At 53.2% G+C, this 57,671-nt stretch carries 50 protein-coding genes and 1 pseudogene (2 of these 51 cut by a window edge); 21 read left to right on the top strand and 30 right to left on the bottom strand.

All coding sequences use genetic code 11. The features are described 5' to 3' along the window. Positions 1-1,647, bottom strand: the 5' portion of a protein-coding gene (locus F8N36_RS05930; RefSeq protein ID WP_291331883.1) for an ATP-binding protein. 57 nt of this gene lie to the left of the window's left edge; 1,647 of the gene's 1,704 nt are visible here — the first part of the coding sequence; the start codon lies at positions 1,645-1,647; its stop codon lies off the left edge, out of view. Next, positions 1,647-4,277, bottom strand: coding sequence for a PEP/pyruvate-binding domain-containing protein (locus F8N36_RS05925; protein WP_291331882.1), 2,631 nt, complete (start codon positions 4,275-4,277; stop codon positions 1,647-1,649). Before F8N36_RS05925 ends, F8N36_RS05930 begins: the two co-directional genes overlap by 1 nt. Between F8N36_RS05925 and F8N36_RS05920 the strand changes: the two genes are divergently transcribed. Further along, positions 4,276-4,539 (top strand): hypothetical protein, encoded by a 264-nt coding sequence (locus F8N36_RS05920; protein WP_291331881.1) that lies wholly within the window; start codon positions 4,276-4,278, stop codon positions 4,537-4,539. The two genes, F8N36_RS05925 and F8N36_RS05920, sit on opposite strands and share 2 nt — an antisense overlap. 17 nt (positions 4,540-4,556) lie before the next feature. Here F8N36_RS05920 and F8N36_RS05915 read toward each other — a convergent pair whose 3' ends face one another. From F8N36_RS05915 to F8N36_RS05810, 22 genes are all read right to left on the bottom strand, one after another. Continuing rightward, complete coding sequence (locus tag F8N36_RS05915) at positions 4,557-6,047, bottom strand: FliI/YscN family ATPase (protein ID WP_291331880.1); 1,491 nt, start codon at positions 6,045-6,047, stop codon at positions 4,557-4,559. A 15-nt stretch (positions 6,048-6,062) separates the two neighbouring features. Next, positions 6,063-7,703, bottom strand: coding sequence for a FliH/SctL family protein (locus tag F8N36_RS05910; RefSeq protein WP_291331879.1), 1,641 nt, complete (start codon positions 7,701-7,703; stop codon positions 6,063-6,065). Between the two features lie 37 nt (positions 7,704-7,740). After that, a complete protein-coding gene (gene fliG / locus F8N36_RS05905; protein ID WP_291331878.1) occupies positions 7,741-8,736 on the bottom strand; it encodes a flagellar motor switch protein FliG in 996 nt (331 codons plus the stop codon). Positions 8,737-8,781: 45 nt separating this feature from the next. Beyond that, a complete protein-coding gene (locus tag F8N36_RS05900; RefSeq protein ID WP_291331877.1) occupies positions 8,782-8,985 on the bottom strand; it encodes a flagellar M-ring protein FliF in 204 nt (67 codons plus the stop codon). Next, on the bottom strand, positions 8,966-10,606 hold the full coding sequence (gene fliF / locus F8N36_RS05895; RefSeq protein ID WP_291331876.1) for a flagellar basal-body MS-ring/collar protein FliF: 1,641 nt from the start codon (positions 10,604-10,606) through the stop codon (positions 8,966-8,968). The genes F8N36_RS05900 and fliF overlap by 20 nt, the downstream gene beginning before the upstream one ends. A 225-nt stretch (positions 10,607-10,831) precedes the next feature. After that, entirely contained in the window at positions 10,832-11,278 is a 447-nt protein-coding gene (gene fliE, locus F8N36_RS05890) for a flagellar hook-basal body complex protein FliE (protein WP_291331875.1), read from the bottom strand. Between the two features lie 56 nt (positions 11,279-11,334). After that, positions 11,335-11,772 carry a flagellar basal body rod protein FlgC gene (gene flgC, locus F8N36_RS05885; protein WP_291331874.1) on the bottom strand — a complete coding sequence of 146 codons (438 nt, stop codon included), beginning with the start codon at positions 11,770-11,772 and terminating at the stop codon, positions 11,335-11,337. A gap of 73 nt (positions 11,773-11,845) precedes the next feature. Continuing rightward, positions 11,846-12,259, bottom strand: a complete 414-nt coding sequence (gene flgB, locus F8N36_RS05880; protein ID WP_291331873.1) for a flagellar basal body rod protein FlgB — start codon at positions 12,257-12,259, stop codon at positions 11,846-11,848. A gap of 208 nt (positions 12,260-12,467) precedes the next feature. Further along, a complete protein-coding gene (locus F8N36_RS05875) occupies positions 12,468-12,998 on the bottom strand; it encodes a 3'-5' exonuclease (protein ID WP_291331872.1) in 531 nt (176 codons plus the stop codon). Between the two features lie 2 nt (positions 12,999-13,000). Next, positions 13,001-13,423 (bottom strand): hypothetical protein, encoded by a 423-nt coding sequence (locus F8N36_RS05870; protein WP_291331871.1) that lies wholly within the window; start codon positions 13,421-13,423, stop codon positions 13,001-13,003. 30 nt (positions 13,424-13,453) lie between these two features. Continuing rightward, positions 13,454-13,942, bottom strand: coding sequence for a thermonuclease family protein (locus F8N36_RS05865; protein ID WP_291331870.1), 489 nt, complete (start codon positions 13,940-13,942; stop codon positions 13,454-13,456). A 126-nt stretch (positions 13,943-14,068) separates the two neighbouring features. Further along, positions 14,069-16,300: a ferrous iron transport protein B gene (feoB, locus tag F8N36_RS05860; RefSeq protein WP_291331869.1), complete on the bottom strand. Its 2,232-nt coding sequence runs from the start codon at positions 16,298-16,300 to the stop codon at positions 14,069-14,071. Between the two features lie 457 nt (positions 16,301-16,757). After that, on the bottom strand, positions 16,758-17,033 hold the full coding sequence (locus tag F8N36_RS05855; protein WP_022659208.1) for a DUF2325 domain-containing protein: 276 nt from the start codon (positions 17,031-17,033) through the stop codon (positions 16,758-16,760). Between the two features lie 200 nt (positions 17,034-17,233). Continuing rightward, positions 17,234-18,001, bottom strand: coding sequence for a tryptophan synthase subunit alpha (gene trpA, locus F8N36_RS05850; protein WP_291331868.1), 768 nt, complete (start codon positions 17,999-18,001; stop codon positions 17,234-17,236). Positions 18,002-18,003: 2 nt separating this feature from the next. Continuing rightward, complete coding sequence (gene trpB / locus F8N36_RS05845) at positions 18,004-19,197, bottom strand: tryptophan synthase subunit beta (RefSeq protein ID WP_291331867.1); 1,194 nt, start codon at positions 19,195-19,197, stop codon at positions 18,004-18,006. Beyond that, a complete protein-coding gene (locus tag F8N36_RS05840; protein ID WP_291331866.1) occupies positions 19,194-19,826 on the bottom strand; it encodes a phosphoribosylanthranilate isomerase in 633 nt (210 codons plus the stop codon). The genes trpB and F8N36_RS05840 overlap by 4 nt, the downstream gene beginning before the upstream one ends. After that, positions 19,820-20,653 carry an indole-3-glycerol-phosphate synthase gene (locus F8N36_RS05835; RefSeq protein ID WP_291331865.1) on the bottom strand — a complete coding sequence of 278 codons (834 nt, stop codon included), beginning with the start codon at positions 20,651-20,653 and terminating at the stop codon, positions 19,820-19,822. The genes F8N36_RS05840 and F8N36_RS05835 overlap by 7 nt, the downstream gene beginning before the upstream one ends. Further along, complete coding sequence (trpD, locus tag F8N36_RS05830) at positions 20,643-22,235, bottom strand: anthranilate phosphoribosyltransferase (RefSeq protein ID WP_291331864.1); 1,593 nt, start codon at positions 22,233-22,235, stop codon at positions 20,643-20,645. The genes F8N36_RS05835 and trpD overlap by 11 nt, the downstream gene beginning before the upstream one ends. Next, entirely contained in the window at positions 22,216-23,673 is a 1,458-nt protein-coding gene (locus F8N36_RS05825; protein WP_291331863.1) for an anthranilate synthase component I family protein, read from the bottom strand. The genes trpD and F8N36_RS05825 overlap by 20 nt, the downstream gene beginning before the upstream one ends. A 374-nt stretch (positions 23,674-24,047) precedes the next feature. Then, entirely contained in the window at positions 24,048-26,240 is a 2,193-nt protein-coding gene (locus F8N36_RS05820; protein ID WP_291331862.1) for a glutamine synthetase III, read from the bottom strand. A gap of 317 nt (positions 26,241-26,557) precedes the next feature. Beyond that, positions 26,558-26,980: a peptidylprolyl isomerase gene (locus F8N36_RS05815; protein ID WP_291331861.1), complete on the bottom strand. Its 423-nt coding sequence runs from the start codon at positions 26,978-26,980 to the stop codon at positions 26,558-26,560. 2 nt (positions 26,981-26,982) lie between these two features. Next, complete coding sequence (locus F8N36_RS05810) at positions 26,983-27,390, bottom strand: hypothetical protein (RefSeq protein WP_291331860.1); 408 nt, start codon at positions 27,388-27,390, stop codon at positions 26,983-26,985. Here F8N36_RS05810 and lysA point away from each other — a divergent pair. The 3 genes from lysA (at position 27,380) to F8N36_RS05795 (ending at position 31,045) form a co-directional block, all read left to right on the top strand. Further along, the gene (gene lysA / locus F8N36_RS05805) at positions 27,380-28,648 is read left to right on the top strand and encodes a diaminopimelate decarboxylase (RefSeq protein ID WP_291331859.1); all 1,269 of its coding nucleotides are present in this window, start codon (positions 27,380-27,382) and stop codon (positions 28,646-28,648) included. The genes F8N36_RS05810 and lysA overlap by 11 nt on opposite strands. Before the next feature lies 1 nt (position 28,649). Then, a complete protein-coding gene (locus F8N36_RS05800; RefSeq protein ID WP_291331858.1) occupies positions 28,650-30,062 on the top strand; it encodes an MATE family efflux transporter in 1,413 nt (470 codons plus the stop codon). An 89-nt stretch (positions 30,063-30,151) separates the two neighbouring features. Further along, positions 30,152-31,045: a phosphatidylglycerol lysyltransferase domain-containing protein gene (locus F8N36_RS05795; RefSeq protein WP_291331857.1), complete on the top strand. Its 894-nt coding sequence runs from the start codon at positions 30,152-30,154 to the stop codon at positions 31,043-31,045. Between the two features lie 124 nt (positions 31,046-31,169). On the opposite strand, the gene F8N36_RS05790 is transcribed toward F8N36_RS05795, so the two are convergent. Then, a complete protein-coding gene (locus F8N36_RS05790; protein WP_291331856.1) occupies positions 31,170-31,508 on the bottom strand; it encodes a hypothetical protein in 339 nt (112 codons plus the stop codon). Between the two features lie 656 nt (positions 31,509-32,164). On the opposite strand from F8N36_RS05790, the gene F8N36_RS05785 reads away from it, so the two are divergent. The 7 genes from F8N36_RS05785 (at position 32,165) to F8N36_RS05760 (ending at position 38,986) form a co-directional block, all read left to right on the top strand. Continuing rightward, positions 32,165-33,313: a site-specific integrase gene (locus F8N36_RS05785; protein ID WP_291331855.1), complete on the top strand. Its 1,149-nt coding sequence runs from the start codon at positions 32,165-32,167 to the stop codon at positions 33,311-33,313. Beyond that, on the top strand, positions 33,313-34,302 hold the full coding sequence (locus F8N36_RS05780) for a hypothetical protein (protein ID WP_291331854.1): 990 nt from the start codon (positions 33,313-33,315) through the stop codon (positions 34,300-34,302). The genes F8N36_RS05785 and F8N36_RS05780 overlap by 1 nt, the downstream gene beginning before the upstream one ends. Before the next feature lie 456 nt (positions 34,303-34,758). After that, positions 34,759-34,965 carry a helix-turn-helix domain-containing protein gene (locus tag F8N36_RS16325; protein WP_366247035.1) on the top strand — a complete coding sequence of 69 codons (207 nt, stop codon included), beginning with the start codon at positions 34,759-34,761 and terminating at the stop codon, positions 34,963-34,965. A gap of 176 nt (positions 34,966-35,141) precedes the next feature. After that, positions 35,142-35,564, top strand: a complete 423-nt coding sequence (locus F8N36_RS05775; protein WP_291331853.1) for a hypothetical protein — start codon at positions 35,142-35,144, stop codon at positions 35,562-35,564. Next, the gene (locus F8N36_RS05770) at positions 35,548-35,814 is read left to right on the top strand and encodes a hypothetical protein (RefSeq protein WP_291331852.1); all 267 of its coding nucleotides are present in this window, start codon (positions 35,548-35,550) and stop codon (positions 35,812-35,814) included. Before F8N36_RS05775 ends, F8N36_RS05770 begins: the two co-directional genes overlap by 17 nt. A gap of 63 nt (positions 35,815-35,877) precedes the next feature. Next, a complete protein-coding gene (locus F8N36_RS05765; RefSeq protein ID WP_291331851.1) occupies positions 35,878-37,683 on the top strand; it encodes a DUF3987 domain-containing protein in 1,806 nt (601 codons plus the stop codon). Between the two features lie 676 nt (positions 37,684-38,359). Next, positions 38,360-38,986, top strand: a complete 627-nt coding sequence (locus F8N36_RS05760; RefSeq protein ID WP_291331850.1) for an inovirus-type Gp2 protein — start codon at positions 38,360-38,362, stop codon at positions 38,984-38,986. Positions 38,987-39,166: 180 nt separating this feature from the next. On the opposite strand, the gene F8N36_RS05755 is transcribed toward F8N36_RS05760, so the two are convergent. Beyond that, entirely contained in the window at positions 39,167-39,505 is a 339-nt protein-coding gene (locus tag F8N36_RS05755) for a helix-turn-helix transcriptional regulator (RefSeq protein ID WP_291331849.1), read from the bottom strand. Between the two features lie 152 nt (positions 39,506-39,657). Between F8N36_RS05755 and F8N36_RS05750 the strand changes: the two genes are divergently transcribed. From F8N36_RS05750 to F8N36_RS05740, 3 genes are all read left to right on the top strand, one after another. Next, a complete protein-coding gene (locus F8N36_RS05750; protein WP_291331848.1) occupies positions 39,658-41,634 on the top strand; it encodes an autotransporter outer membrane beta-barrel domain-containing protein in 1,977 nt (658 codons plus the stop codon). Between the two features lie 82 nt (positions 41,635-41,716). Further along, entirely contained in the window at positions 41,717-41,965 is a 249-nt protein-coding gene (locus tag F8N36_RS05745) for a hypothetical protein (RefSeq protein ID WP_291331847.1), read from the top strand. Between the two features lie 310 nt (positions 41,966-42,275). Then, positions 42,276-42,929 carry a hypothetical protein gene (locus F8N36_RS05740; RefSeq protein WP_291331846.1) on the top strand — a complete coding sequence of 218 codons (654 nt, stop codon included), beginning with the start codon at positions 42,276-42,278 and terminating at the stop codon, positions 42,927-42,929. 54 nt (positions 42,930-42,983) lie between these two features. On the opposite strand, the gene F8N36_RS05735 is transcribed toward F8N36_RS05740, so the two are convergent. Then, the gene (locus F8N36_RS05735) at positions 42,984-43,997 is read right to left on the bottom strand and encodes a LysR family transcriptional regulator (RefSeq protein ID WP_291331845.1); all 1,014 of its coding nucleotides are present in this window, start codon (positions 43,995-43,997) and stop codon (positions 42,984-42,986) included. A gap of 1,547 nt (positions 43,998-45,544) precedes the next feature. Between F8N36_RS05735 and F8N36_RS05730 the strand changes: the two genes are divergently transcribed. From F8N36_RS05730 to F8N36_RS05715, 4 genes and pseudogenes are all read left to right on the top strand, one after another. Continuing rightward, positions 45,545-47,608, top strand: a complete 2,064-nt coding sequence (locus tag F8N36_RS05730; protein WP_291331844.1) for a methyl-accepting chemotaxis protein — start codon at positions 45,545-45,547, stop codon at positions 47,606-47,608. A gap of 1,080 nt (positions 47,609-48,688) precedes the next feature. After that, positions 48,689-49,012, top strand: a pseudogene (locus F8N36_RS05725) (ERF family protein); the annotation flags it as partial. 314 nt (positions 49,013-49,326) lie between these two features. Continuing rightward, positions 49,327-50,490, top strand: a complete 1,164-nt coding sequence (locus tag F8N36_RS05720; protein WP_291331843.1) for a hypothetical protein — start codon at positions 49,327-49,329, stop codon at positions 50,488-50,490. Between the two features lie 16 nt (positions 50,491-50,506). Beyond that, positions 50,507-50,869, top strand: a complete 363-nt coding sequence (locus F8N36_RS05715; RefSeq protein ID WP_291331842.1) for a hypothetical protein — start codon at positions 50,507-50,509, stop codon at positions 50,867-50,869. On the opposite strand, the gene F8N36_RS05710 is transcribed toward F8N36_RS05715, so the two are convergent. Together F8N36_RS05710 and F8N36_RS05705 are read right to left on the bottom strand one after the other, a co-directional pair. Then, positions 50,870-51,157, bottom strand: a complete 288-nt coding sequence (locus F8N36_RS05710) for a type II toxin-antitoxin system RelE/ParE family toxin (protein WP_291331841.1) — start codon at positions 51,155-51,157, stop codon at positions 50,870-50,872. It lies immediately after the preceding gene. Continuing rightward, on the bottom strand, positions 51,147-51,386 hold the full coding sequence (locus F8N36_RS05705) for a ribbon-helix-helix protein, CopG family (protein ID WP_291331840.1): 240 nt from the start codon (positions 51,384-51,386) through the stop codon (positions 51,147-51,149). Before F8N36_RS05705 ends, F8N36_RS05710 begins: the two co-directional genes overlap by 11 nt. Before the next feature lie 68 nt (positions 51,387-51,454). On the opposite strand from F8N36_RS05705, the gene F8N36_RS05700 reads away from it, so the two are divergent. The 3 genes from F8N36_RS05700 to F8N36_RS05690 are packed head-to-tail and all read left to right on the top strand — an operon-like array spanning position 51,455 to position 55,225. Further along, positions 51,455-52,480 carry an AAA family ATPase gene (locus tag F8N36_RS05700; RefSeq protein WP_291331839.1) on the top strand — a complete coding sequence of 342 codons (1,026 nt, stop codon included), beginning with the start codon at positions 51,455-51,457 and terminating at the stop codon, positions 52,478-52,480. Positions 52,481-52,488: 8 nt separating this feature from the next. Beyond that, positions 52,489-53,523, top strand: a complete 1,035-nt coding sequence (locus tag F8N36_RS05695; RefSeq protein WP_291331838.1) for a DUF3150 domain-containing protein — start codon at positions 52,489-52,491, stop codon at positions 53,521-53,523. A gap of 4 nt (positions 53,524-53,527) precedes the next feature. After that, entirely contained in the window at positions 53,528-55,225 is a 1,698-nt protein-coding gene (locus F8N36_RS05690) for a hypothetical protein (protein ID WP_291331837.1), read from the top strand. 762 nt (positions 55,226-55,987) lie between these two features. Here the strand turns inward: F8N36_RS05690 and F8N36_RS05685 are convergent. Then, on the bottom strand, positions 55,988-57,671 hold the 3' portion of the coding sequence (locus F8N36_RS05685; protein ID WP_291331836.1) for an ATP-binding protein. 854 nt of this gene lie beyond the right edge of the window; the window shows 1,684 of its 2,538 coding nt (coding positions 855-2,538); the start codon falls outside the window, past its right edge; it ends in the stop codon at positions 55,988-55,990.

Raw genomic sequence — 57,671 nt, 5'->3', positions numbered from 1 at the left:
GCTGAATGTGGTGCCGTGGCCGGGTTCGCTCTGCACGTCTATGCGACCGCCCAGCTTCTCAAGAATGGTGTAGCAGATGGCCAGACCAAGCCCCGTACCCTCGCCCACCTTCTTTGTGGTAAAGAACGGGTCAAAAACCTGCCGCAGAGTTTCCTGATCCATACCGGGACCGGTATCGGCAAACGACACGCGTACGCCGTTTTTCCAGGGCTGGGCACTCACCGTGAGGGTTCCGTCCTTGCCCATGGCGTCGATGGCGTTATCGATCACGTTGATAAATATCTGCTCAAGCTGGGCCGGATCGGACAGAATGACCGGAATCTGGGTATCGTACTGCCGCACAATGGCAATATTACGGCTGCCAGCCTCTGACTTGAGCATTTCAAGCGCCTGATCGGCCAGCGAACTGATGAGAATCTCTGTACGACCAGGATTCATGCGCCGCCCAAAGCCCAGCATGCGCTGGGTAATACCCTTGGCGCGTTTGACGTGCTGCTCGATTTTTTCCGTACTCTCGAGAATTTCTTTGTAATTTTTGATCTTTTCCGGGTCTTCATCGTCGAGCAGGTCGCGTATCCAGCCCGCATTTTCCTGAATGAGCATGAGGGGGTTGTTGACCTCGTGGGCCACACCCGCTGCCATCTTGCCCAGAGCCGCCATTTTACTTGATTGCAGCATGCGCGCGTCAATGTGGGCCTGTTTCTGGTCCGAGGCTTCAAGCGAGGCCACAAGCCGCCGCGTGCAAAGCTCGGCCCCCATGCAGGTAAGCGCACCGCCCAGCAGCGTAAAGAACAGTATGAGAGCCTTGAGCTGGCGCAGGGGCTTGAGGCTGTCACGCACATCGTCCATAACCACCAGCACCCAGGGCATGGAATCAAGCCGCATGAGGGCTATGACCATTTCCTCCCCGCTGGGGATGTTTTTGTGCATGGTTACCACATTGTTACGGGTCAGGTTTTCCTGCGGCAGATCATACTGCCCCATGATTGACCCGTAGTAGCGCGAGCTTGTCTGCAACACGCCACTGTTGCTCACAATAAAGGCATCGCTGTGCGGACCTGAATATATACGCCGCAGCAAGGCATCGATGGCATCCATGTCGATGGTGGCCCGCATTATGTAGCTGCGCCCGCCCTCGTGCCGCAATACGGCAATGATAAAGTGCGGCACGTGCCGGTAACCCATGAATACGTCGCTGACGTACACGCCCTTGCGCAGCACCTCTGTAAACCATGGCGCTTCGGAATAGTTGGCGTCGCGCAGATCAAATGGCCCCACATATGAAACGTGGCGGCCATCCATACCAATGATGCCGAGATCCACAAACGAGCGGCTGTTGCTTTGCAGCACGCTGAAAATTTCGCTCAACCGTGCAGGATTGCTGAGATCCGCGTAGGGGTGGGTAAAGGCCAGGTTTTTGACCTGAGCCACACGCTCGACCATAAAGGTATCGAGGGCGCGGTGCTTGCTGCTGATAACAGCCTCTATGCCAGCAGTGATTTTTTCATCATAGATGACGCTGAGCCTGTCGAGGCAAAACAGCCCAAGCGCCGCCAGGGGCGTAAGCGCCATAAGCAGCAGCGTTATCAGCAAACGGCGGTAAATGGCCCTGTAGCCTCTATGGGGTGCAGGCACTGAGGACGACATTAACGGGCCTCCTGAGATAGTGAATCAACGACAGGTGTCAGGGCTTCACCCTTGAACAGCGCCCGGCAGTGAGCCAGCATTTCCGCACGGCGGGCCGCAACCTGTCCGGGGTCCTGCATGATCATGTCGAGCTGCCGGGTGTGGATGGTCATGTACCCGGCCACTGCCAGCAGGCGTTCGCCTTCTTCTTTATCCAGATCCTTGAGTGTAGCGCTGACGGCATCGTTGCGCACCACGGGTGAAAAACCAAATTCCCAAAGAATATCGGCTACAAAACGTACCCGCGCTATACGGCGTTCAATGTTGGCAGCGCCGCCGCGCAGCTGAAAATTCAGATAATTTTCGCTGGTGCGGTCTGAAAGGCGCGCCTCGACCGAAACAAAATGGAAGCCAAAACGAGAGTGCAAACTGCAATAATCGCTTGAAATAAGAAAATAATTTTTTTCAGAAAAATAGGCTGTCTGCGCAGCGGGATCAAGATTGGGGTTGGCCGTTGCCTCAAACAGCACAGAAAGAAAGCCCTTGCCGTCCACCGGCGGCGGCCCTTGCCACGGGTGGGCGTTCATGCCCTGCCACAGGGCCTGCATGGGCAGCGAGGCGATGTCTTCCACATCAATAACAGGCCCTTGCGGGGTGCGCACAAAACCATCGCTGAGGTTGACCACCCAGAACTGTTTTACCACCTTGTCGCGCAGCTGCTTGATGCGCTGCGGCGCGTATTTTTTGTCCGAACCAAGACTGAACATGGCGCTTACTGCCTTTTCGTGGCAGTAGCGCACAATGTCGTGGTAGGTCGCGCAGTTGGCGGCCTTGAAGTCTACGCTGTCCACTTCAAGCGTGAGCGGCAGAATACGGCGCGAGGCGGTTTGCAGAATCTGGTACACGGGGCTGCCGGGCATGTAGTCCTTGCCGGGCGGAATCTTGGGCAGCAGCGAATCCTGCCGGTTTTCATAAACCGTGCGCAGATCGGCGCATAGCGTTATGCGCTGGCCGCTTTCCACAACCTCTGTGGACCACTTGAGGCCAAAAATTGCAGGCTTGCCAAACTCGCGGGCCAGCGACGCCAGCCGCGACCCCTGAAAACCGCGCTCTGCAATAATGCCAGCGGCGCGGTCGATAAGCGAACCCCAGATATAATTGTCATCGGGCACCACAAGGATGCCACCCGTGGGGAAGCGGCGGGCATCCTCCCAACGCCGGGCCACCCAGGCAGGGCCTGAAACACGGCCGGGATTGACCGTAAAGCCGCCTTCCAGCAGCAGGTCGTTGTCCAGCGCTGGGGCGGGCTGGGGCAAAGCGGGGGAGGCGTCTTCGGGCAGCGACATGGGCCGCGCCATAAGCATGAAAACCCGGCCCTCAGGATTACAGACCCACGTGAGCACTTCGGGCCTTCCAGCGGCTTCTTCCACCGCAAGGGCCAGCTCTGCCGCGCGTATGGCAGTGGTATCGTCCAGCACCGGACGCTTGGGTTTGTAGGGACGGCGGTTTGTCACCGTGTGCGGGGCCGCACGCGAAACGCTTACGGCGTCCACCGGCATGGTGGAATACTCCACCTCTTGCGGCAGGCCAGAGCAGCCGTACACGTGCACGTTTTCGCTGTGCGGGCTCAAGGGAGCAGATGACTGGGCAATGCCGCCAAAGCTGCCCTGATCCACCGCCATGCAGGTGAGGCAGACGCCAGCCCCCCCTTCCGTGAGGCCACGGGCACGGCGGTACACCAGAGACTGGGCGCGCTGCTTGCTGGCAAGGGTGGCGCGCACGGCGCGCAAAATATCTTCGTCCGGGGCGTTGAGGGGAACAGGCGGCCCCCACAGCACAACACCGCAGCCTTCGCCCTCGCCCGCTGCCGGCGGCCACACGCGGCCACGCAACAGCAGCTGCATGGGTTTGTTGCCGCACAGGTCGCGCAGCCGCCGCACCTGTTCAATAATTTCGCTGGCAAGGTCTTCCGGCAGGGGGGTCGCCTCCACCAGAGAGCCCAGCTTTTTTGAAAGCCGCGCAAGATGGTTGGGGGCAAGACCGCCCGCCGCCTGAATGCAGCGGTTTATCTCGCTTTGCAGGTCGCCGCTCTGAAAATAGTGCTGGCACCCCGCCGCAGTTACCACAAAGCCCTGTGGCACAGCGCCGGGAAAGATGGGGCGCAGCCTTTCAAGGCGAGCAGTTGCCGGGTCTACCAGCACACGGCCTTCGCTGTGCAGGCTGGCAAGGCAGCTGGCATCATCCTGACACAGAGGAACCACCAGCGGGCCAAGCAGGCAGGCCTCGGGTTCGTACACTTCTTCGGCCACAAGCTTTTGCAGCTCGCCAAAACGGGCGTACAGGGCCGCGCAGGGTGTAGGGTCAAGACGCTCAAGCTGCTTGATGCACTGAAAAACCTGGGTAGCCATGGAAGTGCAGAACGCGCGCACACGATAAAGACCAAAAGGATGGTCACAGCAGAGCGTGTATTCGAGGTCGGTCATGGTTTCCTGAAAGGCGTTCCATGCCGTGAGAAACATGCGGAAGGAATGGTGCCGCAAGGCAAAAAAACGCTGCGCCTCCTCCGCCGAACTGACGGAAGAAGCAGACACGGCTTCATCACCGCGCCGGGCGGCTCGCGTTAAAAAGCCCAACAGGCGGCTCAGGGACATGGCGGCTCCACAGGATAGAGCATTTTCACGTAAACATGCCTGCTCACCGGCAAAACAGTTTCGCCTTGCAAGCATTTGGCAAAATTCACGCAGAGCAGACAAACATTTTCACTGGCAATCTGCTCTGGCGCTTCAAGGCCGCGCCAGCACGAAAACCGCGCTGTTCCAACAGTTGCATATTGAAACTAGCACAGCACTACGCCGCCTTCAAGCCGCATGTGACAGAATTCTCATTCTCAGGAAAAATAATAAAATGGAATAAATCAGGGCAAAATCAGGCTACAGCGGCGCAACACCGTTGGGCTGGGCTGGCACGGGCATGCCCTGCTGGGCGTCGCCCATATCGGCCAGTATGCGCATCTGCGCCATGCACTGCTCCACAAACTGTGGTTCGCCCACATCTTGCCGCAAAAAGGCATTGATGTCGGGCATTTTGGCAATGGCTGCGTCAATCTCGGGGTTGGAGCCTCTGGCGTATGCGCCAATGTTGATCATGTCTTCCACCCGGCGGAAGGTGCTCATGCAGCGGGTTATGACACGCCCTGCCAGCACGTCCTGCCTTTCACAGATATCCGAGCGCAGACGGCTGATGGAGCGCAGCACGTCAATGGCGGGAAAATGCCCCTGGTCGGCCAGATCGCGGGTGAGCACGATATGCCCGTCGAGGATGGAACGCACGGCGTCGGCGATGGGTTCGTTAAAATCGTCGCCGTCCACAAGTACCGTATAAATACCTGTGATAGTTCCCTTTGACGAGCGGCCCGCCCGTTCCAGCAGTTTGGGCAACTGGGCGAACACAGAGGGCGTATAGCCCTTGGTGGTGGGCGGTTCGCCAACTGCCAGCCCAACCTCGCGGGCGGCCATGGCAAAACGGGTTACCGAGTCCATCATCAGCAGCACGTCCATGCCCTTGTCGCGGAAATATTCCGAAACCGCCGTTGCCGCGTAGGCCGCGCGCATGCGCACAAGGGGCGACTGGTCCGAGGTGGCGATGACAAGCACAGAGCGGGCCATGCCCTCAGGGCCAAGGTCGCGCTCCATAAATTCCACCACTTCGCGCCCGCGTTCGCCTATAAGGGCAATCACGTTGACGTCGGCACGGGTGTAGCGCGCCATCATGCCCATAAGCGTGGACTTGCCCACGCCCGAACCGGCCATGATGCCCACGCGCTGCCCCTTGCCAAGGGTAAGCAGGCTGTTGACCGAGCGCACGCCCACATCAAGAATATCGGTGATGCGAGGGCGTTGCAGCGGGCTCGGAGGGTCGGCATAGATGGGCACAAGCTCGGGATTCCAGAGTCTGCGGGCCTCGGCGAGCCACTGGGGCACAAAAGGTCGCTGCTCTTCCTGCTGGCGGATAAAATCTTCTTTGGAACTCTCGCCAGCTGGCAGGGGCGAGACATAGAGCTCGGCGCTTATGGGCGCGCCCGCGTCCAGCGGCGTGCCAAAGGCGTCAAAAGCACGGCCCAGCAGATCGGGCCCCACAGGAAATACCGGGGGCAAGCTTGTATTGCGAATACGGCTGCCGGGGCGAATGCCGCGCATGTCGCCGTAGGGCATAAACAGCAGGTTGCCCTCGCGAAAGCCCACCACCTCGGCGGCGATGCCTTCGTCGCCATCGTCGGGCAGCATGTGGCACACGGCCCCAAGCGGCGCGCGCAAACCACTACCCTCTGCCACAAGGCCCACAACCTTGTTGACCTTGCCAAAGAGGCGCACGGGCGTGCTTGTTTTAAGCAGCTTTATGCAGGAATCGGGATCAAGCTTCATGGCAGGCTGCTCCGGCTATCCGTTGCCGGAGCCGGGCAAAAAGCCCCCGCTCACAAAAACACTGGAATCGGAGGGCCTTGATTCGCCCTGTCCTGAAGCGGCATGGCTCGAATCAACCGGGGCTGCGTAGCCATTTTCCTCTGCTGGCAGGGGAAAAAGCTCGTCTTCAAGTTCGGCAAGGCTGGGATTGGCAGCCTGAGCCTCATGGTGCTGCGCGGCAGGGGCTGCGGGCTGCAGTTCAGGTTCAACAGCCGGGGTCGCCACAGCGCCCTGATCTGATTCAAAATCCGGGGTGGCAGCAAAATCTCCGTCAGCAGCGGGGATATCCTGCGCCATTTGGGGACTGGTATCGTGCAGAGCAGGGGTGTCACCAAAAAACTGTTCGTCCTGCACGAGCTGAGCAGGTTGTACCTCAGGCTGGGGCAAGCTTTCCTGCTGCAACATTTCGTGAGGCTGCTGGCCGGGGTCGGCAAAGCCTTCATGCGGGGCCGGAACATCAAAATCTGCGGAGGCATCGTGCTCGGCCGGATTCATGCCAGCGGCAATGGGTTCAGCCGCCGCGTCATCTACCTGGCCGCCGGGCACTTCGCCCGACATATCAGTGGTAATGTCTGCTGCAACATCTGCGGGCAAATCTGCGTCAGCTTCCTGCTCCATCTCTGCCTCGGGGGGCAGTGTTGCGGGAACTTCGGCGGGCGGCGCCTCTTCCTGGGGCATCATCTCGGCCAGATGCGCAAGCCCCTGTGCAGCCGCAAGCCCCGCGGCCTGTTCCGCCTGCTCGTCCTGCGGACGCTGGGGCAGTGTAAGGTATTCAAGAATACCATCGACCATTTCGCGGTAGTGGCTGCGCAGGTTCTCCACCGAGCCGCTGACGCTCTCTGCCACAAGGCCGCCAGCTTCAATTGAGGCATCACCGTTGACAATCCACTGGCTCAGTTCCGGCACGCGCTCGCGTGCGGCGCGGAACAGGTCGCCGACGGTTTCCTCGTCATCGGGGTGCACACGCACTGTGACCGTGGCGCGGTCTTCGAGCAGTTGCAGCGAGCTGAAAACCAGATGCTGCAAAATGCGCTGGTGCTCGGCCTGCAAAATCCAGCCGGTTCCGGCTTCCACGGCCACACGTGCCAGTTCGGCCAGCTCGTCGCGCCAGGCCTCGCCAAGCGAATGCCGCTGGGCCTCAAGGGCCTGCAGCATGTTGCCAAGCATCTGCCCCACGTCTGCCCGAAACTCCTTGAGCTCTGCACCGGCCTGTGCCATGCCCGCCTGAAAGCCGTCGTTATGCGCGTGATCGCGAATAATTTCGGCCTCTTCACGCAGATCGCGGGTTTTGCCGTGCTCGGCCTGCGCCTGCGCCAGTTCTTCCTGAGCCTGGGCCTTGAGCGCAAGAGCCTCACGAGTGAGTTGCAATATGCGGGTCTGGGCTTCCGCCCCGGCTTCTTCCAGCACCTTTTGCCGTTCGGCATAGGCCGCGCCAAGAATTTCGCGCGCTCGTTCCTCGGCCCTGGCCCGCACCCTGGCGAGGTAGTCCTCCTGGTGCTGCTGTTGCGCACGCTCGCGGAGCAAGGGCTCTTGCATGGCATCGAGCTGCTGAGGAGAAGCCTCGCGCTCGCCCATGAAGATCGTGCCCCATTTTTTGCGCAACTGGTCTGACGCCATGACCTATTCCGATGGTTACAGATTTTGCGGCTGGCCGCTAAACAAACACGTCGCCAGCGCCACGGCTGATGACCAGCTTGTTTTCGCTCTCAAGCCGCCGCACGATCTTGACCACATTCTGCTGGGCCGATTCCACGTCTGAAAGCTTGGCCGGGCCCATGAATTCCAGTTCTTCGCGAATCATGTTGCCCGCGCGTTCCGACATGTTCTTGAAGAATTTTTCCCTCAGGTCGTCGCTGGCTCCACGCAGGGCCAGCGTAAGATCTTCGTTGGAAATTTCCTTGAGCATTTCGCGCACGCCGCGGTCGTCGATGTTCTTGCAGTCTTCGAACACGAACATGAGGTTGCGGATATCTTCGGCCATCTGTGCAGAATCTTCTTCGATTTCAGAAAGGACTTCTTCTTCCGTGGCGCGGTCCACCGCGTTGAGGATTTCTGCCACAGACTGCACACCGCCCACTTTTTTGCCTTCCTTGCCGCCCATGGCGATAAGCTGGCTTGTGAGCACCTTGTCCACTTCCATCAGCATTTCTTCCGGCACGGCCTCAAGACGCGCAAGGCGCATGAGCACCTCGGCGCGCACGCCAGCGGGAAGGTTCGTCAACAAATTGGCGGCCTGATCGGGGTGCAGATGACCGATGATAAGGGCCAGGGTTTGTGGATGTTCGTTGCGCAGAATCTGCGAAAGCAGTTTGGGGCTGACCGATTCCAGCTCGCGGAAGGGCGCGGGGCCGGTATCAAGGCTCAGTGAATCCATAACGTACTTGGCGGTTTCGGGGTCAAGGTTCTTGACCAGCAGGCGCTTCAGCGTATCGCTGCCGCCAGTGATCATGTCCACACCTTCAACCAGCGATTCGTGGAAGTCGCGCAGAACCTCTTCAACAACTTCGCGCGGCACTGGCTCCAATTCCACAATGGCTCTGGAGATGTCGGCTATTTCCTGCCGGTCCATGCGCTTGAACACGTCAGCCGTGAACTTGTCGCCCATGGCGAGCAGCAGCACGGCAGTACGCTGTTTGCCGGTCAACTCCATCTCCCTACTCCTTCACCGTGGCCGATCTGGGGCCACCGGGGTTGCTTATTCCTTGTCTGCAAGCCAGCGCTTGATAAGCCGCACGGCCTGATCCATGTGCTGTTCGGTAATATGAAAAAGCCGCATTTTCAATTCTTCAACGCGCTGATTGCTTTCTTTTTGCGCAAGGCGCAAGGCCTTGAGCTGCGAAAGAGTGGCGTTGTTCTCTGCCGGAACACGGCTTGCTTGACTAGGCTTTAGCTGTTTCATCGTTTTTCATCCAGCCGCGCACAAGCATAACCACCTGTTCCATATGATTGTCGGACAGGTTGAAAATATGCGCTTTCAGGGCTTCAACATCTTTGAACGTCAACTCGTCTTCGACTTCAGCCTCAACTTCATCATCCGTTTTGGCGGCCTCTTCAAGTGCCTCGTAAAGCGCCAGCTGCTCTTCGGCGGCAGGCAGACCCTCAAGGCCTTCGATCATTTCACCGGCTTCAACCTTGGGACGAATAAGGGCCAGAACAACGGGCCGCACCACAAGCATGAGGAACAGGAAGGCCAGCAGAGCGTTGAGCAAAGGCTTGCCCAGGCGTTCTGCATAGTCGGCCAGCATTTCGGCAACGTTGGGGTCCTTGGGCGGCTCGGAATCGGTAAAGGGCGCAGAGCTTACCTCAAGCGCATCGCCACGGCCCTTGTCGAGACCAACAGCATTGGTGACAAGCTGGCGCACGCGTTCAAGGTCATCTGCCTTGCGCGGCACAAAGGTCCACGCACCGTTTGTCTTTTCATACGTCCCATCGATAAGGACTGCAACCGTCATACGCTTCAAATCGCCAACATTGGTTACGATTTGCTGCTCTTCCTTGTTGATTTCGTAGTTTGTGGTGCGTGTTTCGCGGCTGCCGTTCTGCTGCGAGGCCGATCCGGCGATGCCGTCGCCCCTGAAGTTGGCGTCGGGTGAGCCACCTTCAAGGCTCGAACGGCCCTGCTGGGTTTCTTCACTGCGCTGCTCGCTGCGCACCGCGGTTTTTTCGGGGTCAAAAATTTCGCGGCGTATGGTGCGCTGGCTAAAGTCCATATCCACGTTAACCTTGGCAATAACGCGGCCAGGGCCAAACATGGGCTGCAGCATTTCTTCTATGCGGCGCTCAAGGTTGCGCTGCACCTGCTGGCGGTGCTCCATCTGGGTGGTGCTGGCACCAGCAAGGCTGTCTGATTCCGGCTGGTACAGCACCTTGCCGCCGTTGTCTGAAATGGAAATATGGGTTTTGTCGAGCCCTTCAACCGCCATCAGCATCATGTTGAGGATGGCGTTGATTTCTTTCTGGTCGGGTTTGGCGTTGGGCCGCTTGAGTTTGAGCACCACAGAGGCCGAGGGCGACTGGCGCTCTTCCACAAAAAGGCTGCGGTGCGGAATAACCAGGTGCACGCGCGCACTTTCCACATTGGGGAATTCGCTGATAGTGCGCGAAAGTTCGCCCTGCAGTGCGCGTGTATAGTTGATCTTTTGCACAAAGTCGGTTTGCCCGACCTTGACCTTGTCAAAAATTTCAAAACCTATGCCCTGCCCTACTAGACCGCCTTCGCCCGCGATCTTGATGCGTTCGTCGTACACCACTTCCTTGGGTACAAGGATGGTTTTGCCGTTGTCGGTGAGCTGATACATGACCTTGTCGGCCTGAAGCGACTTGATGACAACGCTGGCGTCTTCGGCGCTGAGGTTTGAATACAGCACCTTGAAGTCGGGGCGCGAGGCCCAGATGGAAAGGCCGATGGCAGCAGAGCTGACAAGCACCAACCCACCCATGACGGCCACGCGCTGCATAACGCTCATTTTGGCCCAGACTGCCTTGATGGAATTGACAAGCTGCATAAGAAAAGCCGGCATAAGTTGCTCCTGCGAAGACGTGGCATAATTCCGGCGGTTTGGCCGGGCATATGGCAACCCAAAGCAATTGCCATGCCACTTGCTAACTATATAAAATTAAAACATTTTTTATCATTCGCTCAAAAGCATTCAAATTTGTGACACCTCATAAACGCCAGATCCCTTCCTGGTCATGCCGGGAAGGGATCTGTGTTCAGGAGTATAATGCGCAGAAAGGTACGGGTATCAGAACTGCATCTTGGAAATTTCCTTGTAGGCTTCAAGCACCTTGCCGCGAACGGCCGAGGTAAGCTTCATGGCCATGCTGGATTTCTGCATGATGATCATCAGCTCGTGCACGTTTTGCGTGCGGCCAGAGGCAAAGTCGTCGATGGCCATATTCTTGGCTGCATCCAGTTCGTTGACCTTGTTCAGCGAACTTTTGATGGTGCCGGAAAAGCTGTTTTGCGGAGTTACCGGCGTGTGGGCCTGTGTGGGGTACTTGATAAAGTCGGCCTGCGCGCCAAAGTTCTCGCCCCTGTCCACGCTGTCACGCAGCAAACTCTGGTCAAGGGTTTTGGCAAACTGCGTTGTGCTGCCAACAGAGCCACCCTGCTGCAGGCTGCCCTGAACCTTGCTGAAATTCTGGATGGCCTCGCTGTACGCCCGCATGCCTACTGCCTGAATGCTCATAACAACCTCCCGCGCTCCTGAATAAATGCTTTATTGTGCTGCCACCGGGGCAAGGCCTATCTGCCGATGTCGAGAGCCTTGATGAACATGCCCTTTACGGCGTCCACCGTGGTGACGTTGGCCTCGTAGTTGCGCTGGGCGGTCATGAGGTTGGCCATTTCCTCAACCACGTTGATATCGGGGTACATCACATAACCTTCGGCGTTGGCGTCGGGGTTGCCCGGTTCGTACACACGCTTGAAGGGACGGTTGTCCATGGTCACGGCTGAAACACGTACGCCCTGCACAGCCCTGTCGAGAGCCGAACGCATGTGGATGGAAAAAGGATCATCCACATCTGTGGCCTGCTGCACCACGCTGCGGCGGCGGTATGGCCCGCCCTGGGGCGTGCGCGTGGTTTTGGCGTTGGCCAGGTTCATCGAAATGGTGTTTATGCGGGTGCGGTCGGCTGAAAGGCCCGACGCACTGATGTCAAATGCCGTCATGAAGTCCATGGCTTCCTCCTGCGCTGCCCGCTGTCGCTATTGTAATGCCGCGCTTGAGCGCGGCGCGGCGGCGGGCCCAAAATCAAGCCTGCTTGGCGTCCTGAATGATGGTGTTCAGCCCTTCAAAGGACTTGGTCATCACCTGGGTCAGCGCTGTATACTGCAACTGGTTTTTGGCGTGCTTGGCCATTTCTTTATCAATATTCACACGGTCTTCGCCGTGAACAACGCGGGGTTTCACCGCCATATCCCATTCTGGCCCAAAAGAATCAGGCCGGAAGGCCGTGGGCATATGCGCGCTTTCCGTGCGGGTCATTTCGCCCCTGGCGTCAAGCCCCAGAGCAGATTGCAGCTCTTTTTCAAAGGTGAGCTCACGCGGCTTGTAGTTGGGCGTTTCCACGTTGGCAATGTTGCCCGAGATAATGTTTTGCCGCTGCAGCTGCATGTCCATGACCTTGCCCACAAGGCCAATCTGTGTACTGAACAAGGATTTCATATTACCTACCCCCGTGTTTCACGGAAAAGTGCTTGCCCAGGTGATAGCAACAAGTGTTCCATTTAAAATATCTATATGAATTAACTTTACTTTTTATAAAAAGAGCAAGGCATGACCCCACGGCGGACAGTTTTTTGACAGGCATAAAATAAAAACCCGCCCGAAAATCCGGGCGGGTTGCAAAACTTGGCGTGCAGGACTGCTGAAGCTACAGCCGCATCTGGGCATCGGTAACACCCAGCGTACGCAACTGCAGATAAATGCGAGCGCAGGCCTCGGCATCTGAACCTGCGTGGTGATGGTTGAGTGCTATGCCAAAGTAAGAGCACACACTGCTGAGCTTTTTTGAGGCAAGGGGCAGGCTGCGCCGCGAGCCCTTGAGCGTGCACAAAAACGGCGTACGCGGCTCGTGCGCTCCTGTGGCCTGGCAGCTTGCTGCCAGCACGCGCCGGTCAAACGAGGCATTGTGCGCCAGCAGATGAGTTGCCCCTTCAAGAAAGGCCTCCATCTGAGGCCACACTTCGGCAAAGGTTGGTGCGTCTTTCAGCATGGGCCATGTGAGGCCGTGTATCTCTGTAAACATCACCCGCGATGACGGTGGCCTGATGAGACTGTAAAAAACATCGGTAACGCTACCCTGCTCAATACGAGCAAGGCCCACGGCGCAAGCGCTGTGGGCCGAGTAGCCTGAAGTTTCAAAATCGATGGCTACGCTGCGGCTTGTATCTGAATAAACCACACTTACTCTTTTGAGGCTTTGCGGGCGGCCTCTGCCAGTCGCGCCTTGATATAGTCGCGCATGACGGCATCGTCGTCCTCAAGGTTAAAGCAGCGGGCGTCCTCGCCCATGAGACCGCCGGGCACAAAGTCGCCCTTGTCGGCAGGGTCGGTGACCATGTCGTCATAAAAGCACACAGAGAGCCAGCGGCTTGCGGGCTCGTCATCCACCACGTCCAGCAGCACAAAAAGCACCCGTTGGGTCTGCACACTGTGGCGTGCACGCAGGGAGTAGCTTACGCCGGGCCGGGCCTTGAAGGTAAACGATATGTTGCTGTGCGCTGCCAGAAAATCCATGTATTCCGTAAAAGATTTCTTGATATGCAGCGGGTCGTTCTGCCAGGAATCAAGAAAATCGCGCAATTCTTCGGAACCTGTAACATCCATAAGTGCTCCTTTGGGGGTTACGGCGGCGTGTCAGCGGCCCCATTGCCAGGGGGGGGTGCTCATGTTCAAGCTCCATATACCGCGCCTGTCCACGACTGCCTGGTGTTCCTGAATAAGCCAACGCCGGCAAAAAATGGCCCTGCATTTCTGCCTGTCTACCCAGGCCAGGCCTTCCATTACCAGCTTGTAATTGACGGAATCGCCGCCCACCTGCACAAGGGCCGAAATGGGGCCAGCTTCAAGCTGACCCACAGATTCAACACTAACCTTTGCACCAACGGGCATCATGCGCTGCAAATAGGCCATGGCTTCACGCCCAAAGGGCTGTTTTTGGGTGGGAGCCTCAATGCCATAAAAAAGCAGAACAAATTCTGGATCGTTACTGCCATATTTGGTACTGACAGTAACGGTATTGCCGTCCTCCACACTCACCACATAGGCATCCCAGGTTGACTCTGCAAACGCAGGAAGAGCCATGGAAATAACAAAGGCGATAAATGCCAAATAACGCATGATCATGCACAATCCCCTGCAATAGCTTACTGCGAACGCACAATAATAATGCCTGCGCCGCCAGACCTTTGTCAAGGCAGGCGGCACAGGCATACAGCAGAAGAGAATTATAATCAGCAAACCGAAACGGTTCTATCCCCAGACAACCCGCCCAATCTGGTAGGCTGCCGTGGCCACGCCGTAGGCAAGGGCCGTGTTGAACAGAATGCTGAATGCCACCCAGCCCCAGCTGCCCGCCTCTTGCCGGATGACCACCAGAGCGACAAAGCAGGGGGAGTACAGCAGCACAAAGAGCATGAGCGAAAGCGCGGTGGCCTTTGACCAGGCGTCGTCGGCCTTGAGGCGTTCGGCCAGGGGAGCCGGGTCTTCGGCATCCTGTTCGCCCATGGCGTAGGCTGTACCCATGGTGGCGACCACGGCTTCCTTGGCGGCCACGCCAGCCAGCAGGGCTATATCTGTACGCCAGTCAAAACCCATGGGGCGGGTGGCGGGCTCAACTGCCTTGCCAAGACGCCCAGCCACAGAAAAGGCCAGCTGTTCTTCCTTGAGTTCGTTGCGCACATTGCCAAGTTCTTCTTCAATGGGGGCACGGGCCTCGTCGCCTTCGGCGAAGGCGGCCAGCTTTTCTTCAAGCTGCGAAATCTGGGTTTCAAAGGGGGCAGCCTTTTCTTCCGGCAGACCGGGAAAGGTCATGGCAGCCCAGATCAGCACCGATATGGCCACAAGCACCGTACCGGCCTTCTTGAGGTACATCCAGCCGCGTTCCCAGCAGTGCAGCAAAAGGCTCATAAGAGTGGGCATGCGGTAGGGAGGCAGCTCCATGACAAAGGGGGTGGATTCACCCTTGACGATGGAAGAGCGCAGCAACCGGGCCACAAGCAGGGCCATCACCCAGCCCACCACGGTGAGCAGGAACATTACTGTGGGCGCGTTGTCGGGAAAAAATGCCCCGGCCAGCAGCAGAAACACGGGCAGCTTGGCACCGCATGTCATGTAGGGCAGCGTGAGCAGGGTTGCCAGTTTTTCCTTGGGGCTGCGCAGGGTACGGGTGGCCATAACGCCGGGGATGGCGCAGCCGCCAGCAATACCGCCAGCAATGATGTAGGGCATGACCGATGCGCCGTGCAGGCCAAAAAAGCGGAAAATGCGGTCCATCATGTAGGCCACGCGTGCCATGTAGCCGCTGTCTTCCATAAAGGAGATGAGCACGAACATGATGAGGATCAGCGGCACAAAGCTGACAACACCGCCCACGCCCGCGATCACGCCGTCAACAATCAGCGACTGCGCAAGGCCCTCGGGCAGCAGGGTTGTGCACACATCACCCAGCAGTTTAAAGCCGTCTTCAACCCAGGTTTTGGGGTAATCACCAATGGTAAAGGTTATCTGAAACATCAGATACAACACACCAATCATGATCACAGGTCCAAGCAGGGCGTTGGTGAGCACCCTGTCGAGCTTGTCGGAAAGGGCCAGACGGTCCTTGCCAGCGTCCTGCGTAACAATGCCGTCGCGCAGCAGACTGCGGATAAAACCGTAACGGTAGTCTGTAATAATGGATTCAAGGTTGGTGTTGAGCGTGCTGCGCACATGGCCCATAGCCTTTTTGCGCATGCCGTCCAGTTCTTCATACAGTGCGGCATTGGCTGCGCGCACTTCGCTCAGAATCTCGCTGTCGGCTTCGAGCATTTTCAGCGCCACCCAGTGGGGCATGTACCTGCTCGCAAGCAGGCCCTCATCTTCAATGCGCTTTTCCATGTCCAGCAGCACAGGATCGATATCGCTGCCGTAAGAAATACGAAGGGCGTTACGCTTGCCTTCACTGGCAAGTTTTATGGCCATATTCATGGCCTCGGTGAGGCCCTCGCCCGTACGCGCCACCATGGGCAGCACAGGAATACCCATCAGCGAGCTAAGGCGTTCCATATCAATATGAATGCCAGCGGCGCGGGCTTCGTCCATCATGTTGCAGCAAAGCACCACGGGGGCGCCCATTTCAAGCATCTGCACCGTCAGCAGCATGTTGCGCTCAAGTGCAGAGGCATCCACCACGTCAATGACGGCCTGCACATTGCCAGCCGCCAGTTCACGCCTGGCCACCAGCTCTTCCATGGAGTAGGCTGTGAGAGAATACGTGCCGGGCAGGTCAACCAGGGTCACCTGGGTATCGCCCACGGTAATGTGGCCTTCCTTGCGGTCGACCGTTACGCCGGGGTAGTTGCCCACGTGCTGGCGCGCGCCTGTATAGCCGTTAAATACCGTGGTCTTGCCACAGTTGGGATTGCCCGCAAGAGCTATCCGCAGTTTGCCGTCTGCATTGAAATTGGCATCATCGGGATTGTTGAACTGCCGAACTGCGCTCATGCACGCACCTCCCCCAAGCTATGTACGGACTGAAGCCGCGCCTGCGGCAAGCCAGCCATTACCGTGAACAGAAATTCGCTCATATCAGCCTACCTGACCTTTCAACAGCCTGCCCTGAGTGGGCTGCGCCAAACCCCGCTATAACCATCTGCCGTAGGGCCGTGTGCGGCGCGCTGCTCAAAAAATTGAAATTCAATTCCAAAGTCCTGATTGATTTAGCCACCTGCCTCCCAAATGTCAAGCAATGGATAACAATTTTCTGTAACTTTGCATGATTCCCGCAATTCCGTGTGCTCCGGAGCACAATTCAGGCATCACCAGCACCGCGTGCACCCTGCCCTGCCCCCCTGCAAACTGCCTGGCCATTCGCAAAAAATGGAGGCCGCTGAACCAGTCAACGGCCTCTCACCCCGTTACCGGGCTGGCAGTTCTGCATTAGAGAACGCTCCTTCAGCAGCTATGCTCCCTTGAGGCATTCACGCAGGGAAGAAACGCCGCACGAGTGTACCATCTGCAGGGGTATGTTGCGCGAGCGCGCCACCTGCACAGCCTTGCGCTTGGCCTCGTGGGAAATCTTGTTGGTGAATACGATCATGGCATCGGGATTGCCGATCTTGTCCACAAAATTGCGTTCGTTCCGTGTGATGAACTTGAGGGAATGACCGTCTTGTTCCGCCGCTGCCATGTAGTCTTTTTTCAGTCGGTCCATGCCGCCGATCAGGGTTACGCACATACCTTGCTCCATTTTGCTGGCCGCTTTTGCGGGTTTGGTGTTGCTCCGTAACTTTTTTATAATTGAAATCGATTTTCAAAGTCAATAGGCCTGACCAATATTTTTGAAATTAAATTTCAATCTAAATAGCAAGGGCGCTCTTCCTTGCGGAAAAGCGCCCTAATTTTTTTTGTAACAAGGTAAAACAACTTACATAAAAACTACTTCCAGCGAGCCAGAAACTCGGCGGCACTGTTGCCAGCATCGATATGTTTGAGCAACGCACTGCCAAACACTACGGCATCGGGCTGGGCATCGGGCGAAAGCGCCTCAAGTTGCGAGGGCTCGCGCAGGCCAAAGCCCAAGGCCAGCGGCAGCCTGAACACAGAACGCGCCCGCCGCATGGTTACTGCCACCTGCGGCGCAATGTCGGTGCGTTCGCCGGTAATGCCCATGACAGAAACCACATACACATAGCCCTCACCCACGCTGTCATACAGAGCCATGCGCTCGGCGCTGGTATTGGGGCCAACCAGCGGAATCAGGGCAATACCCTCTTTTTTCAGGGCATCGCGCAGGGGGCCTGCTTCTTCATAGGGCAGGTCGGGCACAATAAAGCCGTGCACGCCGCCACGAGCGGCATCGCGGGCCAGATTTTCATAGCCGTACTGCAGAAAGGGGTTGAGGTAGCCCATGAGCACCACGCCGGACTGGATAAGCCCCTTGCGCTCGATGAGCTCTTCAAGAATGCCACGCAGACTCACACCGTCACTCAGGGCGCGGCGAGAGGCGTCTTCCACCACCGGGCCGTCGGCCACAGGGTCGGAAAAGGGCACGCCGATTTCAATAATATCCGCCCCGCTCTCGTCCAGCTCCATCAGAGTAGGCCAAAAGGTGGACTGATCGGGAAAACCGGCAGTCAGAAAGGGGATGAGCGCCGGGCGACCGGCGGCCTTGGCATCGCGTATTTTTTGTTCAAGAAAATTCATGGCTACACCTCTTCCTGGTCCTGCGCCGCTACGCCCAGCGCCTTGTTGACTATGCCCAGATCCTTGTCGCCACGGCCAGAGAGGTTCACCACCACCTGGTCGCCTTCCTTGAATTCATGCGGGTGGTCAAGCACCCAGGCAAGAGCGTGCGAGGATTCAAGCGCGGGCAGAATGCCCTCGGCGCGGCACAGACGCTGGAAGGCATTGAGGGCGTTGGCGTCCTTGACCATGCCGTAATGCACGCGCCCTGTTTTTTGCAACCACGAGTGTTCCGGTCCCACACCGGGATAATCCAGCCCGGCAGAGATGGAATGCGAGGGTTCCACCTGACCGTCGTCGTTTTGCAACAGCATGCTGTACGCGCCGTGCAGCACACCGGGCGTACCAAGGTTCAGAGGAGCGGAATTGAAGCAGCCGGGTTCGCCCGTGCCTGCCGCTTCCACACCAATGATGCGTACGCTGGCATCGTCCACAAAGGGGTGGAACATGCCAATGGCATTGGAGCCGCCACCCACGCAGGCAACAACCGCATCGGGCAGTCGCCCGGTTTTTTCAAGCATCTGGGCGCGGGTTTCGCGCCCGATAACGCTTTGCAGCATGCGCACCAGCTTGGGGAAGGGGTGCGGGCCTGCCGCCGTGCCAAAGCAGTAGTGGGTTGTTCTTTGGCTGCCAATCCAGGCGCGCAGGGCCTCGTTGATGGCGTCCTTGAGGGTACGGGTTCCGCTTTCCACGGCATGCACGGTGGCGCCCAGCAGCTTCATGCGCATGACGTTGGGGGCCTGACGCTCCACGTCTTCAGCGCCCATGTAGATGGTGCACTCAAGCCCCAGACGGGCAGCCGCGGCTGCCGTGGCCACACCGTGCTGCCCAGCGCCCGTTTCGGCCACCAGGGCGGTTTTGCCCATGTACTTGGCAAGCAGGGCCTGACCGAGGGTGTTGTTGACCTTGTGCGCACCAGTGTGCAGCAGATCCTCACGCTTGAGCCACAGGTCAAAGCCCAGCTCACGCGAAAGCGTGGGGCAATAGGTCAGGGGAGTTTCGCGCCCGGCGTAGTTGAACAGCAGATCGTTGAGCTCTGCCTGAAATTTTTCAGTGGGATAAATGTCGCGCATGGCCGCTTCCACTTCCATAAGGGGCGGCATAAGCAGTTCGGGAACAAAGCAGCCGCCGAACTCACCAAAGTAACTGTCTTTCATAACGAATACCCATTGCCTTTGGAGTTTGCGGCCAAAAAGGCGGCCGCCATTTTTTCCCTGTTTTTACGACCCGGCGCGTCTTCCACGCCGGAATTGAAATCCACCCCGGCAGGCCCGCACATGCCCAGAGCCTTGCCCACGTTGGCAGCGCTCAAGCCCCCGGCAAGCAGCCAGGGCTGCGGCGGGCGCAGGCTGCCCAGATCAGACCAGTCCAGCTTGTACCCGCTGCCGCCGCCTTTCAGTCCGGCATCCAGCAGGTAGTAGGCGCAGGCCTGCGCATGTCGTTGTAAATCATTGTACAGCAAAGCACGGTGGGTGTAACGGTCGGGCCAGAGCACCCGGATGACACGCTCTGCGCCAATGGCCTGTGCGCATTCAACGCTCTGGTGGCCGTGCAGCTGGGCGTAATCAAGCCGGGCCGCATCCATGATGCGGCGGATCTCGTCCGACCCCTGATTTACAAAAACACCCACCCGCAGCAGGCTGCCACTGTCGAGGACGGCGGCCTGTTCAACCGTGATGCCGCGCGGGCTGCGGGGATGAAAGATAAAACCGCACATGGCCGCGCCCAGCCGGGCCGCCTGATCCACATCTTCCTGCCTTGTGAGGCCGCAGAACTTGATCAACATGTGCGCTCTCCCCCGTTTTGGGCCGTTGCGCCCAGCAGTGCCGCCAGTGCCTCGCCCGGAGTACCATTTTCCATCAGGGCGCTGCCCACCAGAGCCGCGTGGTAACCCGCCTCTGCCGCAGCCACGAGGTGCTGCGGGCTGCTCATGCCGCTGGCCGCTATCCACAGCTCACCATTGACGGGCGGGAAGGCCCGCACCAGTTGCAGGCAGGCATCGCGGTCGATGGCCAGCGTTTCCAGATCACGGGCGTTTACCTGTATGATGCGCGCTCCGCTCTCGCGGGCAAGGCGCAGGTCTTCCGCATCAAATATCTCAACCACTGCCTGAATGCCGTAGCTTTCGGCCTGCTCGCGCAGGGCGCGCAGGGTTGCCGCATCGGGTGTCAGCCGTACAATCAGCAGCAGGGCCGAGGCTGGCGTGGCTGCCGTGGCCCGCACCTGCAGGGGATCAAAAATAAAATCCTTGCGCAGCAGGGGCACCCGGAGGCCGTTATAGAGCGCCGGGTCTGCGGCACGGGCCAGATAGTCCAACCGCCCGCGAAAAAAAGTTTCTTCCGTCAGTACAGATACTGCGCTAGCCCCGGCCACGGCATACTGCCGGGCCACTTCCTCCACTTCGAGACTCTCGCAGATCACGCCACGCGAGGGTGAGGCCCGCTTGTATTCGGCCACCACCGCCAGAGGGCTTCCTGCGGCGCATCGGGTCAACGCCGCCGTAAAGTCTGGCCGCTGGCCTCCGTACACCGGGGGCAGAGCGCCCTGGGCCTGCATGGCTTGCAGGGCCTCTACTTCGGCCTGTTTGGCCGTGCGGAAACGCTCAAGCAGCATGCAGCACCTTCCTGCCCACACCTGCGCTCACGGCCTCGCGGGCGCGGGCCATGCACAGGGCCATGTCCATTTTTTCCTCCAGCAGGTAGATGGCGAGGCCCACGTTGAGCACAACCATGTCCATCATTGCGCGGGGACCCTGCCCGTCGAGGATGTCGTTGAGCACGGCCACGGCCTGCTCCTTGCCGCTCACGGCCAGATCATCCACCGAACAGGAAGGGATGCCGAATTCCTGAGGGTCGAGCATCATGGAGGTTATCTTGCCGTTCTGCAGCAGAGCCATCTTGGTGGGGCCAATGGGCGTTACCTCGTCGTAGTTGCCCGAACCGCAGACCACGGCGGCGCGTTGCAGGGGCGACTGCAGCAGGGTTTCCGCAACCAGATCAACCAGCTCGGGCCGCGCCACACCCATAAGCAGGTGGCTGGGTCGCGCAGGGTTGATCATGGGGCCAAGTATGTTGAACAGAGTGCGCACGCCCATCTCTTTGCGCACCGGGCCAATGTTGGCAAAGGAAGGATGAAAGTACGGGGCAAAAATAAAGGCAAAATTGCGTTTCTTGACCATCTCGGCCACCAAGACGGGGTCTTTTTCCAAGGTGATTCCAAGGGCTTCCAGAGCATCTGCGCTGCCGCATTTGGAAGAAACAGCACGGTTGCCGTGTTTCACCACCTTGTAGCCCATGCCCGCCAGCGTGAGCGAAGAAGCCGTGGAACAGTTGAAGGAATTGCGCCCGTCGCCGCCGGTTCCCACCACGTCGATGGTGGTTCCCGAAATGCCGTCCACGCGCACGGCCCGGGCCAGTGCGGCACGGGTGGCGTGGGCCAGCTCGAGGGAACTTTCGCCCTTCATGCGCAGCCCCATAAGAAAGCCGCCCGCCTGCGCCGGAGTCATCTTGCCGTCCATAAGAGCGGCAAAGCCAGCGGCGGCCATTTCGGCGGTGAGGTTTTCCCTGCGGGCCAGCCGCTCCAGAATGCCGGAGAAGTCGGATGTTTCCGCGCCCGTACCAAGGATGCTCTGCGGGAAGTTGCCCAGCAGGCGCAGGCCGTCGGGGGTCAGCACCGATTCGGGGTGAAACTGCACGCCAACCCACGGGCGGTCGTTGTAGCGCAGGGCCATCACTTCGCCTTCGGGCGCGCGGGCCGTAACCGTAAAGCGGGGGTTTTCCGCGTCTTCATCGGCGCGCACCACAAGGGAGTGGTAGCGCCCAACGCGCATGGGGTTGGGCAGGCCAAGGAACATGCCCGTACCGTCGTGCACGATTTCAGACTGCTTGCCATGCATGATGCACGGGCCCACCTCTACCCTGGCCCCGGCGTGCAGCCCCAGCAACTGATGCCCAAGGCACACGCCCAGCACGGGAATGCGCGGGCTGAGCCGCTTGAGGAATTCGGGGCAGAGCCCCGCATTGGCGGGATGCCCCGGTCCGGGAGAAATGCAGACCATGGAAAGTTCCGGGTTCACCGCCATGTCCAGCACGGCAGGGTCGTCGTTGCGCAGCACCACGGGCTTGTGGCCCAAGGCGTAAAAGGCCTGCACAAGATTGTAGGTGAATGAGTCGTAATTATCGATGAGCAGAAACATATTCTTCGTCCTCCGCACGCAGGGCCAGGCGCATGATGGCTGATTTGTTGCACACTTCCTTCCATTCCAGATCGGGATCGGAGTCATGCACGATGCCTCCGCCCGCCTGCCAGAAGAGCTTGCCGTCACGCATCCACATGCTGCGAATGGTGATGCCCGTATCGAGATTCACGCAGTCCTTGTCCAGACCAAGCCAGCCGATGCAGCCAGCGTAAGGGCCACGCGCGCGGCCTTCCACCTCGCGGATGATTTCCATGGCCCGCACCTTGGGCGCGCCGGAAACCGTGCCAGCCGGAAAGGTGGCCGCCAGCACGTCGAGAGCATCAAGCCCTTCCTCGAGGCGGGCGCTCACCCGGCTGGTGAGATGCATCACGTGCGAGTAGCGCTCAACTTCCATATACCGCTCAAGATTCACCGTACCGGGCTGGGCCACACGGCCAAGATCGTTGCGGCCAAGGTCTACCAGCATGACGTGCTCGGCGCGTTCCTTGGGGTCGTCGCGCAGCTCGGCGGCAAGGCGGGCGTCTTCAAGGTCGTCGGCACCGCGCTTGCGCGTGCCCGCGATGGGCGAAAGCTGCAGGTGCCCCGCCGTGCAGCGCACCATTACCTCGGGTGACGAGCCAAAAAGCGTCAGCTCGGGAAAGCGCATGTAAAACATGTAAGGCGAAGCGTTGAACCGGCGCATGCGGCGGTACAGTTCAAAGGGGTTGCCCTCAAAAGGCGTGGAAAACCGAACCGAGGGAACCACCTGAATGGCCTCACCCTGCCGCAGCATTTCCTTGATGCGGCGCACGTAATCCTTGTAGCCCTGCTCATCTGGTTCTGCGCACACGTTGTCGGGGTCGATGCGCACAGCACCGGCCTGACCAGAGGCGCGGCCTTCCAGCGATTCGCGCGAGCTGTGCAGCGGGCGGTGTTCGCCAAGGCTCACCTGACACAGCCTGTTGTACAGGTGGTCGAACACCAGCACGGTCGAGGGCAGCATGAGCAGGCAGTCGGCCTCGCTCTGCGGCATGACCGACGCCAGCTTGGGGTTGAACAGGCCAGCCATGCCAAACCCAAGGTAGCCGTACAGGGCACGGGTTATGGGCGGCAGGTTTTTGATATTGGTGGGGGTTTCGATGCTCAACGAAGCCATGAGCGCCCGCAGGCCTTCCACAAAGGGCTGGCCCTCAAACTGGCGCAGCACCTCAAGCCTTGCATCGCGTATATCCAGGGCAAGCTTGCCATCGCGGCAACTGATGAACATGGCGGCGTCGCAGGCCAGAATGCTGTACCGGCCCCAGCGCCCGTCGACCTCGGCGCTTTCAAGCAAGATGCCGTTACCAGCACCCACCATGCCCATAAACAGGCTGATGGGCGTATCCATATCCGCTGGCAACCAGCGGGCGGACTGTTGCAGCGTCAGCATGTGCTGCGCATCCCCGTTCGTGTTCATCTGCCGCATCCTTTGGTTTTTTGTGCCTGGAAAAATAAAAAACGCCGCCTCCCAGGGGGAGACGGCGCTTACTTACGACAATGCCAACGTACCGGAACTTTTTAAGCCCGCACGTCTCCCCCACGCAGTTGGATGCGCCACCACCAGCCTTTGAAGCTGTTAGAAATGGTGTTGGAGAAAGAGTTCATGCGAATGCCTTGTTCCTTATGTTTCAGGTCACACTACACACCTGCACACAGGGTGTCAACAGTTCTGAACGGTTTTTTGCCGCAAAGGCCGCCAGCCCGATTGGCTCAGGTGTCTGGTACAGACTGTCTGGCGCAGGGAGAGGGGCAAGCCGCAAAGCCCTCCCCTCTCCACAAACCATACACCGGCTACTTGCCGAACAGAATTTCCTGATAGTTGGGCAGGGCCCACAAGTCGTCGGCCACGCGCACTTCAAGCAAATCCGCATAGCGGCGCACTTCAAGCATACGGGGCAGCACGTTGTCGCGATAGCTTTGGGCAGCCTCAAAGCTGTAACCCAGGCTGTCGGCCTTGTTCAGCACGTCTTCAAGCTGGCCGCAGGCATCCTGCATGAGGCGCAGGTTGGAAGTAATCTCGGCCAGAGTGACGGTTTTGGGATCCTTGCCGATGGCGCGCATGTTGGCCGCGGTGGCTGCCAGTTCGCCCTGATAGCGCATGCCCGCGGGGTAGATGATGGTGTGCGCCATACGGATAACCAGATTGGCCTCGGTGCGCACGGTTTTGCAGTACTGCTCAAGATAGATTTCCTGCCGCGCCTTGAGCTCGGCCCGGTTGAGCACGCCAGCCTTTTCGTAGAGGTTGATGACCTCGGGCTTGGTGAGCTCGGCCAGGGCTTCGGGGGTGGTGCGCAGGTTGGGCAGGCCACGGCGTTCGGCTTCCTTGTGCCACACTTCAGAGTAACCGTCGCCGTTAAAGATAACGGCGCTGTGCTCGTCAATAACGTGGGTGATAAAGGATTCCAGAGCCTGATTGAAGGTCTTGCCCTGGGCCAGTTCCTTTTCAAGCCAGTCGGCGGCAAAGCCCAGCGAATCGGCCATCATGGTGTTGAGCGCGGTGATGGAACCGGCAGCAGACTGGCTGGAACCAAGGGCGCGGAATTCAAATCGGTTGCCCGTAAAGGCCACGGGGCTGGTGCGGTTGCGGTCGCCCGGGTCGGCGGGCAGCGGGGGCAAGGTATCCACACCCAGATTAAGGGCGCGGCCAGTGCGGCCACCGGCGGCGTTTTCAACGCGTCCGGCGCGGAAGGCTTCAAACACTTCCGTAAGCTGATCGCCCAGGAAGATGGACATGATGGCCGGCGGGGCCTCGTTGGCACCAAGACGGTGGTCGTTGCTGGCGCTGGCAACAGTTGCACGCAGCAGGCCGCCAAACTTGTGCACGGCGCGGATCATGGCGGCGCAGAACACCAGGAACTTGGCGTTGGCGTGCGGGGTTTCGCCGGGATCAAACAGGGTTCCCAGCTCGGCGTTGCCGATGGAATAGTTCAGGTGCTTGCCCGAACCGTTCACGCCAGCAAAGGGCTTTTCGTGCAGCAGGCACTTGAGGCCGTAGCGCTTGGCCACGTTGCGCAGCATGGACATGATGATATGGTTGTGGTCCACGGCCAGGTTGCTCACCTCAAAGAGGGGGGCAATTTCGTACTGGCTGGGGGCAACCTCGTTGTGACGGGTGCGCACGGGCACGCCCAGCTTGTACAGCTCGCGTTCCACTTCCATCATGTACGAAAGCACGCGCTGCGGAATAACGCCAAAATACTGGTCGCTGAATTCCTGGCCCTTGGCAGGACGCGCGCCAAACAGCGAGCGACCGGCGATCTGCAGGTCGGGGCGGGCAAAATTGAAATTGTGGTCTATGCAGAAATATTCCTGCTCAAGACCAGCGTACGACACGATGGGCAGGGGCGTATCTTCGCCAAACAGGGCCAGAACACGATGGGCCTCGCGGTTCAGGGCCTGACCAGAGCGCAGCATGGGGGTCTTTTTGTCCAGCGCAACGCCCGTCCACGAAAGGAACATGGTGGGAATGCACAAAAACGTGCCGTTGCGGTTCTCCATGATGTAGGCGGGGCTGGTCACGTCCCACGCGGTGTAGCCGCGAGCTTCAAAGGTAGAGCGCAGGCCGCCGGAGGGGAAGGACGAAGCGTCGGGTTCGCCACGGATAAGCATGGAGCCAGAAAATTCGGCAATGACGCCGCCAGCGCCGTCGGGCATCAAGAAGCTGTCGTGCTTTTCGGCGGTCTGCCCGGTGAGGGGATAAAAGATGTGGGTAAAGTGGGTGGCCCCCTGCTCGATGGCCCAGTCTTTCATCACTGCGGCAACGGTGTCGGCAATGGCAGGATCCATGCGTTCGCCGAATTCGATGGTCTTGCGCAGAGCCTTGTACACGCTCTTGGGCAGACGCTCGCGCATGACGCGGTCGTTGAACACGTTGCAGCCAAAAATATCGGTGGGTTTGGTTTCCACGAAGTTGAGGGGGGCTGCTTCGGGTTTGTAGGTGGTAATGGCCTCGATGGCGCTCTGTCTGGCGGATTTATTGCTCATGGACGAACCTCGCGCTCAGGGCGGGCGCTGTATTTGGGGTGCGATAATCCCGCATATGGCGTTGGAATACGCTTCTGCAAACAGCCGCTGTACGCCCGCGCCCGTGCTGCCCTGAAGCACGCGGACAAGGGGAGCCGCCGCAAAAACTGCGGGCACCCGAGCGCCCGCTCCAAAGCCATGTCATCCGGCCTGCGCCACAATAGCGCAGGTAAAAAACAGCACAAAACCTCATGTCAAAAAGGTGCGCCGTGCGCGCCGCCGTGCGGCGGCCCGTTGTGCCAGGCGCACCCCCTCAACATATCAGGCAAAAACCCAGGCTAGGCAACGCTCACGATTTCGATTTCAAAGGTCAGCGTTTTGCCCGCCAAAGGATGGTTGGCATCAAGGGTGATTTCGTCTGCGGTCACTTCGGTGATGGTCACGTCCATCTGGCCCTGCTCGTTGGAAAGCTGCAGGGGCACGCCCACGTTCAGGGGAATGTGGTCAGGCACCTGGGCGCGGGGAACGGTGAACAGAAGTTCGGGATCGGCCTCGCCGTAGGCGTCTTCAGGCGCGATGGTAACGGTAACGGTTTCACCCGCTTCGCGACCTTCAACGGCGGCTTCAAAACCCGGAATCAGCATGCCCTTGCCCAGCACAAATTCAAGGGGGTCGCGCTCACGCGAAGAGTCGAACACCGTGCCGTCTTCAAGGGTACCCGTGTAGTGCGCGCGCACCGTATCGCCTTTTTTGATAGGCATAACTACTCCATATAGTGTGTATGGGCGGTCTGCTGCACCACCTGGCCACATTGGCGGCCGGCACTGCGCAGGCACAAGCCGCCCGCGAAAAGAATAACGCCCCATTGTAAAGTACAAGCAAAACATGACAGGGGGTTTCTGTCAATGTTGTACTGCGGGAAGTGCCCGTCAGCCCCTTGTTCGCGCGGGTTTGCGGACTTTGACCGCACACCGTTGCAAGCCCCTGCTTGCATGCTTTGCGCGGCCCTGTTTTGCACCACGGCTGGCTGTGCAAGCGGCTGCAACACCTGCCAGCGCACTTGACAGAGCAGGAAACCGAACAGATAATCAACAATTGCTCTCAACGGGAAAATTCCGCTCTGGTCTGGGCGGCTCACGCAATCTTTCAGAGGTATTTTTATGTCCGACATCCGCTCCACGTACACCGACGAATGCAACTTTTATGGCCGCCACACCCCCCGCGAGCTGGCTGAAACCTTTGGCACGCCCCTGTATGTTTACAACGAGAACGTGCTGCGGCAGCGTTGCCGCGACCTTACTGGCCTTTCCAAGCACCCCGGTTTCGGCGTGAACTATTCCGTTAAGGCCAATGCCACCCCTGCCCTGCTGCGCATTGTGCGCGAAGAAGGCCTGGTGGTGGACGCCATGAGCCCCGGCGAACTGTACATGGACGAACTGGCCGGTTTTACCCCGTCAGAAATTCTGTACATTTCCAACAACAATTCCGAGGCCGAACTCAAAAACGCCGTTTCTCGCGGCCTGCTTATCAGCGTTGATTCGCTCTCGCAGCTCGATACCCTTGGCCGCATCAACAGGGGCGGCAAGGTTATGGTGCGCTTTAACCCCGGCATTGGCGCTGGGCACCATGCCAAGGTTATCACCGCGGGCAAGGACACCAAATTTGGCGTCACCCCCGACAAGCTGGACGAAGTGTTTGCCCTGCTTGAAAAGCACGACCTCACCCTTGCGGGCATCAACCAGCACATCGGTTCGCTCTTTATGGAGCCCGACGGGTACCTCGACGCCGCCGAAGTGCTGCTGCACCTTGCCGACCGCCTGCCCGCCAGCATGCTCGCCAAGCTTGAAGTTATCGACTTTGGCGGCGGCTTTGGCATTCCTTACCACAAGTACGAGGGGCAGGCCCGTCTGAGCATGGCCGACCTTGGCAGCCGCCTGCACGCGCTTATCAACGGCTGGTCTGAAAAATCTGGTTACAAGGGCCGCTTCCTCGTTGAGCCGGGCCGCTATGTGGCCGCCGAATGCTGCGTGCTGCTGGGCTCTGTGTATGCCGTGAAAAACAACGGCGACAAGCGCTATGTGGGCACCAACCTTGGTTTCAACGTGCTGGTGCGCCCGGCCATGTATGATTCATTCCACGATGTGGAGATCTACGGCGCCGACAAGCAGGCGCGCAAGAACATGGTGCAGACCATTGTGGGCAATATTTGCGAAAGTGGTGACATCCTTGCAAAAGAACGCGAACTGCCCGTTATTTGCGAGGGAGATGTGCTTGGGGTACTTGACGCCGGAGCTTATGGATTTACTATGGGTTCCAACTACAACCAGCGTCGTCGCCCTGCTGAAGTTCTCATTCAAAGCGACGGCACTGCCAAACTTATCCGCCGCCGCGAAACCCTTGAGGATCTTGCGCGCTGCCTGATGGATTAATGTGACACAATCACGCGGCATTCCCGCGCAGCAGGCCCGGCCCGCGCCCGACCTGAGCACTTCTCCCCGCGCAATCTGGCGGCTTACCTGGCCCCAGATGCTCATGATGTACCTTATGTTCTTCATGGGCTTTGTGGCGGTGTGGGTTGCGGGCCAGATAAGCGCGGACGTGCAGGCGGCGCTGGGCATGGTAAACCAGTGCGGCATACTGCTGATGGTGGTTGCCATGGCCATATCGAGCGGCGCAACAGCGGCTGTAAGCCAGTCGCTGGGTGCGCTCAAGGTCATGCGCGCGCAACGCTATATTGGTACGACGGTTATCGGCTGCCTGGGTCTCGGTTTTGCTGTGGCCCTGGCAGCCGCTTTTTTCAGCGACGGCATCCTGCGCATGCTCATGGTGCCCAAAAGCATCATGCCGCAAACCAGCGAGATGTGGGCCGTCAGCATGCTGGGCCTGCCCGCTCAGTATCTGTACGCCTCAACCGGGGTCATGTTTCGCGCCACACGGCAGGTGCTGCCCCCCCTGTGGGTTGCCACGGGCGTATGCCTGTGCAATCTGGTGGCCTGCCTTGGCCTCGGACTTGGCTGGTTTGGCATGCCCAACATGGGCTACATGGGCCTGATATGGGCCAACGTGGGCGCGCAGTATCTGGGTGCGGTGTGCAACTGCGCACTGCTGGCGCATTCCGGCTATCTGGGCCGCTCTTCACTGCCATCGCTGCGCTGGCTCAAGTCTGGCCTGCCCTATCTGCTCAAGGTAGCACTGCCAGCGGGTGCTGCGCAGATTGTGTGGCAGTCTGGCTACATGACCCTGTTTGTACTGGTGGCCTCGCTGCCCGCCGACAGCGTCAACGCACTTGCCGGGCTTAACGCCGGTCTGAGGGTCGAGGCCCTGCTGTTTTTACCGGGCATGGCCTTTAACATGAGCGTGGCCGTGCTGGTGGGCAACAGCCTGGGTGCCGGCAAGCCCGCAGAGGCGCGGCGCGTGGCCCTCAACATGGTAGGCCTTGCGGCTGTAACCATGACTTTTATGGCCGCCCTGCTCTGGCCTTTTCGGCAGGAGATTGCCCATCTGCTCTCGCAGGAACCGGGCACGCAGGCCCAGATTGTGAGCTACCTTACCTACAATCTGCTCTCCACGCCATTTTCCATAGCCAGCACGGTCATGGGCGGCGTGATGACGGGGGCCGGAGCCACCAAGTACAATCTCATGATTTTTGGCGGCAGCTTCTGGGTGGTGCGTCTGCCCCTGGGCTGGCTGCTCGGCCACATTCTCTGGGGTACAGCCTCTGGCGTGTTTGTGGCCATGCTCGTATCCCAGATTCTGCAAACCTGCATCATGCTCTACGTGGTGCTGTTCCGCGACTGGACGCGCTTTGCCATGAGCCGTTCCCGCCAGCCGCAAACCCCATAAATACCGCCTGAGAGGCCGCAGCAGCGGCCACCGTGGCATGCGCCCGCGCACTGGCGTGCATCTGTGCATTTGGACGCGAGGAGACAACCGTGAGCAAAACCTTTACGCCTGTCAGTTTGGACGGACGCCAGCAATATTACGAACTGTGGGCCCGTACGCCCCAGCGCTCGCTGGACTACACACTGGCCAACCTCTGGGGTTGGCAGGACTATTACGGCCTTGAATGGTGCTTTGACGACAACCTGTGCTGGATACGCCAGACGCGCCCCTATCAGGTTTGCTGGGCACCAGTGGGCGACTGGAACGCCGTTTCGTGGAAAGACCTTTTGCCCTGCGGTTTCAATCCCGAAGCCCACAACATTACCCGTGTGCCCGAAAAACTGCTTGAAATCTGGCAGCGCGACCTGCCCGGCCTTGTGGACGCGCAGGAAGACCGTGGGCAGTGGGAATACCTGTACAAGCAGGAAGAACTGGCCGAGCTGCCGGGCAACCGCTTTCACAAAAAGCGCAACCATTTCAACAGCTATGTAAAAGCCTACGGCGAGCCGAACTACCACACGCTTGACGACGCCATGGTGGAGGACGTGCTGGCTGTGCAGGACGACTGGTGTCAGTGGCACGAATGCGAAGAATCGCCCTCGCTGCGGGCAGAAAACGAAGCCATCAACCGCGTGCTCAGCCACTGGAACTGTTTTACTGGTCTTGTGGGCGGCTCGCTCTATGTGGACGGCAAGATGGTGGCCTTTAGCGTGGGTGAAAACCTCGACGGCGCAAACCTTGGCGTGCATTATGAAAAAGGCCTCAACGGCTTCAAGGGCGTGTACCAGACCATCAACTGCCTGTTCTCCCGCAACGCTGGGCAGGGCTTTACCTACATCAACCGGGCGCAGGATCTGGACGAAGAAGGCCTGCGCCAGGCCAAGATGACCTATCTGCCCGCCGACTTTTTGCGTAAATACAAGGTGTGCATTCGCAATAGCTGACCGCTGACAGCATAATTCTGAGCAGCAGAAAAACCGCGCAGTTGCCTGATAATGGGCAGCTGGGCGGTTTTTTTATTATCCCCGCTGGCCCGGCATGTGGCCAGACGCCGCCCTGCCCCGATAACTATGCATGGTGAGGCAAGGCAGCAGGCTGGTTCATCGCACTGGAACGATACGGAATATTGAAGAAAATGCTGGTCCGTGCGGCAGAACTGCCGTGTCGGCAAAAATGCAAAACCCCGGCACGGACCGGGGCTTCGCAAAAAATAAACAGTTGAGGTGGCAGGATCATGCCATATTTGGTATTCTTGTCAACATAAGATACCAGATTGAAAACCCAAACAGTTCCGCTACCATTCTGACCGCGCGCATATTGCATTGAAAAATTTTTATGTGCAATACCAGAATGATGGAGACTTATCACGCCAGCCAGTTGCACGCCGCGCGCGACCGGCAAGAGCATTCGGGCCCGAGAATCGTGTACAAAAGAAATAGTCCAGATGGTTGTACAGCCTGCTAAGCTTTAATCCTCAACACAAAGGACTAATTCTAGGATGGCGGGCATGCCTTTATGGACGGAACTGGAAGCTGGCAAGGAGTACCGTGCCAGACAGCACATGATGTCGCAGATCGTTGCAACCATCAGATCAAGCTGTCCGTTATGCCCACTATCCGCAACTTGCCTGCAACCATAATACGTTACAATGGATTACACCTGCCTTTCGCAGTACAAATCATACTGCGACATGCAGTCTCCGCTGCTACAGCACGCCAGAGCAGGCCATTGGGTGCAACCAGAAAAAATAAATCAGTTTTTACAAAAAAAGAAAGGGCGCGAAGGTTGCACCCTTCACGCCCCAAAAAATGAGTTTTGCGCATAATTTTGCGCACGCAAAACTACAATCACCCAAAAACTGGCGTCACCAACGGGATTTGAACCCGTCTTAGCGGCTTGAGAGGCCGCTGATCTTAATTTGCCATAGCTATCATTAATTTTTATTATCTTTCATTTTCACATAGATAGAAATTAACCACTTGCACCTAGTCACATCTTTTGGCAACTAGTAATACATAAAAGGTTGGAAATAAGGTTGGAATTTTTGGATAGGAGAAGGCACTATGGCAGAGCGCACACGCATGAAGACGAATTACCCGGGGGTCTTTTACCGAATTGCCCAACGAAAAGGTCGGCCCGGCGAGGAGCGCATATATTACATTGTCTTTAAGCAAGACGGCAAAGTTGTTGAGGAAAAGGTTGGAAGACAGTATGCTGATGATATGACTCCCGCACGAGCATCTGGTATCAGGGCGGAACGTATAGAAGGCAAACGCCTATCTCGCAAAGAAATTCGCCAAGCAACACTCGCGACCAAGACCGCAGAAGCTGCCAAACCGACCATTGCTAGATTGTGGGACCAGTATCAACAAGCATTTCCAGACAGAAAAGACACGAAAACAGACAGATTGCGCTTCAACCTCCATTTGAAAGACATATTTAAAGACAAAATTCCTAATGAAATAACAACTATTGATGTTGACAAACTCCGCCATAGACTTCTCAAAACAGGTAGAAGCCCACAAACAACAAAGCACGTCCTTGCTCTGCTCCGCCGTATAATTATGTTCGGCGTAAAAAAAGGGCTCTGCTCAGCACCAGACCCTTCAAAACTTCACTTTGAAATGCCAAAGGTTGATAACCAAAAAACGGAAAGCCTTACCGCAGATCAGCTCAAAAAATACTTGGAAGCAATTGACAGGGAGCCTGATCAAGATGCTGCAGCATTCTTACGCCTTGCATTAGTTACAGGAATGCGTAAAGGCGCCCTGATGGCACTGCGATGGACCGATATTGACTATGAAAACGGATTTATTTTGTTGCGAGGCGAGGTTGCGAAGAAAGGCAAATCAGAGCGTATCCCCCTTTCACGTGCAGCACGGGCTATCTTGCAAAATATTTCTTCAACCGAGAGCCCTTTCATTTTTCCAGGAAAAAGCGGTGGACAACGCAAAGATTTCCGAAAAATTGCTGTTCGCGTAAAACAACACGCGGGACTTCCAGACGACTTTCGCCCTCTGCATGGATTGCGGCATGCTTATGCTTCACTTCTTGCCTCCACTGGAAAGGTCGACCTATACACATTACAAAAACTTTTGACTCATTCCAATCCGCAAATGACGCAGAGGTACGCCCATCTTGCCGATGAGGCAATGCTGAGGGCGGCCAGTGTTGCTGATGAGATATTTGACATGGATACGGAGAAAAAATGATGCCAGAGTCACACCGAGATCAGACGACGTTAGAAGAGTCGTTTTTCTTTTGTGAATATGCGAAACGCAACTTTGAGATGTCAGATAAAAACAATGGGACCGTTGAAGAAGGCATTGATTATATATGCGAGACTTCAAAAACGTTCTTTAAGAAAGAAACGCCAATCGGCATGCAAATAGATTTGTTTACTGACGTTATTTACAAATATGAAGCGAAAAAAATTGGATTTCAATACAATATTTCATTTGAAGGGAGCAAATTTTACTTATTTGCGGTCACTATTGAGCCCTACATCGAAAATTTTCTTACAATATCAAATTTTTTCAAAGTGAGTGCTGCATTTTTACCGTTTCCATATGACATGAAAGAAATTGCCATGCAGGTAAAGTGCGGAAAAGGCGTTCCAGCATCGTTCAAGGCTCTCGACAGAATAGATAGAAGATGTGTGGTTATATTTCATAACAATCAGGATTATGTGTATTTTGGCATTGATAAAAGCCTCCCTCTTGATGAAAGCATCGATGTTATTAAAAAGCAGGTCATACTTTTTAAGTCAAGGGGTGACTATAAAAATTGTACGCAAAAAAAGATTCTCAAGGAAATACATAAGGAATCAAAATCAGGATCATATAGACAATCTATGAACAACTTATTTTATAAAACTACGGGGTTGTTAATTTATGATTTATATATTTCAAACAATTTTGACCTTGACACGGCGTTTACAAAGCAAAGAGCGCATGCTCCTCAAGTTAAATGTGACCCAAGTAAGAAGCCAACGTCTGAAGATTGCATAAAATGCAACCATTTTTCTTCATGTGCAGATTTGTGGAAAAAACAATTCAACATTGCTGTTGAAAAAATTAGCGGCACAGAAAAAAATGAAACGTATCTAAAACGCATAAGGAATAATCCGCCAGAGAATCCGCTTAAGAGACGCGCAATTAATTTCTTTGAATATAAATTTAATTGGAACAATGTGGAATAATTTTTTCCTAAACTCCCAATCGTACGACACTAAAACATGGAGTTGTCGAGCAATTAAAAATATTTTCTGGCGGGGTATTTCTGAACATTATTGGTTAGAGAGGCGCTGATTAACGACCGAGTTGTCTTTAACTGTCACTACAACTAGCTTTTATGGAAATGTTTAATCAGAATTACCTATTAATATACTGAAAACATGTTAGAAAACACTCACGCAGGAAATATCTAATTCTGAGCAAGAGCCTCCCCACCGTTTTGAACGGATCGTAGGGGAGGCTTTTCTCTTTCCCCTCACGGTCTCCCTTGTGTGTTTTTAGAAAAGTACACAAACCTATAAAATAGGAAACATTCCCAATACTAGATTTAAGCTTTTCTTGCGGCGTACACGCTTTTTCCACCCTCCTCACTTCCTGTATCTAGAAAGCCGGAGCTCCAAGTTCAACCAAGGAGGTCGGCTATGCCCACCGTAGAAACAACATGTCAATGTCTGACAGAGCAAGAGGTTTCAGCCCGAACCGGCTTAAGTCTTTCCACGCTCCGTGCGCATCGTTTCAAGCGCATAGGAATCCCCTATATAAAAATAGGGCGTTCTGTGCGCTATCGAATCTATGACTTAAGTGCATACCTAGATGCACACCGCATTGATCCGTCAAGGATCAACTAACAAACATCGCGAGCATATTTGCTCTTTGACAACTAAATAACGAAGTTCAGAAAAAACACTCACACGCGCCATATTGCATGGTGCCACTGCCAAATCAATGGTTGAGCACCACAATGGGCATTAACTGCAGCTTCTCCATCAGCTTACACCACTGGGAAGTCAATAAGGAGGAATTTATGAATAATGACCGAATCATGAACGGTGCAACGGTCGAAGTTGCTAGCGCCACCCGAAATGGTGAATCCAATTTCGCCACTCCAACGCTTCAGAAAAAACGCAACCGACTTTCTGCCTCTGAAAAAAAGGCAAAACGCAAGGCAGTTTCAGACGACTACCTAGCTGGGCATCCTAAGCTTGCCATCATGTTGCGCCAGGGCCTGAGTAAATCCCAGTTCACAGAAATTCTAGCGGACCTCTTCATGAAGGACAATCTCACCCCAAGGGCTCCGGAATATGAGGTCGTCGCGGTGTCCACAGCGATCAAAGCCTTATCGCAGTTTGCAGGGACTACCGCAGAGTACGTGCGGGTGAAGCATGATGCCCACAGCACGATTTTAACCCACTACATCCAGGAGATCGATAATGAGCACAATCAATAGGGATATCACTATACCGAGCCTTGAGAGCAAGGCAATTGAAGTTGAAGTTCTTCCACCGGATTTTTCGGCGACTAGTTTCAGTGAGCAAATTAGTGACACCGTCGAAAAGGTGCTCCTTGCTGCCGTGAACAATCTCGCAGACACATCTCAAGATAAGTTCGACAGGATCAGTACAATTAGCATTAAGACGAAATTTCGGCTTGAGCTTGTCCCTGATACTCTGGAAGTCAATGTTTCCGTAGGGAGTTAAAAGGTCAGTCTGTTAGGCGGGAAAGTGTCTCCCGCCTAACAGACTTTGCCAAGGAGAATATTAATGAGTTTTGATAGCCTCGTCGTTCAGGCCGATAAAAATGGTGGAAGCGCCAGCATGGTTGTTGGGTTCAATTTTCTCTCTCAATCAAGAAAGCACTGCTTGCCCAGTAAGCAAAGCTCTCCTCCGGTTTCTCAACCTCAAAGTAATACGACTTTTTCTCAGCCCCAACTTGGGATGATTCACTCCCAAAGAGCTGCCCCCATGAATCCACTTCACGAATTAGAGTGGGCGAACCGGTGTTTCAATGAAGCCAAGGAATATAAAAAAAATGCGGAAGAGAGTGAGCGTAAAAAGCGCATCAGCCAGAAACAATGGAGCTTAAGCGGTGCTCAAATCATTCCGATTCAGAATATACAACTCGACAGTTTTATCCCTTATATTAAGTCACATTGCATTGCCAATACTGCATATTATCTATCAGGCCTGACGGGATTAAATGCACTTGGAATTATGTATGCCATATTGGCGTCCGTTTCCATTGCGACATGGGGCAGGATTAACATAAAACTCACTGATACTTGGTCTGAGCCAGCTGTCGATATGATAATACAAGTCTCCTCAGCAGGCACAAAAAAATCATCACTTACAAAACACCTACGTGCGCCATTCAATTTGTTTTGTTCCGAAGCGAATGAAATGTTTGAGGAACTATCAAAAAATGCCAAAGAAAAGAAACGGCTAGCATCAAAGGCTACTGGAAGCCGTTCAAGAAAAATAATTGAGGCTGCCCTCAAAGAATGTGCAACAATGGAGCAGAAAGACGAATTGGACTTTCTTCAGCGAGCTATTGATGAGGCAGCGCAATTCAATTGCAACCTAGCGCAATCCGTTGAGATAACTCCTCCGGTCCAGATACTGGTAGACAAATGCACATCTTTTCAACTAGCAGCCGCTCTTAGTGAACAGGGGGAATGTCAAGGATGTATAACTGCTGAAGGTAATATGATTGCCAGCAGGATGCTCTGCTCGCCAGAGGATGCATACCTGTTTCTTCGCGGGCACACGCAAGAGCCATACGTGTATGAAAACGCAAGAAAAAAAATTAATTTGGCACACCCTGCGCTACCGATGATCAACCTTGTGCAACCTGTAGTAGCCTCCAAACTGTACGCCAACGAATTCTTAAATGAAAACGGCGTGACTGCACGCTTTGTGCCCTATTTTCACCAAGGCTCAATACTTGCGCCGTACGGATTTAACATGGGGGATGGCCTAGCGGCATATAATTCAAAGATAAAGAGCCTTCTCCATCTTTATCATACGCAAGATAAGAATGCTCCACGCTATGAAGTTGGAGTAACCCCTGACGCGCTAGAGCTCGTTAAAAATTTTGAAAAGCATATTCGGTATAATGAGATTCCAATTATGCCTGAAGCTGCAGCTCCTTGTATGCTGAAGGCACATGGACAAGCGGTACGCTTTGCGTGGGATATTCATGCATGGAATACCGATCAACCGCATTTGCACCCTATTAATGCGGAAGAAATACAGACGGCAATCACCCTTGTCCGCGCTTCATTTTCACACATCAAGTACGCATACAGCCCATTAGGATTGGCCGCCTACAGCGTGGCACGCAAGATCCTTGAAAGTTTAGGCAATGTCACAGATTTTTGGGAACAAAACAAACTCATTGCTGATGGGATAGACTCGACAACACTACAACAACGTATTGGCTGTAAGTCTAAAGAGGTAAACAATGCATTAAGGCTGCTTGAAACGTATAACTATTTAGCTGTTTACGACGATGCAACAAACAACCTTAAGGTCGCTCTGCACCCCAATTTCTACGACTGTGTAAATTAGTTAGAAAAGCGATAATTATTCAATTTCATGCACGTAAAGGCGTCTAGGCAATGGTCCTAGACGCCTTTTTTGTCAAATTTATCGGCAAATCAGCGTGTCATTGTCATTTGAAATTGTACTTACCTCTAAGTACTAGGGGGGAAATTACATCTATGCGTACTGTTTTAGCTAATTATAGCCATCTGGATTAACAGCAATAAAACCAAGTTAAAAGTTTTTCTCCCGCAAGGAACATATTTATGATAACAGTTTCGCACTAATGATCTTGATTTGATACATCATCAAAGAATGAACTTTGTCGCATAATATATTATGCTGAAATATTGGAATTATTTTTTCAAATCACCCTCTCTACCGGTAAGTATGAAACACAATTTCCCCCGGTTAATTAGTAATATCCTAATATTATTAGTTAAGCATATCATGAAGCAACCTAGTTGGTTAAATGCAAATACCACATAACTAAACGAATTTAATTTAAATTATAAGATAGATCTAAAATGCATCCGTAACCATAAAATATTTTTAGGCAACTAAAAACAAACACAAGAAGTTAAAACATCCACCCCCTCTAGTTGCAAACAATACAGGGGTATGCATTACCAAGATGCATACCCCTGTTATTATTTACTCAACCAACTAATAAAATGACTTTTATAAAAAATGGAGAACTATCATGCCGAACACAACTACATCAAATACGTATCGTGGCTACACTATAAACACTGGCAAGAACAACAACCTGCCATGCAGCACGAAACCTTTAGACCAAATCATCAATACTGTTGAGTACATGACAGATAACCATTCAAAAGTTCTTGCTTTAAGAGCAGATATCCATTCTGAACAAGACACTGAAAGAGTCCTTACAAGAAGAGAAGTTACACGTGTCATTGAGAACACCAAAAGAAACATCAATTCAAGATTTAAAGACTCGAAGAACCAACCAGACCTTAAATTCATTGTAACAACAGAGCAAACCTCTTTAGAAGCCAAACCTCATTTCCATGTCATGGCACTAGCAAACGGCAATGCCATCCAGAATGGATACTCTGTCTATGCAGAACTCAATAAGCAAGTGAAAAACAAGCTTGGTACTGACAATGATGGACTAGTTCATTTCTCAGAAAGTAATGGACAGAAAGGCATCATGATAGACAGGAACGCAGATGATTTTGAGCAGAAGAAGAACAACACAGTGTATTCTGGGAGCTATCTGGCTAAAACTAGAACCAAGGAACACAACCCGAAGGGGTCAAGGGTGTCATCTTCATCCAGGGTAAAGAAGAGTAATGCCGACTGAAAATCACTGATTCTGCTGTGATTGATATACCCAATTCCATGAATAGCCAGAGACATGACAAAAGAGAACCTTTAGGGTTTTGTTTAGGATGAGCCCCCTATTAAAAGCTTTAATCCTGTCATGCCCTATCGCTCTATGCATTGAAAAGGCGAGTGTTGTTTTCACGAGCAACACTCGCTTTCATTTTTCATTCTTCAAATTCATCACTCTGGCAGTTTCTGCAACCAAATTTACAAGTGCTTCCTGCCCAGCGCCAGGAACGGTCATAAGGATTTCCGCAATTGAAGTAGCTTTTTCAAGGACCGCATCCGATTGGGTTCTGAAAAAATAGCTGACAGGACATTGCAGATGGGCAGCGAGGTCTTCTAGGCGGCTCATTTTAGGCGCTATCTTCCCTTTTTCCATCCGTGTCATGGCATCCTGAGTTATGCCTAGCAATGTTGCCAATTCCTTTTGGCTCAGCCCAAGCTGCCTGCGGCGTACGGTGATATTCTCTCCAACAAGCTCTGCAAGTTTCATAAGCATACCTCTTAATTACATTTGCCATGAAATTTGCATCGCCTGTCTAAGATTTTTAAATTTAATTATCGACTTTTAAAGTCTATATAGCTAGAATTGAGCTGGCTTGACTCTTGAACCAATCAAAACTTTGCCAAGGGTAAGGAGGGAAAATGGGATTTAGCTCAATACGGAAAGTCGCTTTGGCGTTAACCCTGATGGCTGTTAACCCCATCAGCTCAAACGCTGCCGACATATGGGACACCACAGGAGGCATAACGCTCAGCAGCGACACGGCAGTGACTTCCACAACTGCTACCTCGCAATCGGAGAACATTACCATCAGCGGCGGAACAACTCTGCTGCTCAACAATGGAACGCTTAATCAGGCGACAGGATTGGGTACAGCTCCGCTCCACCTGGATAACAGCGGCAACATCTCCGTACTGGGCGTCAGTGGCCTTGAAGACCGGCTCAATGGTCGAGCTGTGATCCGGGGAGGTTCTGTAGTGTTTGGGGACAATGCGTCTCTGGTGAGCAATAGCCTGTCCATCCGCGAAGGAACGACAGTCACTCTGGGCTCAAGAGCGGGCAGCCTGACCACAAGCAGCCTTGGCATAGACAGTTCACGGATCAATATCCCGCTGGTGGCAACGCAAGCTTCTGATGCACCCATCAACCTTGGATACGCGGGCAACGGGTATGCAGCGAGTGGTAGCGGTGTTCTCAGCTTTAACCCGCATCAGACTGGAACGGTTGATCTCGGCACAATCACCATCAATGGCCTGGTTACAAACGTTACCAAGGCAAAAATCGGAGTGGGACAGACCCAGAACATTTATCTCGCCACCGGCGTGACCTCTATTGACCAAGGCAGCGCAGGAACACCTGTTTCTGATTTGTCAGCAGTGCAGCTAACGACCAATGATGTGCTCTTTTCCATGTCGGGCCTGACCTACAGCGGTAACTCTTTGCTGGCTTCAGTATCTCGCAGAGCAGCTCAGGCGGCTATGCCGATGTTGCCGAAAGAACTGGCTGGGATTGTTGATGGTTACACCCCTGGGACCAATGCTTTCATGGACTCGGCTGTGACCAAGGGCTCATCGGCAGCTCAGGCCGTTACCTCGGCCTCCTATGCTTCCTCTGTAGGGGCCGGGGGCGTGGCCGCAGTTTCCACAAACACCCAAAACGTTGGGGCAATCGCTGCCCGAGCCTCAGGCCAAGCTATGGCTCCGGGAAGCGTTACCGCATCACTTTCTGGAGATTCAGGAGGCCAATCCGGCATGAGTGCGGGTGATTCGTTGGATGACCCGTTGTGGAAACAGGGATTGGGCATATGGGCCAGCCCCGTTTACATGCATGATCGTGGATTCGGCATCAGTGTGGGCAGCTTTGATACTGGCTATAATGCGGACACGTATGGGCTTGTGTTCGGTGCGGATTACACCTTCGGAAACTATCGAGTGGGCGTGGCTGGCAATCTTGGCGCAGGCTATGTGCAGTCAACGGGAGACCTGGCTAAAACAAAGAACCATCTCAATTATGGCGGCATGAGCCTGTATGGCAGCTGGAACCTTGATCCCTTCACGCTAACTGCCAGCGGCGGCTGGATGCGTACCCACAACAGTCTAGATCAGGAGAATGTGGCTGGAAAGCTCACTGCAGACTATGACGCCGATCTTTGGTCTGCCAATCTGCTGGCGGAGTACACCCTGCATGCAGCCAGTGTGAATATCATCCCCAGCATGGGAGTCAGCTACGGATTTTATGACCAGCACAAATTTGACACCGAAATGCAGGGTTCAGCCATTGCCAATAATGGTCGGGCACAGCTGAACATCGTCAACATCCCCGTTGGTATTCGTGCGAATACGGATTTTTCTGTTGGCAACGGCGTTCTGACGCCAGAGCTGCGCGCCCGTTGGATTTCCAGTGTGGCAGATACGCACCTGACGTATGATGTGCGCATGCCTGGCAGCACTGGTGTGGCTTCAGCAAATAGTCCCATGCTGGACAACCAGACAGGGGAAGTCGGAGCCGGGCTTAAATACAGTATCGGTGATTTTTCCATAACAGCAAACTACGACTATCAATTCTCTGAGCACCATGCTTCACACGGTGTGAATGCTCTTCTGCGTCTGGAATTCTAGCAGAGTGGGCTACTGTCTTTCTGGACAGTGATCCCTTCAAAAGACTGTAACTGAGAAATCAAACGAACTGGAGCTGACAAAAATGGCCATGCTGGAAACGGCGTTCCGGTACGCCAAAAAGGTATGGGATTTCGTTGATAATTTGGTGGATGAAAAAAACAAGGAGATTGCAAAATATCAGGCGAAATACCGCGATTGTAGCAAGGATGAGTTGATTCAGCGGTGCCAGGACTCTGATTGCTGGGCTGAAAAAATGGCGATCGGGAGTATTATGAAGAGAAATGGCTGGGTACCACCCAAAAAAGATGGTGCAGAAGGAGAAGAATTATGAGCAGATGCAGTCGGTGCAATGGTAAGGGAAGAATTGAATGCCCGCTGGAATACGGCACTGATCGCCACCCAGAAAATTGTCCCTCATGCGGAGGAGATAACTGGGTGACCTGCCCGGACTGCGACGGCAGCGGGCAATCTGACGACGATTAGCGTTGAAAACGCATATTGATGTTGACCTTCCCCTTATGGGCTCTGCTGGATCAGGGCCCATTTTTTTGCACTTGTCCCCTCCCCGCTTTATTCTGGCACGACAGCCCCACACAAAGACAAAATACTATTCAACCCTTTTGCAAATGGATAGTAAATATATGCAAAGCAAGCTCGCCACGCTGACCCTATTTCTAATTTTCCTCGCAGGCTGTTCCACAACCCCGCGTGAGACTACCTTGCACCTTGCCAAATCTTCAGGATTTACGGAGGTGCGTTTCCCAACAGAGCAATTTACCTTATATGGGCAATTCCGCCATGGTGATCGTGAGGCAAGGAAAACGCTGCGAATCTATATTGAAGGAGATGGCCATGCTTGGAGCACTCGCACAAGGCCATCAGGTGACCCTACGCCGCGCGATCCTGTGGGCTTACGACTGGCGATGGCTGATCCCAGCCATGATCCAATACTGTATTTGGCACGTCAGTGTCAGTTCGTTACAGGGAGTGACCTCCGGAACTGTTCTGCGAAATACTGGACATCAGCCCGCCTTGCGCAAGAAATTATCGGCAGCCTTGGCGCGGGCATCAACAAGGCCAAAGCAACTTGCGGTGCTAAGAGGATTATATTGGTTGGATTTTCAGGTGGTGGAGGAGCAGCGGCGCTGCTGGCTGCCCGGCGAACTGACGTGATTTTTCTTGGCACTGTCGCGGGCAACCTGGATACGGATGCCTGGGCCAAGCTGCACGGCATAAGTCCGCTCGCGGAGTCGCTTAACCCTATTTCCGGGGCTCATCACCACCCATCGTACTGATTTTTATTAATCTTTCATTGGTCTTTCAGAATGCAATATATTTTTTTAACTAAGCTAGAGGACGGGTAAATCTACAAAAGGCGTCTCAAAAATTTGCTCAGCGACATGCTGCTTAATATTTTTTATCAATTTATTGATTTGCGTATCGTTCCGTTTATGTTTTGAGACCAATATCCCATAGTCATTGCGGGGTAAAACATGGTCCAGAGAATAAACAGCTAGGCCATCAATTGACATATTTGTTCTTATATCGCGGAAGCATAGTTCATCGAAGATAGCAGCTCCTATCTTTTTACGGACAAAATCCAGCATCATATAGTAGCTATTAGTAGAAATATTTGAATTATACTCATAAAGTTTTTTTAAGTTCAAGCGTTCTTGCGAAGCGACACTTGAGACTGTAAAGTCTTCAACGTTAAACCCAATAAGAGGTAAACGGCGCAACTCCTCCAAGGAGGGCTGTATTGAGACTGCCCACGGGCTATCAGTTGATAAAACGAGAAGTTGGCGTGCTTGGAATAACACATCCATGTTTTCCTCAACCGGCAATTCCAGACCACCACCTGTGACAATATCAACTTTATTATCATGTAATGCTGATAATGCTTGAATACATCCACACTGATAAATACTCACACTAAAATTATTTTCATGAAAATTTGAAATGGCTCCAGCAACTAAATGTGCAAATGATGTTGTACATGCAATCCTAATTTTTATCTGATCGATATTTTTATATGAAGAAACATCAAAATTCATCTTTTCAAACAAAAGAAAAACTTCGGTAGTCCAGTTTAAAAGTTTTTTCCCCGCCTCATTCAAAACCATTTTTTTCGTTGTTCTGTCAAAAAGTTCAATGCCCAATTCTTCCTCTAGGCAACGAATTTGGTAGCTGATTGTGGAGGCGTTACGGCACATGTGTGCGGCGGCCTTATGGACGCTCCCCGTACTCGCGACGAAGTAAAAACCCCTGAGCCTCTGTAAATAATCTCCGCTACGTTCCCTCAGCACTAAAGCTCCTGTAAATTCGATAAAACTACACCCGCATTTGAAAGCCCGAATGGACATTTCTTCAATAAGTAATCAAATGATTACTTATTGGTTATACTTACCTTTTAAACCAAATTAGTCAAGTTTCTAAATTGTACAATATTTACAATGAAATTCTCTAAAAAGTTTTATGTAAAAAAATAATATACATAAAATACAGTTTCAAAATACTTTTTGTCATTTACTTTTTGCACAATAACATTATTAAAGATTTTTTCAAAATTCAATTATATGCGATTTTTTTGCTTAGTATATTATATATTAATTCAATATAGCAATAATTCAATAAAATAGTGTTTATAGTATATTTTTCAAATTATACATAAATACTTTTATATTAAATCTTCATGAAATTCCTACAGACCAATTTTGAAGATTAAAAAAACCGAGCATGGCGGTTCTATTACCAAACGATACCGTCAGTATGGCCTGAACAACTCACAATTTATTGTAATGAAAATGCTTGGGGTATGATATGCAAGCCGTAAGATGCATTCCTTCTATCTGTGATCTGACCCTTTGAGCAGACCCAAACTTATTTCTATCGTCGCGCGCTGCTTAGACCTTTCCGCCCTTTTGTTTCTGCTGGCCGCGCCCTTTGCCAATACACGGCCCTCCCATCATGGCACACTGATGCACTCAGTGGTTTTGCGAAAAGTAACACCATTAAGAATGGCGAATCTACTGCTACTGCCACCTCATCGAACATATTCGATAAAATTAACTTATCATTCTAAATAATGATATTGATCTTTGTCAGCGGTTTAGTGCAAAAAATAAAATATGAAATTAACCAAGCACGCTGAAGCACCATAGATGTCTTTAACCTTGCTGCAATGGTTCATCAGGCATTTTTGAAAAAACCCGAACACAGCATTCAGACCACTGAGTTCTTCATAAGCATAGCGCACCGTGCCGCCGCAGTGCTGGGACAATCCGAGAATAATGCACAGCACTATTTTTTATCACAACCAAATTCTCCTTGGCAGATGAGAAGTTGTCTTCGATACAACAAATTATCTTCGTTAAGTGTCTACAATATTTTACGTATATATGAAATTTTAATTAGCCATGAAGAACGCCATCCCCCAAAAAGCAGTCAGTCGCTCTCCTGTTATTCGCATACTGGACGTTGCTTTGGGACGTTGCAATCCTCGCTGCCACCATGCTGCAGTGAATGGAAATATAGAGTCCTGTGCCTACTTGGTGGCCGCAATGATGCCTGTAAAATTCGGCCACGACACCTTCTCGCGCCTGTTGTATCCGCCCGAAGACAGCCCCCCCCTGCGCGTCGTGGGACACCATGTACCGCCAGCATAGACTCCATAATCAGTCATTTAAGCACGGCACATTTTCATGCACTGGCAACAATTATGGACGAATTTTCTTCATAAATATGTTCAACAACACTGTAAACATAAGCAGTAAACAAAAATATGTACGAACCACAACTCATACACAATGCCATGTACAAATAAGTGTTTGACAATAAATTCAGTTGTCAAGGAAAATAAAACAGTATTAGGAGACATGCTAATGTGCATTTATAATATGGAGGCTCAGAAATGAAGATTTTATCAAAAATGCTTCTGTGCATTCTTTTACCAGTAATCATAGGACTATGTATTATTGGGATTACAGCACACGATATGGCAAAAACAAACCTCCGCTCTATGATGTCACAAGATTATGGCATGCTGGCAGAAGTACAGGCGCGGGAGTTGGATAATATTATCCAACTCCTCCGCAATCTTGCCATTAATATTTCTCAGACAAATAACGCGGTTGAGTTTGCCTCTGTCATCTACAGGGGACAACAGCCGGACATTTCTCTTTCAGAAGCTGCAGCACACGCACTGCGTACCGTTTCACAAACTTTCCCACGTATTGAACTGGCGGTGTACTTCGACATGAAAGGCATTGCCAAGGCTCATAGCAATCCCCAGAGTATTAACGCAAACCTCAGTTCCTATGAGGCTGTGCAAAAAACCCTCAAGGGCGAGGCGGCCATTGAAACTCGCGTTTCCATGGTGACTAAAAAGATGGGAACAATCATCACATCGCCGATCAAGGAAGGAGATGTTGTTATAGGTGGTCTGCTGCTGCTGGTTGACATGGAAAAACTTGCTGAAAGTACGACAGACCGGATTCATTTTGCCAAAACGGGGCATGCTTTTGTGTATGATGCCGAGGGCAAACTCCTTATTTATAAAGATACAGCCTATGTGGGAAAAAACGAATCCGACCTGCTTTGGGTACGGAAAATACTTATCGAAAAGAACGGACGCCTACCCTATACTTGGGAAAATAAAGATTATATAGCCTATTACAATGAAGTCCCCGCATCAGGCTGGATTGTGGTCTTAACGGGCGAGAATGACGACCTAGTCAGCGGCATCACAGTCATGACGCGCAACCTTATGATACTTGGTTTTTGTATTGCGCTTTTGACGGGGCTCATTATTTTCTTTGTGGCACGAAACTTTGCAAAGACACTCCATGACATAGGCAATATTGCGGAATATGTGGCCGAGGGCAACATGGAGCTTTCTTCAGAAATGCACAAAACGTTTGAAGAAAAATGCACAAAACGAGATGAAATCGGCGTGCTTTCAAGGGGTCTGCGCACCATGCTCAACAACCTTGTGCACATGGTGGGTGAAGCACGGGAAAAAACAGACGAAGCGCAAACCGCCATGCAACAGGCCACAGCTGCCATGCAAAAAGCGGAAGAAGCCACAAAGCGCGCCGAGATGGCCCGCCGCGAAGGGCTGCATGATGCGGCAAACCAGCTTGAAGGCATTGTTAATGGCGTTGCTTCGGCTTCGGAGCAGCTTTCTGCCCAGATTGAACAATCTGACAATGGCGCGGAGCAGGCCGCCCGGCGCATGACAGAAACGGCCACCGCCATGGAAGAAATGAACGCCACCGTGCTGGAGGTTGCCCGCAATGCGGGTGATGCGGCCAAAGCCACGCAGGATATGCACAGCAAGGCCCGTGAAGGTGCCAATATCGTCAATGACGTGGTAAAGGGTATGGACAGTTTGCATGCTGTTTCCAGCTGCCTAAAAACAGAGATGGAAGACCTTGAGCATCAGGCAGAAAGCATAGGTCAGGTCATGGGTGTCATTTCAGACATAGCCGACCAGACCAACTTACTGGCTCTCAATGCCGCCATTGAAGCCGCACGAGCGGGAGAGGCCGGACGCGGATTTGCCGTGGTGGCCGATGAAGTACGCAAGCTGGCGGAAAAGACCCAACAGGCAACTACCGAAGTGGGGCGGGCCGTGGAGCATATTCAACGTGCAACACGGCAGAGCATGATCAATGTGGAAAATGCGGTGGATGCCATTACTAATAATAATGACCATGCCCGGCAGTCCGGCGAGGCGCTGCACGAAATCCTCACCGTAGCGGAAAGCGCCGCCGATAAGGTGCGCGCCATTGCTACGGCCGCTGAACAGCAGTCTGCTTCATCAGAAGAGATCAACCAGTCCATTGAAGGCGTATCCTTCATATCCAGCGAACTTTCCACCGCCATGAATGAAGCCTCTGCGGCGGTAGGAAGCCTAGCAAAGCAGGCCGCGGAATTACGCAGCCTTATTGATGCCCTGCGCACTACTAAATAAGTACCCTTGGCCATCAATATTTATGGAAGATGCGGAGACGAAATACCCCCTGTTTCGTAAAATAACCTTTAAGATTTTCCATTAGTTGCTAATATAATGGAAAAAATAAAGTATCATAAAATATTTATGACATCGCGAAACAAGGAAAAAATATTCCCACTATCACTAACCATAGGAGTCAACACACGGAATGCTCGTTTTCGGTGGGAAAAATCCACCTGCTCGCATTTCGTGGCAAGGATTGGCACACAACGCCTTTGTAATGCTGTTGACTGATTCCATTCGTAAGCTGTTCTGATTAGAAGATCAGGGCTTTCAAAAAAATTCGGCCAGCCTTCTCCGGTTAACGGGAGAAGGCTGGCCGTTTAGTTTATTGCTACGGGGATTTTCAGTTTGCTTGTTCCCCACGATGCGTCAGTACCAACAGAGCGGGCTTTGACGTGGCCTTGCACGGTTCTGTGCATGCCAAGCATGACCTCGGCAGAAGTATTGCGTGTGGACTGGTATTCCCCGCGGAGGACCTCAGCCATTCTGGCTATAGACGAGGCGTAGCGGTTTCGCATGCTTGTGGATGGCAAGGACTGTGAATTACTACTCTGGTTGATCTTGTGGACTTTTGCAAACTTCTTTGAAAATCTGTATGGCACCAATGGCATGTGTTTGAATCTGCAGCACAAATATACAATTTCCAATTGACAGACTATAAGATAGTATTTGTACTTTCAACTAATAATATTAATTGGAAATAATGCTAAAAATTCACCTTCATACATTAATGTACCTAATTTTATACGTGGCTCACATCACAATATAAACTTTTATGTAATTTAACAATATTTATCTATATATTACAGTATTGAAAGGGTCAGAGCTGCCGTCATAAATACCCAATTATCTCTGCAAATCCACAAAACGGACAGAGTTTCTCGCATTTTCAAAATGAAAAATATGCTCGAATATCAGTCGCTAGACATTACCATATTGGCTAAAGCTCTGCTTAATGTCCAACTCACCGTGCAACCGGTTACAAAAGATGCTGAGAATCCCTTCACCAAAAGCTGGTAATCCAGCCTCAACAGCGTTATGGACGCCTGCCGTGATGCGCTTATCGAAAACGGCATCTGGCTGTGCCAGTTCCCTGTGCCTGTGGAGCAGCCCAACTCCATAGGGCTGGTTACCAAGCTGACGCATGCAGAGTCTGGTCAGTGGCAAAGCTCCCTCGCCGTGGTTCCATTACCCAAGACCGATCCGCAAGGCATGGGGTCGGCAATTACCTATGCTCGTCGCTACGCTCTAACCGCAATGTTGGGCATGGTAACTGAAGATGACGATGGTGAAGGTGCTAGAAATTGCAAAAAATCGCCTACACGGCCTAAGTTGCCCGTAATCCTCCCCGTGTCGTAAAAAGCACGCCAACGCGACCCATCCACCACAAACAACATTTCAGCCCCCTCAAATCGACCGCTAGCAAGCCTTGAAAATCTCCCACCGCTAGAAGGCATCACCTATCAGCAGGTTACCGCTCAGGACGGACGGCCTTGCATCATTGCCACTGGCAACACGCAGGCGAAAAAGGAATTGCTTACCGGTTCGGGCTTCCGCTGGAACCCGCAGAGAAAATTGTGGTGGAAGTATGTTGATGCCGCATAATGTAAATCAAAATACCAAGTAAGAGGGCTGCCTGATGGCGGCCCTCTTGCTTTTGTGGAGGCTAACCCATGGAACAGATGAACCGCACGGAAGGATTGCGGGCTCTAATCAGACAGGGCCTACAAGCCGTTGCCCACAAAGATACTCTTGCCCATCTGGGCGACAGTTCCAGCTACATCGGTATGAGCGACATTGGCCAGCACTGGGAATGCCCACGGGCAGCACTGGCAAGAAAGGTGCTCCCCACCACTAACAGCCTGGAGCGTCTGCTTACTCTGCAGCGCGGGCACTGGTTTGAATCTGGGGTTGGACAAGCTCTGGTATCGCTCGGCCTGCATGTTTTGCCCCAGCTTGAGATCAATTGGCATCATCATGGCGTGCCCATCAAGGCTCATCTCGATTTTGTGCTGGTCTGGGGCGCACCGGTCAATGCCATACGCATTCTGAAAGTGAAAAGCACAGACAAGCTGCCAGCTTCGCCGCATGATTCTCATCTTCTGCAATTGCATTGCCAAATCGATCTTCTGACAAAAGCTTGGAACAAACCCGTCTTCAGCCTCCGAGCTGAGGACGGCACGCTTATGCATGACAAAATGACATTTCCACAACTTTGCCATGCCCAACTTGGCCTTCAGCTGCACGCAACGGCTGCCGAGACAAGTATGGAGGCATGGTTGCTCTGCCTTTCCATGAAGGAGGTTAAAGCGTTCGGCCCCTACGGTTTCAATCAGGCCATGCTCGATACGGCCCTTGACCATGCGGCGCAGCTTTGGGGTGAGCTTGCAGCATTCCGCGCCGGGCACATAACTCTGGCACATGTGGATTGCGCTCAAGGCTTTTACCCATTGTGCTCGTACTGCGAACACAACGGCGACTGCCCTAAATTTCCGCAGGGCGTGCAAATGCCACAATGGGAGCCAGCTCTTGAAAAGCTGGCGGCCATTAAGGCGCAGCGTACTGCTTTGGATGCTGAAATTAAAGAAATGGAAACGGTACTCAAGCTGGTTCACCGCCAGGCTGGCACACGGGATTGGGTAGACACGGGAAACTACCGCTTCCGCATGTCAGTGGCAGCGGGTAGCACCACGTTGGATAGGGATGCTCTGCGCGAGGAGTTGGCCGAGATTCTTAACTCTGAGCACATGGGCGGCATCGACGTGGACACCTTGCTGGCCCGTTGCGAGCGCACAGGCTCACCTTTCGAAAAATTGAGCATTTCGCCCATAAACTGAGCTTCGGGAGATTATCATGGGGTATTATTCTGATGTGGCCCTGTGCCTGACAAAAAAAGGAATGGATCAGCTAAAAACAGATCTTGCAGAGGTAGAAAGGAACAATCCCGACAACTTTGCAGCAATCAAAATGCTCATAGGTGGCGAACCCAGCAAAATTGATGAAGGCTCAGGCTACGCTGTCTTTCTGTGGGAGGGGGAAAAGTGGTACGCAGAATTTGCTGAAGTGGCCTTTGTAGCAAAGCTAATGGACAGTTTGTCCAACGAAGACTTCCTGTTCATCCGTCTTGGCGAAGATTATAACGACATTGAAACTCGCGGTAGCTTTCGTGGTAAGCCGCTTGGGGCGTATGTGGAAAGAAAAATTGTAGTTGCGTGATTATTTCGGATAACGGCGGGTGGTATGGAGAACACGAAGGATATGTACTTCGGATTTCACAACGCGGTATGCAATAAAATACGGGAAATCTGCCAGCACAAGCTCACGAGTCCCCGCGACTCTTCCAGCCCTTCCCCGTGAAGAAAGAGAAGCAAGGCTTTGCCCAGCATTCCATACGCATTGGGCTATTTGTTCCCCTGCATTTGAGTCCTTTTCAGCCCAATACCCCGCAATTTCGTGCAAATCCTCAAGCGCTAGAGCGAGCCACCGCACAGGCCTATTTTGCATGGACGCCCCAACGAGCAAAGGCTCCCGTCACCTCTTGGTCAGAAGCAAACTTCCCCTCATCTGCCTGCCGAACACCTTCCTGAATGGCTTCGACCTGCCAGGACTGTTCGGCCACGTATTGCCTTACCGCCTCTGCCACCAGCCAGGAACGAGACCGTGAGGTAGCAGCGGCAAGCTTTTCAAGCTGCGCCTGCGTATCCGCATCCAATCGCGCTGTTACCGTAGACATGGGAATCTCCTTTGTCATTATTGTGTACATTCAAGACAAACGTGTCAATAGAACACACAGGAGTAATAATGCAAACTCCCCTTACTGATGAGCTTGATTCTCTTACCCCCATCGACCTCGATGCCGGTCATATTTTCAGCGGCAAGCCCTCCGGCACCACGGTCAGGGGCTACGCTGTTCCTTCGGCCTACACCCCGGCAATTAACCACGACTATATTTTCCATGAGTCCAGCCGCGATGTTGTGGTCTGGTTTCTCAACCCACAGGAACCACTGTACGTCTTCGGCCCCACTGGTTGCGGCAAAACCAGCTGCATCAAGCAGCTGGCAGCCAGACTTAACTACCCTGTCTTTGAGGTTACCGGACACGGGCGGCTGGAATTTGCCGACCTGGTTGGTCACCTGACAGTCAAAAACAGCAACATGACCTTTGAATATGGCCCGCTTGCGCTTGCCATACGCTGCGGCGCACTTTTGCTGCTGAATGAGATCGACCTAACATCCCCTGAAATTGCGGCAGGCTTGAACAGCGTGCTGGACGGCTCCCCCCTGTGCATAGCTGAAAATGGCGGAGAACTGATTGCGCCGCACCCCATGTTCCGCCTGGTTGCCACGGCCAACACCAATGGTGGTGGCGATGACACTGGCCTTTACCAAGGAACCCATCGGCAGAATCTTGCCTGGCTGGACCGCTTTACTATCTGCGAAGTGGGCTACCCTTCTGCCGATGTAGAAAAGAGCCTGCTTACCCGACACTTCCCTTCACTGCCCGAATCGTTGTGCGACACCATGGTGGACTATGCCAATGAGGTTCGAAAACTCTTCATGGGTGAGGCTACCACCAGCAATCTGACCAATACCATCGAAGTAACATTCTCCACTCGCAGCTTGCTTCGCTGGGGTGATCTGACCGTTCGCTTTCAGCCGCTGGCCCATCAGGGCATACAGCCCGTTACCTATGCCCTTGATCGTGCTCTGGCTTTCCGCGCAAGCCGTGAAACTCGCGCCATGTTGCATGAATTGGCTCAACGCATGTTCCCGCAACTAGTGGAGACTGAAGGTCTCAACGCTACATTTTCCGATAAATCAATGTAGGAGGCTAAATGACACAACTTGTTTCTGACATCCGCATTTTGGACAATTTATTGGCCCTCAACCTTAACGTCAGTTTGTGGTCAGCCCGACGCAAAATGAGTCAGGAAGACCTGGGCGGCGCAAAGCTGCCCCCTGAAGACTTGGCATCGCTGGGTTCCAAGCGCATTGCCGATCCGGAAAACCTCAAAGTATTCGGCACACTCAAGGCCCGCGCCTTCAACTATCTTGACCGGCACGGGGTACGGTTCATGTCTGGCTGGGCCATCCCTGAAGAAAAGGCTGGCGAGATCGTGCAGGAGCTGCTCAACATCCGCACCGAATTCCAGAAAGAAAAGGAAGCATTTCTGGCTGACTATGACCAAAATGTGCAGGCATGGATTGAGAAGCACCATCAATGGGGCAAAATTATCCGCAACTCCCTTGTAGGGCCTGATTATGTACGCGCCCGCATGGATTTCCGCTGGCAGCTGTATAAGGTGGCCCCGCTTGAGCAGCACGCAGACAACACCGCTGTACTGGAAGCCGGATTAGCGGAAGAGGTACAGGGCCTCGGTGGCACGCTGTTTGATGAGGTGGCCAAGTCAGCTGACGATATATGGCGCAGAGTTTACTACGGAAGGACGGAAGTGACCCACAAGGCACTTTCGCCGCTGCGCACCCTGCATGCCAAGCTCACAGGCTTGTCCTTCGTAGAGCCTCATGTAACCCCGGTGGCTGACATCGTGCAGGCTGCACTGCTGCGCATGCCCAAGAAGGGCAACATCACCGGCACAGATCTGCTGCTGTTGCAGGGTCTAGTTTGCCTGCTCAAGGACAGTACGGCCCTTGTGCCCCACGCCCAAAAAGTTGTTGAGGGTTATGGCCCGGCCTCTGTATTGGATGCGCTGCTGGCCGGTCCGGGCGCTATAGTTGAACAGGATGAAAGCACGATGCAGGTAGATGGTGCTGTTGATGAAGAAGATGACGAGCCCATTCTGCCCGACATCACCGAGGCGGACAGCCCGTTGCCGCATCCTGCCATACCCAGCCTGGGCCTGTGGTGACGTCATGATACGCACAAAAGATGTACTCAACTGTCTGCCCCTGCTGGCGTCCATCCTTGGTGACCATTATGGAGTGCAGGTTCGTATCGGCGGCAAGGAGGCCTGCACCAACGGCAAGGTCATTCACTTGCCCTCATTGCCTATGGATTGCGAGCCTGAATTACTGGCACTGGCTAAGGGTTTCACAGACCATGAGGCTGCCCATATACGGCACACTAATTTTAGTGTGCTTAGGGCCGCAAACCTTGATTCTGTGACCTTCTATTTGTTCAACAGCCTTGAGGACTGGCGCATTGAAAAGAAGCTGTCAGACTTTTTCCCTGGCTGCCGGAAAAATCTGAACTGGCTGATACGACGATTCCTTGTAGAGCGAGCACAGCCAAGGGCCGGGGAATCATCCCCGGCCCTTGCTGTTTTGGACTATGTGCTGCTGACGGTGCGAGCCTGGGATGTGGACGAAGTGACCCCGGCACGCCAATACGCGGCGAGCATCATGGCGCAGCATTTCCCCGGTCTGAAAGAGGCTCTGGATGCCATCTTGGTCAAGGTCCACATCCATTGCCCAGATACAGCGGCAGCAGTCGGGTATGCTCAACAAATTGCCATGTACATCCGGCAGTGGGAGCCGTCACAACAACTACGTATGCCCCACGAAAACACCACGCAAAACGAACGAATCCACGACGAATCACCGCGCAAAGGCAACACAAACGATAACGGTACTGCGCCTCGAGCGACAGAAAAGCCCAACGATTCTAGCACGCAAATTGAACAGCAAGAGCATCATGCCTATTCGCCTGAAGCATTAGACCCATTGCAGGCCTTAAGCGCTTTACCGCTCAAGGCCCTTTTTCATGCTGAAACCCAGGATCTACCCCAAAACATCGGGGAAATCATAGCGAATGAGCTTGCCAATTGCAGCGTTGAGTCCGCGGGCGATGCGCAGACTGTCGCTGAAGAAGGCATCCGACAAACAGCCGCCTTGCCTGCAGAACAGAAGCTGCAAGCACTTCAGGCTAGCATCGCCCTGCGCACACGGCTGCAAGGTTTTCTGCAGGCGCAAACCTACAGACGTTGTATCACTGGACGCAGGGGCAAACTCCATACCAGTTCTCTGCACCGCCTACAGGTTGGCAATACTCGTGTTTTCCAAAAAGAATCACAGCAGCAGGGCATTAACACTGCTGTCCACATCCTGCTGGACGTAAGCGGCAGCATGGCCGGTGCACCGATTAATCTCGCCAATCGGGCCTGCTTTGCCGTGGCAAAGGCGCTGGGGCACATTCGTGGCGTGAATCCGGCAGTGACTGCCTTCCCTGCTACTGCAGGCACGAACTCTGTATTCCCCATCATGCGGCACGGGCAGGCAGTGCCAGACTTGTTTGATATTCGGGCTTCTGGCGGGACACCGTTGGCTGCGGCTTTATGGTGGGTGCTGCAAACTATGCTGCCCCTTAAAGAGCAGCGTAGGATGATTCTGGTTATTACTGACGGCATGCCGGACAACCCGCTAGCTGCAAACAACGCCATCGGGGTGGCACAAAAACTTGGCTTTGAAGTTTATGGTCTTGGCATCAGAAATGAACACATAACCTTCCTGCTGCCGCACACCAGCAAGGTGGTCAACGACTTGCCCGATCTGGTGCCTGCCATGTTTGCCATGCTGCAGACGGGGCTATTAAAAGGAGCTAAGAATGGCTGAAAATCCCTCTGCTCACAGTCTTGAGGCCTCATCATGGCTTGTCATTGCAATTGCCCTGCTAAAAGCTGCAAAGGCTATCTGGGATGAATTGAAAGCCTAGATGTGAAGGATAATGCCCAACAAGGCCATATTAGTGTTACAATGTTGGGTATTATCCTTGCAGAAATGGGCTAATCCGGGATTTCACCAAAAGGAAAGAATCAACACTTAAATCAGAGCCTATCTAAAATTGATAAATGCCCTGAGTTGCTCTCGCTTAGCAAGTTTATTCGTCTATTATAAATTTGGAGCGGGCAGTTTTGTGGGGTAAATCCGCCTTCATCATCGCTTAAGCCATGAACTATCAATTTGGGAGTACCAGCTTTTACCCACATGCTTTTTGAGGAAGGGACAATCAGACCCACAAACAGCACGAAGAGCATAAGCGTAAGTAGATGCACAAGCCGGTGGGCGAAATCATACTAATTGCAAAAGTAACACCTTGCGCATTTGGTGCTCTGTAACCAACCTCAAACTAAGTTATACTGTCCCATCCAGAATAGAGTAAAGAGGAGCAAAAGTTAAAAGAAGCAGGTGAAGTCGGGCGTCTTCTACTGCTATAGAAGACAAGTCTTCTCACTGTCCAAGAGAGTTGCACGCCGTAATCACAAAAAAGTCACGCGACATAACGGACAGAATGAAAAATTGTAGTAAAATTGACCATGCAGTTCCTAGAATTGGAGCCGATCAAGACACACGCAAACAAAATACAAAATGCTGTCTCTACCGCTTAAGCCATTTTTTTAAGGCCTGCATAATCTTTGATAACTCTAGTGGTTTTGATAAGTAGTCATTCATGCCCGCAGCAAGGCATTGATTTATGTCCTCCTGAAATGCGTTAGCAGTCATAGCAATGATGGGTACGGTTTGTGGGTCGCTTAAGGGCGCTCCATAGCTCTCCAAATGCAGCTCCCGGATTTTGCGTGTGGCCACAATTCCATCCATAATAGGCATTTGAACGTCCATAAAAATCAAATCATAATGGTTGGTCATGAATCTTTCCAAAGCAAATACACCGTTGATGGCAATGTCAACATTCGAAATACCCAATGACTTAAGTATTTCAATAATTATTTCCTGATTGATCTCATTATCTTCTACGACAAGAATCGTGCTTTTTGAATAATCTGTTAGCATGCTGTCATCACAAGCTATATTCATATCTGAGCTGATCCTGCATTCCTGAGAAACTACGAGAGGTATTGAAAAAGAGAATGTTGAGCCCTGCGATAACTGTGATTTAACATTGATTTCGCCATCCATCATTTCGACAAGCAGGCGGCAAATAGCCAGCCCCAGACCTGTCCCCCCATACCGCCTGCTTATTGAGCTATCAGCTTGTGAAAAAGGCTGAAAAAGTTGTTTTGCCTGTTCAGGGGAGAGACCTATCCCTGTATCCGCAACACTAAAGAAAACACTTTTTTTCGTAGAATCCGTGCTATCTGGTTCAACAGATGCTGCAAAGGTAATGTTGCCAGCATCGGTAAATTTTATAGCGTTATTCAAAAGATTAAATAATATTTGTGACAGCCTGTTGGAATCACAAAAAATGCAGTCTGGAAGGTCTTCAGAAAAATGGCGTTTAAAACAAAGCGCTTTTGCTTTGGCCAGCGGTTCGGCAATGCTGGCGACCCTTGAGAGCAAAACGGGTAAACATGTATTCGTTGCTTCAAGTTCAAGCTTTCCTGCTTCTATTTTTGCAAGATCGAGTGTATCATTAATAATTGTCAATAGAATTTCTGAAGAAAATTTCATCTTAGTGAAATATGATCTTTGTAACTCAGAAGCATCATGCATTTCAAGTAACTGTAGAAAACCGAGAATAGCATTTAATGGAGTACGTATTTCATGACTTATTGTTGATAAAAAATTACTTTTTGCTTTTAATGCTGCTTCAGCAGATTTTTTACTAATTTCAAGATCGTATGTTCTTTTTTTTATCAACGATTTTAACTTTCGCGCAAATACAATATGTTTATCTTGTAATTTTTTTTCAGCAGTTATATCAACGCCAATACCAATAATACGCTTTGGTTTTCCGTGCAAATCAACCTCAACCACTTGCCCTCTGTGCCTCGACCAACGCATTTCTCCAGAGCATATTTGCATTTTAAACTCTAAATTATAAACATCTTCAACTTGTTTTTCTGAGGCCAGCAGCTTGTCAAATTGGAGACGAGTAGAGGAATCCCAATTATTATATATAAATTCAATGCGTTTTTTACCTTTATGGGGGGGGCCTGGATACTTCCAAAAATTGCACCATTGCTCATTGTGATAGAATATTCCACTTGGGACATCATAGTCATATGTATATATGCGTGCAGCATTAATAATATCTTCCAAATACAGTTTCCCCTTATCAAGAACTTTTCGAAAATAGTTGGCTAAACAAACTATAAGCAAG

Source organism: Desulfovibrio sp., from assembly GCF_009712225.1.
GTDB lineage: Bacteria > Desulfobacterota > Desulfovibrionia > Desulfovibrionales > Desulfovibrionaceae > Desulfovibrio.
This window is presented reverse-complemented; position numbering and strand designations above follow the sequence as displayed.

Excerpts from the sequence above, each read along its gene's own strand:
- F8N36_RS05785 (WP_291331855.1), top strand. The coding sequence starts at position 32,165 with ATGGCAGAGCGCACACGCATGAAGACGAATTACCCGGGGGTCTTTTAC.
- flgC (WP_291331874.1), bottom strand. The coding sequence starts at position 11,772 with ATGGACTTCATGACGGCATTTGACATCAGTGCGTCGGGCCTTTCAGCC.
- F8N36_RS05870 (WP_291331871.1), bottom strand. The coding sequence starts at position 13,423 with ATGGATGTTACAGGTTCCGAAGAATTGCGCGATTTTCTTGATTCCTGG.
- flgB (WP_291331873.1), bottom strand. The coding sequence starts at position 12,259 with ATGAAATCCTTGTTCAGTACACAGATTGGCCTTGTGGGCAAGGTCATG.
- F8N36_RS05690 (WP_291331837.1), top strand. The coding sequence starts at position 53,528 with ATGATACGCACAAAAGATGTACTCAACTGTCTGCCCCTGCTGGCGTCC.
- F8N36_RS05855 (WP_022659208.1), bottom strand. The coding sequence starts at position 17,033 with ATGTGCGTAACCCTGATCGGCGGCATGGACCGACTGAAAAAAGACTAC.
- fliE (WP_291331875.1), bottom strand. The coding sequence starts at position 11,278 with ATGAGCATTCAGGCAGTAGGCATGCGGGCGTACAGCGAGGCCATCCAG.
- F8N36_RS05730 (WP_291331844.1), top strand. The coding sequence starts at position 45,545 with ATGAAGATTTTATCAAAAATGCTTCTGTGCATTCTTTTACCAGTAATC.
- trpD (WP_291331864.1), bottom strand. The coding sequence starts at position 22,235 with ATGTTTCTGCTCATCGATAATTACGACTCATTCACCTACAATCTTGTG.
- F8N36_RS05925 (WP_291331882.1), bottom strand. The coding sequence starts at position 4,277 with ATGTCCCTGAGCCGCCTGTTGGGCTTTTTAACGCGAGCCGCCCGGCGC.
- feoB (WP_291331869.1), bottom strand. The coding sequence starts at position 16,300 with ATGAGCGCAGTTCGGCAGTTCAACAATCCCGATGATGCCAATTTCAAT.
- F8N36_RS05760 (WP_291331850.1), top strand. The coding sequence starts at position 38,360 with ATGCCGAACACAACTACATCAAATACGTATCGTGGCTACACTATAAAC.
- F8N36_RS05840 (WP_291331866.1), bottom strand. The coding sequence starts at position 19,826 with ATGTTGATCAAGTTCTGCGGCCTCACAAGGCAGGAAGATGTGGATCAG.
- F8N36_RS16325 (WP_366247035.1), top strand. The coding sequence starts at position 34,759 with ATGCCCACCGTAGAAACAACATGTCAATGTCTGACAGAGCAAGAGGTT.
- trpA (WP_291331868.1), bottom strand. The coding sequence starts at position 18,001 with ATGAATTTTCTTGAACAAAAAATACGCGATGCCAAGGCCGCCGGTCGC.
- F8N36_RS05700 (WP_291331839.1), top strand. The coding sequence starts at position 51,455 with ATGCAAACTCCCCTTACTGATGAGCTTGATTCTCTTACCCCCATCGAC.
- F8N36_RS05740 (WP_291331846.1), top strand. The coding sequence starts at position 42,276 with ATGCAAAGCAAGCTCGCCACGCTGACCCTATTTCTAATTTTCCTCGCA.
- F8N36_RS05750 (WP_291331848.1), top strand. The coding sequence starts at position 39,658 with ATGGGATTTAGCTCAATACGGAAAGTCGCTTTGGCGTTAACCCTGATG.
- F8N36_RS05815 (WP_291331861.1), bottom strand. The coding sequence starts at position 26,980 with ATGCCTATCAAAAAAGGCGATACGGTGCGCGCGCACTACACGGGTACC.
- F8N36_RS05910 (WP_291331879.1), bottom strand. The coding sequence starts at position 7,703 with ATGGCGTCAGACCAGTTGCGCAAAAAATGGGGCACGATCTTCATGGGC.
- F8N36_RS05900 (WP_291331877.1), bottom strand. The coding sequence starts at position 8,985 with ATGAAACAGCTAAAGCCTAGTCAAGCAAGCCGTGTTCCGGCAGAGAAC.
- F8N36_RS05710 (WP_291331841.1), bottom strand. The coding sequence starts at position 51,157 with ATGCAAAATAGGCCTGTGCGGTGGCTCGCTCTAGCGCTTGAGGATTTG.
- F8N36_RS05715 (WP_291331842.1), top strand. The coding sequence starts at position 50,507 with ATGGGGTATTATTCTGATGTGGCCCTGTGCCTGACAAAAAAAGGAATG.
- F8N36_RS05810 (WP_291331860.1), bottom strand. The coding sequence starts at position 27,390 with ATGTCGGACATAAAAATACCTCTGAAAGATTGCGTGAGCCGCCCAGAC.
- F8N36_RS05720 (WP_291331843.1), top strand. The coding sequence starts at position 49,327 with ATGGAACAGATGAACCGCACGGAAGGATTGCGGGCTCTAATCAGACAG.
- F8N36_RS05920 (WP_291331881.1), top strand. The coding sequence starts at position 4,276 with ATGGCGGCTCCACAGGATAGAGCATTTTCACGTAAACATGCCTGCTCA.
- F8N36_RS05755 (WP_291331849.1), bottom strand. The coding sequence starts at position 39,505 with ATGAAACTTGCAGAGCTTGTTGGAGAGAATATCACCGTACGCCGCAGG.
- F8N36_RS05780 (WP_291331854.1), top strand. The coding sequence starts at position 33,313 with ATGCCAGAGTCACACCGAGATCAGACGACGTTAGAAGAGTCGTTTTTC.
- F8N36_RS05765 (WP_291331851.1), top strand. The coding sequence starts at position 35,878 with ATGAGTTTTGATAGCCTCGTCGTTCAGGCCGATAAAAATGGTGGAAGC.
- F8N36_RS05825 (WP_291331863.1), bottom strand. The coding sequence starts at position 23,673 with ATGAACACGAACGGGGATGCGCAGCACATGCTGACGCTGCAACAGTCC.
- fliG (WP_291331878.1), bottom strand. The coding sequence starts at position 8,736 with ATGGAGTTGACCGGCAAACAGCGTACTGCCGTGCTGCTGCTCGCCATG.
- F8N36_RS05915 (WP_291331880.1), bottom strand. The coding sequence starts at position 6,047 with ATGAAGCTTGATCCCGATTCCTGCATAAAGCTGCTTAAAACAAGCACG.
- F8N36_RS05695 (WP_291331838.1), top strand. The coding sequence starts at position 52,489 with ATGACACAACTTGTTTCTGACATCCGCATTTTGGACAATTTATTGGCC.
- F8N36_RS05775 (WP_291331853.1), top strand. The coding sequence starts at position 35,142 with ATGAATAATGACCGAATCATGAACGGTGCAACGGTCGAAGTTGCTAGC.
- lysA (WP_291331859.1), top strand. The coding sequence starts at position 27,380 with ATGTCCGACATCCGCTCCACGTACACCGACGAATGCAACTTTTATGGC.
- F8N36_RS05835 (WP_291331865.1), bottom strand. The coding sequence starts at position 20,653 with ATGCTGCTTGAGCGTTTCCGCACGGCCAAACAGGCCGAAGTAGAGGCC.
- F8N36_RS05735 (WP_291331845.1), bottom strand. The coding sequence starts at position 43,997 with ATGTCCATTCGGGCTTTCAAATGCGGGTGTAGTTTTATCGAATTTACA.
- fliF (WP_291331876.1), bottom strand. The coding sequence starts at position 10,606 with ATGCCGGCTTTTCTTATGCAGCTTGTCAATTCCATCAAGGCAGTCTGG.
- F8N36_RS05865 (WP_291331870.1), bottom strand. The coding sequence starts at position 13,942 with ATGATCATGCGTTATTTGGCATTTATCGCCTTTGTTATTTCCATGGCT.
- F8N36_RS05820 (WP_291331862.1), bottom strand. The coding sequence starts at position 26,240 with ATGAGCAATAAATCCGCCAGACAGAGCGCCATCGAGGCCATTACCACC.
- F8N36_RS05790 (WP_291331856.1), bottom strand. The coding sequence starts at position 31,508 with ATGCTCTTGCCGGTCGCGCGCGGCGTGCAACTGGCTGGCGTGATAAGT.
- trpB (WP_291331867.1), bottom strand. The coding sequence starts at position 19,197 with ATGAAAGACAGTTACTTTGGTGAGTTCGGCGGCTGCTTTGTTCCCGAA.
- F8N36_RS05770 (WP_291331852.1), top strand. The coding sequence starts at position 35,548 with ATGAGCACAATCAATAGGGATATCACTATACCGAGCCTTGAGAGCAAG.
- F8N36_RS05745 (WP_291331847.1), top strand. The coding sequence starts at position 41,717 with ATGGCCATGCTGGAAACGGCGTTCCGGTACGCCAAAAAGGTATGGGAT.
- F8N36_RS05705 (WP_291331840.1), bottom strand. The coding sequence starts at position 51,386 with ATGTCTACGGTAACAGCGCGATTGGATGCGGATACGCAGGCGCAGCTT.